We start from the raw sequence: 57,671 nt of genomic DNA, 5'->3' as shown, positions 1-57,671 counted from the left end.
TTCGCCGTCCACGCGGCGATCGCTACCGGTGCCGGTCACGCGCAGGGCGATCTGGCAGGCGACCAATGGTGCCGGTTTCGTGCGGGGCAGTCCGGCAGCCAACCATCACCGCGTGGAAGGCGGAGCCTTCCACCCTACGGCAACTCGTCGAGGGCGGGTTGCCGCAGATGCTCGACTTCGCCCCAGCTCGTCAAATGCAGCTTGCCCTGCTCAAGCACGAAGCGGTTGATGCTGGCGTTGTGCACCTTGAAGTCGCGCGGGGTGTCCAGCGACAGGCCCAGTGCGGCGCGGTAGGCGCACTCGAGCACGCCGCCGTGGGCCACCAGCGCCAGCGTCTGACCCAGATGGCGGGCGGCGTGGGCCGTGATCGCCGTCATGACGCGGTCAAAAAAGGCGCGGAACGATTCACCCTGGTTTTTGCCCGGTGGGAGCGTTGCATCGACATTACGCGCTTGCCAGGCGGCAAAGTCCGCCGGATAGCGGGCCGCGATCTCACTATAGAGCAAGCCTTCGAAGCCGCCGTAGCAGCGCTCGCGCAATTGGGGATCGACCTGCACAGCCGTTGTTGCGCCGCGCGCGCGCAGGATCGCCTCGGCCGTTTGGCGGGCACGGCCCAGGTCGCTGGACAGCACGTGGTCGATGGCTTCACCGGCCAGTGCCGCGCCAAGCAGCGCCGCCTGGCGCTCGCCTTCGGCATTGAGCGGGATATCAAGATGGCCCTGCAGCCGGCGTTCGGCATTCCAGGCGGTCTCGCCGTGGCGGATGAGCAGGATCGTGGTCGCGCCCCGGGGCGCTGTGGTCATGGTCATGAGGTTCTGGTGCCCGAACCTCGGGGCAATCGGATGGAAGCGCTATTTTGGCAGATCGGCGACGGCGTGGGGATTGAGCGCATAGGTGCCGAAGATGCACGCCTCGTCGAGGATGTGGCCATGGATCGCCATGCGGACCTGGGGCCCCGTAAAGCGGCCCGTGAGCGGCAGGCGTGGCATATCGAGTGCATACAGGGTAAAAACATAGTGGTGCACGCGCTCGTCGTTCCAGGGCGGGCACGGGCCGTCATAGCCATAGAACTCGCCCGCCATGCCGGGCGCGCCGGCAAACCAGTCGGTATAGTCATTGAGGCCATGGCGCAATTGGTGCTCGGTGCCGTTCTTGATGGTGAATGGCACCAGCGGCCCCGGTTTGCCGTGCGGCGTGACGCGATTGGAGAACCTGCCCTCGGCCAGCGCCGTGAGGCACACGGGGATATCGGCCAGCGTCCAGTGGAAAAAATCGATGCGCGGCGCCGTCAGCGGCACCGTGCAGCCGTCGATATTGACGCGGCGGCCATCGCGCGGGACGTCGGGATCGTGGCAGACCAGCACCAGCGATTCGGTGCCGTTCGGTACGTCGGCCCAGGCGATATGCGGGTTGCGGTTGCTCGACAGTCTGACGTGGGTGGCAGCGTCGCGCACGGCGAACGCGCAGGCGGCGGGCATGGCGGCCCCGTTGGTAAACGAATTGCTCCAGATTCGCATGGTTCCTCCCGGCTACTGGGTTTGACCCTGGCAGCCAGGCGGGGTTTCAGCGCGTTGCTACGACCGGATCAACGCGCAGCCAGAATGTCACCGGCCCGTCGTTGATGAGCGACACCTTCATGTCGGCGCCGAACACGCCGGTTTCCACCTGGGCGTGGCGCGTGCGCGCCTGGCGCACGGCGTAATCGAACAGGCGCCGGCCGTCTTCCGGTGCTGCCGCTGGCGTGAACGATGGCCGCGTGCCCGATTTGGTGTCGGCCGCGAGCGTAAATTGCGGCACCAGGAGCAGGCCGCCATTCACGTCAGCCAGACTACGGTTCATCTTGCCCGCCTCGTCCGAAAAGACGCGGTAACCGAGCATTTTGGTCAGCAACAGGTCAGCTTCGCGCTCGGTGTCGCCCTTTTCGGCGCACAGTAAAACCAAGAGGCCGGGACCGATGGCGCCGACGGTCGCACCGTCGACGCGCACTGCCGCTTCGCTCACGCGTTGCAGCAGGCCGATCATGCCAGCGTCACGCGCGCGAACTTGCGCTTGCCCACTTGCACGACGAGCGTGCCGGCAGCCACCTGCAACCCTTTATCGGCGACGACGGCGCCGTCGATGCGCACGCCGCCCTGGTCGACCATGCGCATGGCTTCGGACGTCGATGCGCACAGGCCAGATTGCTTGAGCAATTGCGCCACGCCCATCGGGGCGCCCGACAGCGCCACTTCCGGCACGTCGTCAGGAATGCCACCCTTGGAACGGTTGACGAAGTCGGCCAGCGCATCGTCGGCCGCCTGGGCCGAGTGGAAGCGCGTCACGATTTCCTTGCCCAGCGCCACCTTGGCGTCGCGCGGGTTGGCGCCGCCGTCGATCGTCGCCTTCAATTGCGCAATGTCGTCCAGCGAGCGGAACGACAGCAAATTGAAGTACTTCCACATCATGTCGTCCGAAATGCTCATCAGCTTGCCGAACATGGTGTTCGGTGCTTCGGTGATGCCGATGTAGTTGTTTTTCGACTTGGACATCTTCTCGACGCCATCCAGGCCTTCGAGCAGCGGCATGGTCAGGATGCACTGCGGCTCCTGGCCGTAGTCCTTCTGCAGTTCGCGGCCAACCAGCAAGTTGAATTTCTGGTCCGTTCCACCCAGCTCAAGGTCGGACTTCAATGCGACCGAATCGTAGCCCTGCATCAGCGGATACAGGAACTCATGCACGGCGATCGGTGTCCCACTCTTGTAACGCTTGGTGAAATCGTCGCGTTCCATCATGCGCGCCACGGTATAGCGCGAGGCCAGCTGAATCATACCGCGCGCGCCGAGCGGGTCGCACCACTCCGAGTTGTAGCGCATCTCGGTGCGGCCGGCGTCCAGCACCAGCGATGCCTGACGGAAGTACGTCATCGCGTTTTCTTCGACCTGCTCGCGCGTCAGCGGCGGCCGGGTGGCGTTGCGCCCCGACGGGTCGCCAATCATCGATGTGAAGTCACCGATTAAAAAGATCACCTGGTGACCCAGATCTTGTAATTGACGCAACTTGTTCAGCACCACAGTGTGACCCAGATGCAGGTCTGGCGCCGTCGGGTCCAGACCCAGTTTGATGCGCAGCGGGGTGCCGGTTTGCTCCGACCGCGCCAGTTTTTGCGCAAAATCGGCCTCGACCAGCAACTCGTCGACACCTCTTTTTGCGATGGCGAGGGACTCGAGAACGCGGTCAGTCAGAGGAAGGCGCACAGGCGCATTTACCATGGAATTGCCGCCAGGAACTGCTGTTGAGGTCATAAATTCGTGTAGGAAATTGGCTAAAACGGTTGTAGGACCACATCTTTTGGTATAATTCACGATCCTGTTTTCGTTTCCCAAAGAAAACTTTGTTAAACGTCATGAACATGGCCCTTGAAAGTTCAGCCGCAAATTTTAACTGATTGCATGAACCCTATACAGAAAATTACCCGTCAGACACTGCTGCAGCTGGTGCCGAAGACCCGCAAAGCCCGCGTATTGAGCGCCGGCGCCGTCTTCCTCAGTATGTGCGCCTTTGGCGCAGTAGGTGTCGCCCCGATCGCAAGCGATCCTTCCGACCTGCCCGTGACCTCGGTCGCGACGAACCTGGAATTGCCAAATCTGGCAGCCCAGATCGCCGCACTGCAGCAAGACGAGCAGCAATTCATCCACGAAGAACGCATCCGCCGCGGCGATTCGCTCGGCTCGCTCTTCACCCGCCTTGGCATCGAAGATGCACAGGCACAGAAATTCGTTCGTTCCGACAAGCTGGCACGTCGCCTGCTGTCGCTTCAGACCGGCAAGCGTATCCAGGCCGAGACCGATGAAAACGGCCTGCTGCTGTCGATGCGCGCCACCGTCATCGATGGCAAGAACGGCAACGCACGCACGATCAGCGTCGAGCGCAAGGGCGAATCCTTCGTCGCCCTCGAAGCGCCGGCCAAGCTCGAGCGTCGCGTCGAAATGCGCTCGCGCGACATCGCGTCGTCGCTGTATGCAGCCACCGACTCCAACGTCGATGGCGGCAGCCTGCCCGACTCGATCGTCGGCCAGATCATCGAGATGTTCTCGACCGATATCGACTTCCGCACCGACGTCAAGCGCGGCGACCGCTTCAATGTGGTCTACGAGACCTTCTGGCTCGACGGCGAACAGGTCAAGACCGGCCGCATCCTGGCTGGCGAGTTCGTCAATCGCGGCGTGGCGTATCAGTCCGTCTGGTACGAAGACCCGATCACCAAACAGGGCGGTTACTACACCCTGGACGGCAAGGCACTCAAGAAAGCCTTCCTGAAGTCGCCACTCGAGTACTCGCGCATTTCGTCGGGCTTCTCGATGCGCGTGCACCCGCTGTCGGGCAAATGGAAAGCGCACAAGGGCGTCGATTACGCAGCATCGACCGGCACCCCGATCCGCGCCGTGGCGGATGCCACCGTCGACTTCGCCGGCAACGGCAATGGCTACGGCAATATGGTCGTGCTCAAGCACTGGTCGGCGTACAGCACCGCCTACGCGCACATGAGCCGCATCGCGCCAGGTCTGCGCAAGGGCGCCAAGATCAGCCAGGGCCAGGTCATCGGCTACGTCGGCTCGACCGGCTGGTCGACCGGCGCGCACCTGCACTACGAATTCCGTGTGGCAGGCGTGGCCAAGGATCCAAACCAGTACAAGTCGCTGGCACAGCAACCGCTGAGCCAGGCTGAACTGGGTCGTTTCCGCATGGCTGCAGCCGAGATGAATCACCGCTTCTCGCTGCTGGGTCCAAGCGGTTCGGCCATGGCCGCCCGCTAAGACAGCTTCACCCCTGTCACGACGCCCTCCGCTGCATTTCGATGCCGGAGGGCGTTTTGCTTTGTGGCTTCTGTCGATCACTTGCGCGATGGATCCTCAGTCAACTATCGGTCTAGCGATTACTTGTGCGATGGATCCTCAGTCAACTATCACCGCGTGGACGGCGTAGCCGTCCACCCTACGTATATGACAAATAATCTGTTCATTGGCCTGATGTCTGGCACCAGCCTCGACGGCGTCGATGGCGTGCTGGCCGACTTTTCGCAAGGCGCGATCCGCACGGTTGCAGCCGCTTTCACGCCCTTCCCTGCCGACCTCCGAACTGAACTGATGGCGCTGCAGGCGGCCAGCCACAACGAACTCGAGCGCGAGGCGCTGGCCGCCAATGCGCTGGCGCTGGCCTATGCCGACTGTGTGCGTGCGCTGTTGCCGTCCAGCCCCGGCAAGGTCGCTGCCGTGGCCGTGCATGGCCAGACGATCCGTCATCGCCCCGAGCTGGGCTTTACGCGCCAGACCAACAATCCGGCGCTGCTGGCCGAACTCACCGGCCTGGACGTGATCGCCGACTTTCGCAGCCGCGACGTCGCTGCCGGCGGCCAGGGTGCGCCGCTGGTGCCGGCCTTTCACGCGGCCGCATTTGGTGCGCCGGGCACGGCGCGCGTCGTCGTGAATATCGGTGGCATCGGCAATATCAGCGTGCTGCATGGCGATGGCCGCGTGACGGGCTTCGATACGGGTCCCGGCAATGTATTGATGGATCTGTGGATTGCGCGTCACCAGGGCCGCGCCTATGACGAGGACGGCGCCTGGGCTGCCAGCGGGATCGTGCACCCGCCATTGCTGGTAGCGTTGCTCGATGAGCCGTACTTCGCGCTGCCGGCGCCCAAGAGCACGGGGCGCGACCTGTTCCATGCGGACTGGCTCGATGCCAGGCTGGCCACTTTCAAGGATGTCGCCCCAGCCGACGTCCAGGCCACGCTGACGCGCCTGACGGCTGTGACGATCGCACGCGCCATCGTTGATGAAGGCATCGCCCCGGACGCTGTGTACGTGTGCGGTGGCGGCGCCTATAACGGCGCGCTGCTGCGTGGCATCAGCGCCGAGCTCGATGGCGTGACGGTGGCGTCAACGGCCCAACTGGGCGTTGCCCCGAACCGGGTTGAAGCGTTGGCGTTCGCCTGGCTGGGTTGGCGCTTCACGCAGCGTGAGCCGGGGAATCTGCCGGCGGTTACGGGCGCACGCGGCCTGCGCGTTCTGGGCGCGCTGTACCCGACATGAACGCAAAAAGGCCCGCTCGAAACGGGCCTTAATGTGAAAAGACCCGCATCGAGCGGGCCTTTTTGATGCACCGGCCATTGCCGGGCAGCGCTGCGCTGCTTACGCCGAGAACGACGAACCGCAACCGCAGGTCGAGGTGGCATTCGGATTCTTGATCACGAACTGCGCGCCTTCAAGGTCATCCTTGTAATCGATCTCGGCGCCGACCAGATACTGGTAGCTCATCGAGTCGATCAACAGCTGGACACCTGCTTTTTCCATCGTCGTATCATCGTCGTTGATGATCTCGTCGAAGGTGAAGCCATACTGGAAGCCCGAGCAGCCGCCGCCCTGCACGAAAACGCGCAGCTTGAGGTCGGGGTTGCCTTCTTCTTCGATCAGCTGGGCCACTTTCTGTGCCGCGCTGTCGGTGAAGTTGATTGGTACGGGAATCGTGTCGAAATCTACTACTTCGGCGACTGCGGTCATGGAATGCTCCTGGATAATCAAACTCCGCCCATTATAGACGGTTGGGGGAACTCATGCTGCCGACCCTCAGGGAAAGTCGGCCAGATGAGACACCAGTTGTCACTCAGACAGGGTACCGTCCCTTGATGATAGCAAGAGGACATGATCCTTCTGCAAGCGCTGGTGCAGTAGCCTCGAATATGCGGCCAAGTGGCCGCAATTCAAGTCCGACAGGCACCAGCGCCGCCTGTTACGGCAACAGCGCGATCTGCTTCAGCCCGGTCGCTTCATCCAGCCCGAACATCAGGTTCATGCACTGCACGGCCTGGCCCGATGCGCCCTTGACCAGATTGTCCTGCACCACCAGGATCACGACCGTGTCGCCGCCATCCGGGCGATGCAGCGCCAGGCGCAGCACGTTCGAGCCACGGGTCGAGCGCGTCTCAGGGTGCGAGCCGAACGGCATCACGTCGACGAACTCGCTGTCCTTGTAGGCATCTTCGAACAGCGCCTGCAGCGCGGCGTCGTCGATCTCTTTCGTCAGGCGCGCATACAGCGTCGCGTGCATGCCGCGGATCATCGGCACCAGGTGCGGCGTGAAGATCAGGCCGACCTTCTGATCGGTGAAGCGCGCCAGCTGGGCCGTCGTTTCCGGCGTGTGGCGGTGACCGCTCACACCATAGGCCTTGAAGTTGTCGCTCGACTCGGAGAACAGCGTGGCAATCTCGGCCTTGCGACCGGCGCCCGACACGCCCGACTTGCAGTCGGCGATCAGGTTGCCCGCGTCGATGATGCCGGCCTTGAGCAGCGGGTAGTAACCAAGCTGCATCGTGGTCGGGTAGCAGCCCGGATTGGCGATCAGGCGCGCGCCCTTGATCGCGTCGCGGTTCAGCTCCGCCAGGCCGTACACGGCTTCTTCGAGCAGCTCGGGCGCCGTGTGGTCGATCTTGTACCATTTTTCGAACGTGGCCTGATCCTTCAGGCGGAAGTCGGCCGCCAGGTCGATCACTTTCACGCCCGCTGCCAGCAGCTCGGGCGCCTGCGCCATCGCCACGCCGTGCGGGGTGGCGAAGAACACGACGTCGCAGCTTTTCAGGTCGGCTTTATCGGGGCTGGAAAACGCCAGGTCGACGCGGCCGCGGAGCGACGGGAACATGTCGGCCACCGGCAGGCCGTCTTCCTTGCGCGACGTAATTGCCGTCAGTTGCACATCCGGATGCACGGCCAACAGCCGCAGCAATTCCACGCCCGTGTATCCGGTGCCGCCAACGATGCCAACTTTGATCATGTTCTGTTCCTCGAGAATGGTAGAAAGGCCCTGCTTTCAGGACGAAGGGTGCATTTTAACAGCCTGGGAAATGCGGGGCGTACCGGTCTGTAAAGCAAAAAAGCCGCCCAACCTTGCGGTGGACGGCTTTTTCGGCACAGCGCCCGAAGGCGCAGGCAACAGCGAATTAACGCTTCGAGAATTGCTTTGCGCGACGTGCTTTGCGCAGACCAACTTTTTTACGCTCGACTTCACGCGCATCGCGGGTGACGAAGCCAGCACGGGCCAGATCTGGCTTCAGTGCTGCGTCGTAGTCGATCAGAGCGCGGGTGATGCCGTGACGGACGGCGCCAGCCTGGCCCGACTCGCCGCCGCCGTGCACGTTGACCTTGATGTCAAAACGCTCGACGTTGCCGGTCAGTTCCAGCGGCTGGCGAATGACCATCAGGCCGGTTTCGCGCGAGAAGTATTCCGAAGCAGGCTTGCCGTTCACGATGATCAGGCCGGTGCCAGTTTTGATGAACACGCGAGCGACTGCACTCTTGCGACGGCCGGTGCCGTAGTTGTAGTTACCGATCATGTCAGTTCCTTAGAGGGTCAGTGCTTGTGGTTGCTGAGCAGCGTGTGGGTGCGAACCTTCCGCGTACACTTTCAGCTTCTTGATCATTGCGTAGCCGAGTGGGCCTTTAGGCAGCATGCCCTTGACCGCTTTCTCGAGTGCGCGACCTGGGAAACGCTGTTGCATTTTCAGGAAGTTCGTTTCGTAGATACCGCCCGGGTAGCCCGAGTGACGGTAGTACGTTTTTTCGGTGGCCTTGGTACCGGTCACACGCAGTTTGCCTGCATTGATCACAACGATGAAGTCACCGGTGTCGACGTGCGGGGTGAATTCCGGCTTGTGCTTGCCGCGCAGTCGGAGTGCCACTTCGCTGGCAACACGTCCGAGGACCAGGTCCGTCGCGTCAATGACAAACCAGTCGCGCTGGACTTCATGGCCCTTAGCGGAAAAAGTTTTCATGTTTATTCCAAAATAAAAAATTGCTCAAATGGTGGTTCCGCCCTGTACTTCAGCGGACTCGGCCTTGTTATCTTTTCCTGAGCAAACGGAAAGCCGACGATCATAACCTGCACCGGCATTGCCGTCAATCGCCATCTGGTGATTTCAGGGACCATTGCGGCCACAGTCCTGACCCGGTCCGCATGCCTTGATGCATAGTTGAAACAATCGGTTGACCATAGAAACAGCGCGAACTTATCATCGTTGCAACCTGAGGAGATGTCGTGACGATATTCAAGATTTTGCCCGCCCTGCTGGCGCTGCCGCTGCTGCTCGCTGCCGGTAGCGCCAGCGCCGCCGCACCGGCCATGACGGACCGCAGCTGCCACCTGCCCGGCGTGGTCGAGGCGCTGCGCTGCGTGAGCGTGACCGTGCCGCTCGACCATGCGAAGCCGGAGGGCCCGACGCTGGCGCTGCACGTGACCGTGGCGCCGGCCTTCCGCCAGGGCAGCCGCACCGATCCGCTGTTCGTGCTGGCCGGCGGTCCGGGCCAGGCGGGCAGCGATGTGCTGGTGCTGCTCAAGGCCGCGTTCGACCGCGTGCGCGCCACGCGCGACATCGTCTTCATCGACCAGCGCGGCACCGGCCGCTCGGGCAAGCTCGGCTGCGCCAGCAAGCCCGAACACGAAACCATGGGCGACGCCGAGCTGATGGCCGAACTGCGCGCCTGCATCGCGGCCAACACGTCACCGCTGAGCGCCTACACGACGCTGGCCGCGGCGCGCGACCTCGAACGCGTGCGCCTTGCGCTGGGCTACGGCCAGGTCAATCTGTGGGGCGGCTCGTACGGCACGCGCCTGGCGCAAACCTATGCCCGCGCCTATCCGTCCAGCGTGCGCGCGCTCGTGCTCGACGGCGTGGCCGCGCCCGACCAGGTGATCCCGGCCGGCGGCCGCGACTCGCAGACCGCGCTCGACGGCGTGTTTGCCGCCTGCGCCAAAGACGCCGCCTGCCACAAGGCGTACCCGAACCTGCGCGCCGAATTCGATGGCCTGGTCACCCGGCTCGAAGCGGGCGACCTGCGCCTGTCGCTGCCCAATCCGCGTACAGCCGAGCAGACCAGTTTCACGATGTCGTCCGACCGCTTCCTGGGCACAGTACACAACATCCTGTATGCGCCGGCCGATGCGCGGCGCCTGCCGTTCTTGATCCATAACGCGAGCCAAGGGCGCTGGCAGCCGTTCATCGCGCGCCAGAACCTGGCCGGTGACTTCGGCAACGACGCCAGCATGTCGATGCTGCTGCACTTCGCGGTGGTGTGCGCCGAAGACGTGCCCCGTTTCACGCCCGAGTTGATGAAAGCTGACGCCGCCGTGCTGGCACGGCCGCTGGCCGAGATGATGCCAAAGCTCTGCAGGGACGACATCAAGGTGCCGGTCGTGCCGTATGCGGAACCGACCCGGATCGACGCGCCGGCCCTGCTGCTCTCGGGCGCGCTCGATCCGGTCACGCCGCCGCACCGCGCCGCGAGCGCCGCCCGGTCGATGGCGCACGCCCAGCAGATCGTGGTGGCCAATGCCGGCCACGGCGTCTCGCAACTGGGCTGCGCACCGCGCCTGCTGCGCACTTTTCTCGACCATCCGCAGGCCAGGCTCGACGCGGCCTGCATGACCGAGATCCCGGCGCCCACCTTCCAGCTCGGCAGCGCCGGGCCGCAACCATAAGATTCGGACACGCCATGATCGAAGTTCACGATGTACGCAAGGCCTTTGGCGCCGTCCAGGCGCTGGGCGGCGTTTCCTTCACCGCGCGCGATGGTCAGATCACCGCGCTGCTCGGTCCCAACGGCGCCGGCAAGACCACCCTGCTGCGCACGCTCGTCGGCCTGCTCAAACGCGACCACGGCAGCATCCTGATCGGCAGCGTCGACCCCGAACAGGACCCGATGGCGGTGCGCCGCAATATCGGCTTTCTCACCGACCAGTTCGGGCTGTACGAGCGCCTGACCACCCGCGAATACCTGCATTATTTCGGCGAACTCAATGACATGCAGGCCCCTGCGCTGCGCACGCGCATTGGCGAAGTGGCCGATCTGCTGGGCATGGAAGACATCCTGGATCGCCGGGCCAAGGGCTTCTCGCAGGGCCAGCGCATCAAGGTCGCGCTGGCGCGCACGCTGCTGCACCGCCCGCGCCATCTGCTGCTCGATGAACCGAGCCGCGGCCTGGACGTGATGAGCACGCGCGCGCTGCGCACGGCGCTGAACGCGCTGCGCGAGGACGGCTGCTGCGTGATCATGGCCACCCACGTGATGCAGGAAGTGACGCACCTGTGCGACGACGTCATCGTCATCGCCAAGGGCCATACCGTGGCCCAGGGCTCGCCCGACGAATTGTGCCGGCGCACCGGCATCACCAACCTGGAAGACGCCTTCGTCAGCCTGGTCGGCACCGAAGAAGGTATCGCATGAAGTCCAAGATCCGGATCGTGTTTTTGAAAGAGCTGCGCGAGATGCTGCGCGAGCGCCGCACGCTGGCGTTCCTGCTGGCCGCCTCGCTGATGTACCCGGCCATCATCGGCCTGCTGCTGAACCAGATGATCGAGCGGAACACGCGCACCGAGCGTGAAGGCATCGAGATGGTCGTCATCGGCGGCGCCAAAGCGCCGACCCTGATGGCCCAGCTGCGCGAGCGCAGCGTGACCGTCACCGAGGCCGCGCCGATGAACGAGGACGCCATTGGCGAGCTGCTGCGCGCCAAAAAGACCGTCGCCGTGCTGCGCGTGACGGACGACTACGTCGCCAACTACCAGGCGATGCGCCCGGCGCGCCTGGAGCTGTGGTTCGATTCGTCCACCGAGAGCGGCCAGCAGCGGCGCGACGTCGAAGACATCCTGCAGGCCTACAGCAGCAATATCGCCAGCGCGCGCCTGCTCGCGCACGGCGTCTCGCCCGCCACCCTCTCGCCCATCGAACTGCAGCGCCATGACACGGGCACCAACGCCTCGCGCTCGGCGATGGTCATCGGCGGCATCATCGGCATCCTGTTTTTGCCGGCATTTTTCCTGAACCTGTCGGCGGCCGTCGACAGCACGGCGGGCGAACGCGAACGGCGCTCGCTCGAAGTGCTGATGGCGCAGCCGGCCCGCAGCTGGGAACTGGTGGTGGGCAAATGGCTGGCCGCGAGCGTGCCGTCGCTGCTGGGCGTGACGCTGATCCTGTGCGTCGCGCACGCGATCCTGCGCTGGTTGCCACTCGAAGAAATCGGCATGTCGTGGAACCTGGGCTGGGGTGAGCTGATGCTCGTGTGCCTGGTTACGGTGCCGCTGTCGCTGCTCTCGAGCGCCCTGTACATCGGCCTGGCAATGAACGCCAAGACCTTCAAGGAAGCCCAGACCACGGTCAGCTTCGTGACCATCCTGCCCGTGATTCCGGGTTTCGTGGTCTCGTTCATGGAACTCAAGACGGCGACCTGGATGTACCTGGTGCCGATGCTGTCGAACCAGACGCTGGTCAAGGAACTCGCCAAGACGGGCGACATCGGCCCGCTGCCCTTCGTGCTGACCTTCCTGTGCGCGCTGATTCCGGCGCTGCTGGTGGTGGCGTTTGCAAGCTGGCGCATGAAGAGCGAGAAATACGTGCTGGGTGTGTAATCCCGCCGTACAATCGAAGCCCCTTTTCAAGAACACAGCACAGCGGAGCAGAACATGGATGTAAAAGTCAGCTGGAACGGCCCGTCGGGCATGAGCTTCCGGGCCCAGACGGGCAGTGGCCACATGGTGGCGATGGATGGCGCGCCGGAAGGCGGCGGCCACAATCTGGCGCCGCGCCCGATGGAGATGGTATTGATCGGCACCGGCGGCTGCGCCGCGTATGACGTGGTGCTGATCCTCAAGCGCGGCCGCGAAGACGTGCGCGGATGCGACGTGACGCTGCAGGCCGAGCGTGCCGAGGTGGATCCGAAGGTCTTCACCAAGATCAACTTCCACTTCGTGGTCACGGGCCGCAACCTGAAACCGGCGGCGGTCGAACGCGCGGTGCAGCTATCGCATGACAAGTACTGCTCGGCGTCGGCCATGCTGGCCAGGACCGCCGAGATCACGCACTCGATCGAGATCGTCGAAGGTTAAATCAGGGCCTCAGATGCGGTAGGCGGCGGTGGTCATGACCTTGGCCATCGCCCGCATCGCCATCTTGACCGGCATCGGCAACGGGGCTGCGCCCATCGCCTGGGCTGCGTCGGCGTGCGCGATTTCATCGATGCGCATCTGGTCGACGATCGCGCGCGATTTGGCGTCCTGCTGCGGCAGCAGTTCGAGGTGGCTGTTCAGGTGCGCCTCGACCTGGCGTTCGGTCTCCACCACAAAGCCCAGGCTGACCGGATCGCCGATCCGGGCCGCCACGGCGCCCATCACATAGGCGCCGGCATACCACAGGGGATTCAGGACGCTCGGTTGCGAACCCAGTTCATCCAGGCGCTGCGCGCACCAGGCCAGGTGGTCTTCTTCTTCCTGGCCGGCTTCTTCGAACTGCGCGCGCAGTTGCGGCGTGTGGGCGAAACTGGCCTGCGCATCGTACAGGGCCTGGGCGCACACTTCGCCGACATGGTTCACGCGCATCAGGCCCGCGCTGTGACGGCGGTCGGTATCGGACAGCTCGCTGTCCATGGCGTGCGTGGCCGGGTTCGGGCGCGACATGGCGGTCACGCCGCCGACGACGCGCAGGGCCTTGTCGACGCCGACGATCAGGTGGTCCAGGGGGCTGATGAAACGATTCGCGGTCATGGCTGGCTCGGTAATCTAGTCGCTGAGGCCTTCATTATAAGCTTTAGTTCTCGCGATCCACTCGACCAGCGGCCCTTCGGGCTCGATGCCCGAGATGTTCTTGGCCACGCCCAGGTTCAGTTCGAGCAGGTATGGCACCGACACGATCGGCACGCCGGGACAGTGGCGGGAAAACGCATCCAGAAAACGGCTTGATTCCACGGTGGGCATGACCTTCTCGCCGCTCATGAACTGCAGCACGCTGGTGATCGTGTGGCCCTTGCCCAGCGTGTGATAGATGAAGCGGTTGAATTCGCGGTCGACCGCCTTGAAGTCGATTTCTTCCTTCGTCATCAGGCCGGCCAGATACACCAGGCCCAGGCCGACACGGAACCAGTCGGTCGATTCGGCCCGGCTGCGCCCTTCGCGCATCAGGACCAGCAGTTTGTCTTGGGTGGCGGCATCCATGTTGCCATTATCCATAATTTGGGCTGGCGCGGGCCGCGCACCTGTTGCGCGGTACAACAAATTTATAGAAAGAAACCCGGCATGCACCCTGTCACCGGATAATGCAGTCTGGGGCCACCTTTCGCCCGTGCATCGCACCGTGCCTGTCCTGGCCGTGACGATTGAATACAATGCCAATGTGAAAAAAGAGTAGCTGCGATGTAAATACATCACTGCAGCCAGGAGTTGTCATGCAATTGAAGATCCGCAATTTGTCCAAGACCTACGCCAATGGCGTGGTCGCGCTCGACCGTGTCACGCTGAATATCCCGGCCGGGATGTTCGGGCTGCTCGGGCCGAACGGCGCGGGCAAATCGACACTGATGCGGATTCTCGCCACGCTGCAGGAATGTGACGCCGGCTCGGTGTTCCTCGACGATATCGACGTGCTGGACGAAAAAGACGCCGTGCGCCGCATGCTCGGCTACCTGCCGCAGGATTTCGGCGTCTACCCGAAGGTCACGGCCTACGACCTGCTCGACCATTTCGCGCAGCTCAAGGGACTGTCGCACCGGACGCGCCGGCGCGAAGTCGTCGACGGCCTGCTGCAGCAGACCAATCTGTGGGACGTACGCGCGCAGCGCCTGGGCACCTTTTCGGGCGGCATGCGCCAGCGCTTCGGCATCGCCCAGGCCCTGCTGGGCGACCCGCGCCTGATCATCGTCGACGAACCCACGGCCGGCCTGGATCCGCAGGAGCGCGTGCGCTTTCACAACCTGCTGTCGGACATCGGCGAAGAGCGCACCGTACTGCTCTCGACCCACATCGTGTCCGACGTGGCCGACCTGTGCGCGAATATGGCGATCATCAACAAGGGCCAGGTGCTGCTGTGCGGGGAGCCGCAAGAACTCATCTACGGCATCGAAGACTTCATCTGGGCGCGCTTCGTCACCAAGGCCGAACTGCCGGCATTCCAGGCGCGCCACAGCGTGATCTCGAGCCGCCTGCTCAGTGGCCGCACGCTGATCCACGTGTATGCCGAGGACGATCCGGGCGACGGCTTCGAGCCGGCCCGCGCGAGCCTGGACGACGTGTACTTCGCCACCATCGCCGGCCGCCATAATCCCGCCGCCGGGGATTGCTGACCGTGCGCGCACTGCTCGTCATTGCCCGTTTCGAGGCCAGGCAGCGCCTGCGGCTGCTGTCGACCTGGGTGTATTTTGGCGGCTTCCTGGCGCTCGGGATGCTGTGGATGGTGGCGTCGGGCGGCGCGTTTCGCGAGCTGTCGATCACGTTCGGCACCCGCATCGCGATTGATGGGCCACGCCAGATCGCGCTGGCCACCGCCATGCTCGGCAGCCTCGGGGTCATTGTTGCCGCAGCCGTCATGGGCCGCGCGGTGCAGCAGGATTTCGAGCACGAGATGCACCACTTCTTTTTCAGCGCGCCGCTGCGCAAGGCCGACTACGTGTTCGGCCGCTTCCTGGGCGCGTATGCCACGCTGGCCGTGATCTTCGCCGGCATCGTGCTGGGCCTGTGGTTCGGCACCATGCTGCCCGGGATCGCGCCCGATCGCCTCGGCGGCGCCCCGCTGGCCGCCTGGCTCACGCCGTATCTGTTCACGCTCCTGCCCAACCTGTTCATTTTTGGCGCGATCTTCTTCGTGCTGGCCGCCCTCACCCGGCGCATGCTGCCGGTGTACGTGGCCAGCGTGATCATGACGCTCGGGTACACCATCGCCCCGTCGCTGGCGCGCGACCTCGATTTCAAGACGCTGGCCGCGCTGATCGACCCGTTCGGCACCACGGCCCTGATCCGCCTGACCGAATACTGGCCGCTGGCCGAGCGCAACGCGCGCCTGATCGCATTGACCGACGTGTACCTGGTCAACCGCGTGATCTGGGCCGGCTTCTCGCTGCTGGTGCTGCTGCTTGGCTACTGGCGCTTCCAGGCCGTCGGCGAGACCGAAGGCCAGACGCGCGCGCGCCGCAAGCTGGCGCCCGAACTGCCGTCCGGACTGCCCTCCGGGTTCACCCCGCCATTATCGCGCGCGGCACTCGACACCAGCACGCCCCCGGATTTCGCGGCCCGCAGCCTGGCCGTGCTGCTCGTCAAATCGGGCTGGGGCGAGCTGCGCGAATCGATCCGCAACGCGTACTTCGTGGCGCTGGCCACGGCCGGCGTGCTGGCACTGATCGCCAGCGCGCTCGACCTGGGCGCGGTGTATGGCACGCCGACCTATCCCGTCACCTACATGATGCTGGAACTGATCCGCGATGTGACCGGCCTGTTCGTGATCATCACGACCATCTTCTATGCCGGTGAACTGGTCTGGCGCGAGCGCGAGATGCGTACCAGCCAGATCCTCGATGCGCTGCCGGTACCCAGCTGGCTGCCGCTGGCCAGCAAGACGCTGGCGCTGGTCGGGCTGCAAGCCTGCCTGCTGCTTGTTGCCATGGTCACGGCCATGCTGATCCAGCTGTTCAAGGGGTACTTCCAGCTCGAACCGGGCCTGTACCTGCAGGCGCTGTTCTCGATCATGCTGCCCCACTTCGCGCTGCTCGCGGTGCTGGCGATCGCCGTGCAAGTCATCGTCAACCACAAATACCTGGCCAACTTCGTCATGATCGGCTGGGTGCTGGCGGCGCTCGCCTTCAATGGCGCGGGCCTGGATCATCCGCTGGTGCTGTACGCGGTCTGGCCCGACCTGACGTATTCGGCGATGAACGGCTTTGGCCACTACCTGCTGCGCGAGCGCTTCTACCTGCTGTACTGGGGCGGCGCGGCGCTGATGCTGCTGGGCGCGGCGCGCGCGCTGTGGCCGCGCGGCGTCGACAGCGGCTGGCGCGAGCGCCTGCATCTGGCGCGCCGCAGCTTGACCCTCCCGGTGCTGGCCACGATCGGCGCCGGCGCCGTCGTGTTTGCGGGCAGCGGCGTCTTCATCGCGTGGGAAATGGCGCAGGGCGGCTACCTGAGCGCGCGCCAGTCCGAACAGCTGCGCGCCGACTACGAACAACGCTACCACCGCACCGCCTTCCTGCCGCAGCCGCGCATCACGGCCGTCAGGCTCGACACGGCCATCCATCCGGCCGCGCGCGCGCTGCAGGTGAAGGGCCGTTATCAGCTTGAAAACCGCAGTGGCAAGCCGGTGTCGGACGTGGTCCTGTACCAGCAGCGCGGCGCGCGCCTGAACGTGACCTTTACGCAGCCGGCAACACTGGCAGCCAGTGATCCCGAGCGCGGTTTCTATCGCTACCGCCTGGCCGCGCCGATGGCGCCGGGCGCGCGCATGGCGCTGGACTTTACCGTCGACTACGCGCCGCGCGGCCTGCTGGGCCTGGGCAGCGAAACGCCTGTGGTGGACAACGGCACATTCTTCACGGATGACGTCATGCCGCGCATCGGCTACCAGCCGGCGGTGGAACTGCGCGACGAGCGCGATCGCCGCCGCTATGGCCTGGCCCCGCGCGCGCGCATGGCCGCGCGCGACGACCCGGCGGCGCGCGCCAACCACCTGCTGGGCGTGGACGCCGACTGGATCGACTTCGAGACCACCGTCAGCACCAATGCCGACCAGATCGCGGTGGCGCCGGGCACGCTGGTGCGCGAATGGAGCCAGGACGGGCGGCGCTACTTCCGCTACAAGATGGACCGCCCGATGCTGAACCACTACGCCTTCCAGTCGGCGCGCTACGAAGTGCGCCACGAACGCTGGCAGGACGTGACGATCGACGTGTATTACCACCAGGGCCACGAAGCGAACGTGGAGCGCATGGTGCGCGGCGCCCAGGCGGGCCTCGACTACGGCGCGCGCAACTTCGGGCGCTATCCGCTGCGCGAATTGCGCATCGTCGAGTTCCCCCGCTACAGCAGAATGGCCGTTGCCTACCCGGGCGTGATCCCGTTCCCGGAAAGCGCAGGCTTCATTGCGCGCATCGATCCCGGCTCGCCGAAAGACCTCGACTACCCGTTCTACATCAGCGCGCACGAGACGGCGCACCAGTGGTGGGGGCACCAGCTCATCGGCGCCAACACACGGGGCAGTACGGTGCTGAGCGAAGGAGTGTCCGAGTACATGGCGCTGATGGTCATGCAACGCGCCTACGGCGCGGGCAAGATGCGGCGCTTCCTGCGCTATGACCTCGACGGCTACCTGAGGGGCCGCGCAAACGAGCAGCGCAAGGAAGCGCCGCTGGCGCTCAACGAGCAGCAGCCGTACATCCAGTACCAGAAAGGCGCGCTCGCGCTGTACCTGATGCAGGACATGCTGGGCGAGGACGTCGTCAACGGCGTCTTGCGCGGGCTGTTGGCGCAGCACGGCTACCAGGGCCCGCCCTACCCGACCGCGTCAAGCCTGATCGACGGCCTGCGCGCCGTCACGCCGCCCGCGAAGGCCTATCTGATCGACGACCTGTTCGAATCGATCGTGCTGTACGAGAACCGGGCCGACAGCGCCACGGCGCGCCGGCGCGCCGATGGCAGGTACGAGGTGACGATCCGCGCCAGCGCCGGCAAGATGCGCGCCACCGACCAGGGTGAAGAGCAGCCGATGCCGCTACACGACTTCATCGAATTCGGCGTGGACGACAGCGACGGCAATCCCTTGGTACGCGAACGGCGCCTCGTCAGCAAGGATGAACAGCAGATTACGCTGGTGGTCGATGGCATCCCGGCGCGCGCCGGCATCGATCCCGATAACAAGCTGATCGATCGAAAACCGCGTGACAATATGCGTGCAGTCGACAAGCCGTAGTTCTCGCGCTATGATCAAATCAAAATATGGGGGAGGAAGCGTCATGTCAAACCTGGTCACGGAGATTACCGAAAAAATCCAGATGCTGAACGCAACAGAAAAACAGCAACTGCTACACATGCTGCTGCAGGACATCGACGGGCCCGATCAGGACGCCGATGAAGCGTGGCGCAACGAAGTCGTGCGGCGCGTGCAAGCCATTCACAACGGCGAAGCAGCCATTCGCGCATTGAAGGAATGGCAGGACTGACAGCGTTCAGTCCGTCTCACAAAGAAAAAACCGCGGCATGCCGCGGTTTTTTTACGCCGGTGGGCGCTGGTTTATTTCGCCGCCACCTTCCTGGCAGGCGCTTTCTTGGCTGCAGGCTTTTTGGCCACTGCCTTCTTGGCAGCAGGTGCTTTCTTTGCCGCTGGCTTGGCGGCCGCCTTGCGCGCGGCCTTCACCGGTGCTGCTGCGCCATCGACCGTTGCCTCGGCATCTGCGGCGCCATCGGCAGCGCCCGCCTTGACCTTGGCGCCCGGCTTGGCCTTGCGCTCTTCGAACTCGAAGCTGATCTTGTTGTCCTTGCCACGCACCAGGAACGCCTTGAACGCGCGACGTGTGCGCTGCGAGACAAAGCCCGGCAGCAGATCGGTCTTGCCTTCATTGAGCAGCTTGCTCATCTGTTCAGGCAGGATTTCTTGTTGCAGGATGATGCGGCCGCTGCGGAAGTCGCACGTCTTTGGCTTGGCCACGCTGTGTTCGCACACATAGGCCAATGGCATTTCAAACACGCCGCCGGTGCACTTCGGGCACGGGCCCACTGGCGTCTGGCCAGTAAAGTCCACGCCTTCGCCGTCGGCGCCTTCATCGTCCTGGCCAAAGTCGAACTCGAGCTTGAAGTTCTTGATCTCTTCGTCGCGCACGATGCGCAGGATGGCGGCAAACGGGCGGCCCATTTTCGAGCGGAAACCTTGCAGCGGGCCGATCGTGCGTTTTTCAAGCAGCTCTTCGACTTCGCTGATCTCGAACTGGCGGCTGCCCGGCGTCTTGCTCATCGAGAAATCGCATTTGGTGCAGGCGAAGCGGCGGTAGTTTTCCTTGACCACGCTCGCGCAATTCGGGCACGGGGTGGTCAGCGTCGCATAGTCGCCCGGGATCGTGTCGTTGCTGTATTCCTTGGCGCGCTTGACGATGATCTGGGTCATCTGGGCGATTTCGCGCATGAATTCTTCACGCGAGATCTTGCCCTTTTCCATTTGCGACAGCTTGAATTCCCATTCGCCGGTCAGCTCGGGTGCTGTCAGTTCATTCACACCCAGGCCGCGCAGCAAGGTCATCAGCTGCGAAGCTTTTGCGGTCGGCATCAGCTCGCGGCCTTCGCGCAGCAGGTATTTCTCGGTCAGCAAGCCCTCGATGATGGCAGCGCGCGTTGCCGGCGTGCCCAGGCCCTTGCCGGCCATCGCGTCGCGCAGCTCGTCCGAGTCGATCAGCTTGCCGGCGCCTTCCATGGCCGACAGCAGCGTCGCTTCGTTGTAGCGCGCCGGCGGTTTGGTGACCAGGCCGTTGGCCGTAATTTTCTCGGTCAGGACTTTCTCGCCCTTGGCCACCGGCACCAGGTTGGCGCCATCCTTGTCGTCGCCCAAGTCCTTGCCGTAGACGGCCAGCCAGCCGGGATTGGTCATGACCTTGCCTTCGGTCTTGAACTGGTGACCGGAGACTTCGGTAAAGCGCGTCGTGACCAAAAATTCAGCGGCCGGGAAGAACACCGCCAGGAAGCGGCGCGTGACCAGGTCGTACAGCTTCTGTTCCGGCTCGGACAGGTTCTTCGGCACGATGCCGGTCGGAATGATCGCGAAGTGATCCGAAATCTTGGTGTTGTCGAAAATGCGCTTGTTCGGCTTGACCCAGCCGCCCTTGGTCACTTGCTTGGCGAACTGATTGTAGTTATTGGTTTCGGCCAGCGCGACGAGCGTTTCCTTGACCGTGGCGATGTAGTCTTCAGGCAAGTGACGCGAATCGGTACGCGGGTAGGTCAGCACCTTGTGCTTTTCATACAGCGCCTGGGCCAGGCCCAGCGTGTTCTTGGCCGAGAAACCAAAGCGGCCGTTGGCTTCGCGCTGCAGGCTGGTCAGATCGAACAGCGCTGGCGCCATCGACGTGGTCGGCTTGGATTCTTCGGTAACGGCGCCCTGCTTGCCGCGGCAGGCGGCGGCGATCGAGTCGGCCGCGGTCTTGCTCCACAGGCGCTCGGCGCGTTTTTCAGGGTCGTTCTCGTCCTTCTTGAACTTCTGGTCGAGCCAGCGGCCTTCGTAGATACCGGCGGCGCACACGAACTCGGCGCGCACTTCCCAGTAGTCGCGCGGGACGAATTTCTTGATCTTTTCTTCACGCTCGACGACGATCGACAGCGTCGGCGTCTGCACGCGGCCGACGGTGGTCAGGTAGAAGCCACCCTCTTTCGAGTTGAACGCTGTCATGGCGCGCGTGCCATTGATACCGATCAACCAATCGGCTTCGGAGCGGCAACGAGCGGCATCGGCCAGCGGCAGCATTTCTTCATCGCTGCGCAGATTGGCGAAGCCGTCGCGGATGGCGCCGGCCGTCATCGACTGCAGCCACAGGCGTTTGACCGGTTGCTTGGCCTTTGCGTTCTGCGCGATCAGGCGGAAGATCAGTTCACCCTCACGCCCGGCATCGCATGCGTTGATCAGTGTCGTCACATCCTTGCGCTTGATCAAACGATTCAACACCTTCAGGCGCGATTCGGTCTTGGCGATCGGATTGAGCGCGAAGTACGGCGGGATCATCGGCAGGTGCGTGAAGCTCCACTTGCCGCGCTTGACGTCGTGCTCTTCTGGCACGGCGATTTCGAGCAGGTGGCCAACAGCCGACGAGAGCACGAATTCGTCCGATTCGAAGTACTCATCGTGCTTGGTGAAGCCGCCCAGCGTCTTGGCGATGTCGTTCGCGACCGACGGCTTCTCGGCGATGATGAGGGATTTGGTCATAGTGTTTCTCGTCGTACTGTCTATATAGTGTGGGGCTTGCGCATCATACATGCTCGGGCCAGCACCGGTGAAATTCTGGCCATCATGCCAGTTTGGTAACGTCCTGAAGGAAGCGGCCAATGATAAGCGGGTTCCCGCGCTTCCGGCAAGGGGCCGCCCCACGCTGGTGCATTCAGACAGACAGGCCGGAAATACAAAACGGGGCGCGCAGCCCCGTTCGTGTATTACCATTATTGCACCGAATTTAGTGCAATAAACGCGGCTCCTGCTCGTCGTCGTCGCTGAACAGATCGTCGAACATCAGCGCATCGGGTTCCTTGCCCTGACTCCACAGCACCATCAACACGATGATCTTGAGTTTGCTCAATGCAATGGGCGATTCGTCGCAGGCCAGCGCACGCTCGATGACGATTTCGCGCTGGATCGGGCCCAGGACCTTGGCGCTTTCGAGAAAGGCAATGAAGCCGATCGCTGCGCTGCCCAGCTCGATATATTCTTCGTCGACGTAGTAACGGGTGCCCGTGGAAGCATCGATGGTTTCGGGCAGCGGCGCGTCGGTCAACCCGCCCAGCCAGTCGAGCGCCTCCGTGATTTCGATGTCATCGAAACCAACGGCGGAGAGCTTGCGCGCCAGGGCTGCCGGCTCGGGGCAGGCGTCGGGACGGTAGTACGTCTCGTAGAGATAGACCAGGATGTCGAACATAGTGACGCTACTGTAGCAGCTAAACTTCGTGAGGCACAAGTGGAGCACGCCAGCCGCGCCGCACCACGGAAAAACCGTTGTATCCAAGCCTTGTTCAATAAACCAGCTTATTAATAATGATTAAAAACAAGCACATACCATTCGCATAATACGGACCGGGAAGCATCACCCTGCTGTCATTGTCGGTCATAAATACGCCCTGCCAGGGCACTGTCAGCGCCAGATGCGCTGCACGCGGCCGCCCGGCAACTGTGTCACGAGGCCGGCCAGTTCCAGCGCGAGCAGGCGCGCGCCAAGCATCCCCGGATCGAGCGCCAGGCGGGCCAGCAGCGCGTCGAGCGCGACCGGTTCGTGGCCCAGAGCGTCAAGCAGGATGGCATCGTCCTCCGGCGCAGGCGCGGTGGCATCGACCTGCGGCAGCCCTGCCAGCGGCGACATCCGCATTGCCGTCAACACATCGTCGACCGTCTCGACCAGTTGCGCGCCTTCGCGGATCAGGCGATGGCAGCCCTTGGTCAGCGCCGAATGGATGGAACCGGGCAGCGCGAACACCTCGCGGCCCTGCTCGGCCGCCAGTTGCGCCGTGATCAGCGAGCCGGACTGCGCTGCCGCCTCGATCACCAGCACGCCGGCTCCCAGGCCGCTGATGATGCGGTTGCGGCGCGGGAAGTTGGCGGCCAGCGGTGGCATGCCCAGCGGATATTCGCTGACGATGCAGCCTTGCGCGGCGATCCGGTGCGCCAGCGCGCGGTTGCGCGCCGGATAGACGCGGTCCAGGCCCGTGCCGACGACGGCGATCGTCGAGCCGGCGCCGCGCAGCGCGCCTTCGTGCGCCGCCGTGTCGATCCCCAGCGCCAGCCCTGACACCACGCACAGTCCGGCGCTGGACAACGCGGCGGCGAACGATTCGGCATCTACCCTGCCCTGCACGCTAGCATTGCGGCTGCCCACGACCGCGACCAGCGGCTGCGCCAGCAATTCCACGCGGCCACTGACATATAACAGCAGCGGTGGATCGGGAATCTCGGCCAGCGCCGGCGGATAGCGCGGATCGTGGCACGTGACGAAATGGTGATCAGGCGCGGCCAGCCAGGCCAGCGTGGCGTCGATGAGGGCCGCCAGCGCGGGCGTGACGGGGGCGCAGATGGCGCGCGCCTGGGCCGGGGTGACATAGGCGCTCAGCGCTTGCGGGCCGGCGCGCAGGATGGCGCCGGGGGCGCCGAACACGGCCAGCAGCGCGTACACACTGCGGCGCCCTACCCCATCGGCCTGTTCCAGGCGCAGCCAGTCGGCGATCGGGGTAGCGTGCTGGTCCGGCGTTGGGCGGGGGTCCGTGGCCTGCACGGCGGGGTTACTCCGGTGATTTGACCACGTCGCCGACTTGCACGGGCGCTGTCACCGTCATGATCAAGCCGTACGAGACGTTCTTGAACACGCGGAAGATGAACAGGCTGCCGTTTTGCTCGTCAGGCATTTTCAACTGGGCACGCCCCATGCCGAGAAAACCCCGGCTCGCCGGGTCGGCCACAGTCTTCCCGACATGATAGAGCTGCAGCACGGCGCCGACATCGAGTCCGTCAACCGCGCCCCGGTTGACAGTCACGACCTGGCTCTGGCCGGCGTAGGTCACGCCGGCGTAAATCGACATCACGCGCGCATCGACCGGTTGCAGCGGCGCATGCGGTACGTAATTGCGCACCGGCGTAGGGGGTTGCGGCACCAGCAGGTCGCCCACGCCCATCTCGCGCACGGTGTCGACGACCTGGAAGGTGTGCGCATCGACGCCCGGGCCGGCCGGGGTGACGAGCTTGACGCTGCCCAGGAAGGCCGCTTCGTGCGCCATCACCTTGCCGGTCTGCGGATCGCGCAGCACGGTGCCTGGCCGGAACACCTGGTATACGGTGTCGCTCGTGAGCGCGCCATGCACGTACACGCGGTCGCCCATGCCGAGATAGAAGCGGCCTTCCTGCGAAGCGACGATGCGCGGTGCGCCGGCCAGCTCGTCGGCCTCGACCACCAGCGGCTGGGTCAGGTACGGTTCGATGGCACCGGCGGGAATCGACGGCACCGCGCCCTGGCCCGTGCCTTCGCTGCGCACCTGCGGCGACAGGCGCGTCAGCGGCGGCTGGCCACGGCCATCGCCGTCCTCGCCGGGCCGGTTGAACGACAGGCGGCCGCGCGCGCGGTCGAACCAGATCACCTGGCCGGGATAAATCCAGTGCGGGTTGCGAATTTCATCACGGTTCATGCCCCAGACCTGCGGCCAGCACCATGGGTTGCGCAGGAACTTGCCGGAAATGTCCCAGAGGGTGTCGCGCTTGACGACGACGTGCTTGTCGGGGGCGTCGGGGCGGAACGCGCAGGCCGCCGACGGGGCGGCAGCATTCGTCTGGGCCACGGCGGGGCCGCTCGCGGCGCAGGCCAGCAAGGCCACCGCTGCAGCATGGGCCATGACTGTGCTAAAATTTTTCATTGAAGACGTCCGTTAAGTCCGGCGTTAAGACAGCGTAAATCCGAATACGATTGCAGGCCGCGCGTCTATCGCGCCCGGCCGCGGCGCCAGAAGCATCACGACGTACCGCTCCCCGCCCACGGAAGGGTTGCTGTATAGAATCAAATTCTGCACACAATTGCCTGAACTAGCAAGACAAACCGGCGTTTGTCCTGCGGGGCGTGTGGCGCATTTGCTGTCTGAAATTGCCTGCGCTCCAGCACCCCGTCAACCGCACCCACCTCTCGAAATCCGAACTGATCATGGCCCTACTCGACATCCTTCGCTATCCCGACCCACGCCTGCACAAGATTGCCACGCCCGTGACCGAATTCGGCACCGAGCGCCTGCGCACGCTGGTTGCCGACATGGCCGACACCATGTATGACGCGCCAGGCGTTGGCCTGGCCGCGAGCCAGGTGGACGTGCACGAGCAGGTCGTCACGATCGACGTGACCGAAGCGCAGGACGACCTGATGGTGTTCATCAATCCCGAAATCACCTGGTCGAGCGACGAGCGTGCGGTGTACGACGAAGGCTGCCTGTCGGTGCCGGGCGTGTACGACGGCGTCGAGCGGCCGTCGCGCGTCAAGGTGCGCGCCTTCGATCTCGAGGGCAAGGAGTTCACGGTCGATGCCGACGGCCTGCTGGCCGTGTGCATCCAGCACGAGATGGATCACCTCAAGGGCAAGGTGTTTGTCGAATACCTGTCGCCTTTGAAACGCAACCGCATCAAGGCCAAGCTGCAGAAAGAAGAGCGCGGCCTGGCGCGCGAAGCGGCCCAGCGCGGCGCGCGTCGTTGATGAAGGTCGTCTTTGCCGGCACGCCGGAGTTTGCCGCCGTCGCCCTGCGTGCGATCCACGAAGCCGGCTTCACCGTGCCCCTGGTGCTGACCCAGCCCGACCGCCCGGCCGGGCGCGGGATGCAGCTGCAGGCTTCCAGCGTCAAGCAATACGCGCTGGCGCATGGCATGCCGGTGGCGCAGCCGCTGTCGCTGCGCACCGACAGCAAGGATCCCGAGCGCGCCGAACAGGCACGCGCGGCCCATGCGCAGCTGCTGGCGCTGGACTACGACGTGATGGTGGTGGCGGCCTACGGCCTGATCCTGCCGCGCAGCACGCTCGACATCCGTCCCTGCATCAATATTCACGGCTCGCTGCTGCCGCGCTGGCGGGGCGCCGCGCCGATCCACCGCGCGATCGAGGCGGGTGACCCTGACGCCGGCGTGACCATCATGGAAATGGAAGAAGGCCTCGATACCGGCCCAATGCTGCTGATGGAAGGCTTGCCGATCGAGCCCACCGACACCACCGGCACGCTGCACGACAAGGTGGCGGCGCTGGGCGCACGCATGATCGTCGAGGCGCTGCACAAGATGGCCGCCGGCCAGCTGGTGGCCACGCCACAGCCAGAGACCGGCGTGACCTACGCAGCCAAGATCACGAAAGAAGAAGCCAAGCTCGATTTCACGCTGCCGGCGGACGTCCTGGCGCGCAAGATCCGTGCGTTCAATCCGTTCCCCGGTGCGAACGGCGTGGTCGATGGCGTGGCGGTCAAGATCTGGCATGCCGACGCCGTTGATGGCAGCGGCGTGCCTGGCCAGGTGCTGCAGGCAGATGCGGGTGGGATCGTGGTGGCGTGCGGCTCGGGCGCACTGCGTCTGACCGAGCTGCAGAAACCGGGCGGCAAGCGCCTGGCGGCGGCGGAGTTCCTGAAAGGGTTTGCGCTGGCGGGCTTGACGTTCAGCTGAGCCGCCTCGGGCTCCGGATACGACAAGGCAGCCCGCGGGCTGCCGTTTTTGTCTTCAGGCCATGAAAAAGGCGCCTCGCCGGCGCCTTGCAACTGCTTACTCTGCCTGCGAATTACGCTGGGCATCCATGTGTTCACGCAGAACCTGGTTGATGCGGGTCTGATAGCCAGGACCTGCGGTCTTGAACCATTCGAGCATATCCACATCCAGGCGGATCGTGACGATCTGTTTCACGCCATTGCTGGCAACTTGCGGCTTCGACGACACTGCTGAGTCCGGGTTGCTGTCCATTGGCTGATCCCAATCCGGTCGGTATTCTTTGTTCATGCGTAATCCCATCTATTCACGCCACTCGCGGTGGCTTGACTTCATTGTCGTCTCAACATGTAACGTAAAGATTGCTGCTAAGTCGCGAATTGTAACGCCATGTAACACATGCCATGTTACATACAAAAGGATACATACATGGGTCCGACTTTCAGCGATATCAACGGCTTGACGTATAATCGTAGACCGCCCAACAGGCTCCATCTGCCAAGCCGCCCTCCTCGAAAGACCTCACCATGAACGCCCGCTCCAACACCATCTCGCCGATCGAAACCCAGCTGCGTGACATCCTCGCGCGCCGTATCATGATCCTGGATGGCGCGATGGGCACGATCATCCAGCAGTACAAGCTCGATGAAGCGGCGTACCGGGGCGAGCGGTTTGCGACCTTTGCCGCGCCCGAAGGCAGCGGCGCGCGCGAATTGTTCGTCAAGGGCAATAACGAGCTGCTGACGCTGACGCAGCCGCAGATCATCCAGGAAATCCACGAGCGCTACCTGGCCGCCGGCGCCGACCTGCTCGAGACAAACACGTTCGGGGCCACCGGCGTGGCGCAGGACGACTATCACATGGCCCACCTGGCCTACGAGATGAACGTGCAGGCCGCCAAACTGGCGCGCGCTGCCTGCGACAAGTACTCGACACCGGACAAGCCGCGCTTTGTCGCCGGCGCGCTCGGCCCGACGCCCAAGACCGCCTCGATTTCGCCCGATGTGAACGATCCGGCAGCGCGCAACGTGACGTTCGACCAGCTGGTCGCGTCCTACCATGAGCAGGTGCGCGGCCTGGTGGATGGCGGCGCTGACGTGCTGCTGGTCGAGACGATCTTCGACACGCTCAATTGCAAGGCGGCGCTGTTTGCCATCGACCTGTACTTCGACGAACACCCGGATGTGCCGCGCCTGCCCCTGATGATCTCGGGCACCGTGACCGATGCCTCGGGCCGCATCCTGTCGGGCCAGACCGTGCCGGCCTTCTGGAATTCGGTGCGCCACGCAAAACCGCTGACGATTGGCCTCAATTGCGCGCTGGGCGCCGCCCTGATGCGCCCGTACGCGCAAGAATTGTCGAACATCGCCGACACCTTCGTCTGCATCTACCCGAACGCCGGCCTGCCCAATCCGATGAGCGACACGGGCTTTGACGAACTGCCCGCAGACACGTCCGCGCTGCTGCGCGAATTCGCCGACGCGGGCTTCATCAATATCGCCGGCGGCTGCTGCGGCACGACGCCGGAGCACATCAACGCGATCGCGACCATCCTCGAACAGCACGCGCCGCGTAAGATCCCCGAGATCCCGGTCGCGATGCGCTTGTCGGGCCTCGAGCCGTTCACGATCGACGAGTCGTCGCTGTTCGTCAACGTCGGCGAGCGCACCAACGTGACGGGTTCGAAAGCGTTCGCGCGCATGATCCTCAACGAGCAGTTCGACGAGGCGCTGTCGGTCGCGCGCCAGCAGGTCGAGAACGGCGCGCAGGTCATCGACATCAATATGGACGAAGCGATGCTCGACTCGCAGGCGGCCATGACGCGCTTTTTGAACCTGATCGCGTCGGAACCCGATATCTCGCGCGTGCCGGTGATGATCGACTCGTCGAAGTGGTCGGTGATCGAGGCGGGCCTGAAGTGCGTGCAGGGCAAGGCGATCGTCAACTCGATCTCGATGAAGGAAGGCGAAGAAGAATTCATTCGCCAGGCAGTCCTGTGCCGCCGCTACGGCGCGGCCGTGATCGTGATGGCATTCGATGAGCAGGGCCAGGCTGACACGTTCGCGCGCAAGACCGAGATCTGCGCGCGTGCCTACAAGGTGCTGACCGAGCAGGTGGGCTTCCCGCCCGAAGACATCATCTTCGACCCGAACATTTTCGCGATCGCGACCGGCATCGAAGAACACGACAACTACGCCAACGACTTCATTCAGGCGTGCCAGTGGATCCGCGACAACCTGCCGTACGCGAAGATCTCGGGCGGCGTGTCGAACGTGTCATTCAGCTTCCGCGGCAACGATCCGGCGCGTGAAGCGATCCACACCGTGTTCCTGTACCACGCGATCAAGGCGGGGCTGACGATGGGCATCGTCAACGCCGGCATGGTCGGCGTCTACGACAACCTGGCGCCCGAACTGCGCGAGCGCGTCGAGGACGTCGTGCTCAATCGCCGCAAGGACGCCACTGAACGCATGATCGAGATCGCCGGCACGCTCAAAGCCGGCGGCAACAAGCAGGAACAGAACCTCGAGTGGCGTGAAGCGACGGTCGAGAAGCGCCTGGCGCACGCGCTGGTGCACGGCATCACGCAGTGGATCGTCGAGGACACCGAAGAAATGCGCCAGCAGGTGCTGGCGGCGAACGGCCGCCCGATCCACGTGATCGAAGGCCCGCTGATGGATGGCATGAACATCGTCGGCGACCTGTTCGGTCAGGGCAAGATGTTCCTGCCGCAGGTGGTGAAATCGGCGCGCGTGATGAAGCAGGCCGTGGCCCACCTGGTGCCGTTCATCGAAGAAGAAAAGGCGCTCGAAGAAGCGCGCACCGGCATCGTCTCCAAGCCGAAGGGCAAGATGGTGATCGCCACCGTCAAGGGCGACGTGCACGACATCGGCAAGAACATCGTCTCGGTCGTCATGCAGTGCAATAACTTCGAGATCGTCAATATGGGCGTGATGGTGCCGTGCGCCGACATCCTCGCGCGTGCCAAGGAAGAAAACGCCGACATGGTGGGCCTGTCGGGCCTGATCACGCCATCGTTAGAGGAAATGGCGCACGTGGCGCGCGAGATGCAGCGCGATCCGTACTTCCGCGACCGCAAGATGCCGCTCCTGATCGGCGGCGCAACCACTAGCCGCGCGCACACGGCCGTGAAGATCGCGCCGTTCTACGACGGCCCGGTGGTGTACGTGCCGGATGCATCGCGTTCGGTGTCGGTCGGCCAGTCGCTGGTCACGGATGACACGCGCGACGCCTACATCATCGAACTGGCACAGGACTACGAACGCATCCGCATCCAGCACGCCAGCAAGAAGGCGCTGCCGATGCTCATGCTCGAGCAGGCCCGCGCCAACAAGGCGCGCCTTGACTTCGCGCCGGTGAAGCCGAAGTTCATTGGCCGCCGCATCTTCAAGAACGTCGACCTGGGCATGATCGCGCGCTACATCGACTGGGGTCCGTTCTTCCAGACTTGGGACCTGGCCGGCCCGTTCCCCGGCATCCTCACCGATGCGGTGGTGGGCGACGCTGCGAGCAAGGTGTTTGCCGAAGGCCAGGCGATGCTCAAGCGGATCATCGAAGGCCGCTGGCTGTCGGCCAACGGCGTCATCGCGCTGCTGCCGGCGAACACGGTGCATGACGACGACATCGAAATCTACACCGACGAATCGCGCTCGCAAGTGGCGCTGACCTGGTACGGCCTGCGCCAGCAGGGCGTGAAACCCATGGTGAACGGCGAACAGCGCCCGAACCAGTGCATCGCCGACTTCATCGCGCCGAAAGACAGCGGCATTGCCGACTACATCGGCATGTTCGCCGTGACGGCCGGCCTGGGCATCGAAAAGCACGAGCAGCGTTTCGAAGCGGCGCACGACGACTACTCGTCGATCATGCTCAAGTCGCTGGCCGACCGCCTGGCCGAGGCGTTCGCCGAATACCTGCACGAACGCGTGCGCACCGACCTGTGGGGTTACGCCACCGGCGAAGACCTGAGCAACGAAGCGCTGATCGCCGAAAAATACCTGGGCATCCGCCCCGCCCCCGGCTACCCGGCCTGCCCCGAGCACACAGTCAAAGCCGACATGTTCGCCACGCTGCAAGCCGAAGAAATCGGCATGCAACTGACCGAGTCCTACGCCATGTACCCCGGCGCCGCCGTCTCCGGCTTTTACCTGGCCCACCCCGACTCAAAATACTTCGTCGTGGGCAAGATTGGCAACGACCAGGTCGACGACATGGCCACCCGCCGCCACATGGACAAACAAGAAGTCGAACGCCACCTGGCCCCCAACCTCTCCTGAACCCCAATGAGGGTCAGAGTAGAATTAATAAGTAATTTTTCCTGAGATCACTAATTTTAATTAGGGTCAGAGTCGAATTATTGAGCAATTGCTCTCATTGACAACGGGCTCGGCCATTCGAGGCCATGCGGATTGGAAAAGTTGTCAAACAATTCGACTCTGACCCTCATTGTTGGGTAATTGTTTTTTCGCTGGGAATGCAAACGGGCCGGCAGTTTCCTGGCGGCCCGGTCGGGGTGATGCTGCTGGTGGCGTCAGATCGCGTAGCGTACGACCTTGTCGCTCCATTCGAATGCGGCTACTTCGAGCTCGGCCAGGTCGTCGCCGTCGAAGGCCAGGGACTTGAGGCCGGCGAGCATATCGTCCTGCTCATCGTCCATGCGCTCGATCGATTCGGCCAGCTTGAGCAGCTCGCCGAAGAAGCCTGTGCGATTCAGGAGCGCGGTGCGCACTTCGTCGATCACGGGGATCTGTTCGACAATGTCGCGCATCGGAATGCAGAACAGCGTGTCCATCAGCGACATCATGCCAACCGTGAACGCGATGTCGGCGACGTTGCGCTGCGCCGGGCGCATGCGCTGGGCCAGCAGCTCCATCAGGCGCGCGCGGGTCGTGGCCAGCATCAGGAGCGGGCTCTGGCTGTGGCCGCGCACGTCGGGTTCGGCAAACAACAGGATCTGCAGCCAGCGCTGCAACTGGCGCCGGCCCAGCAGGGTCAGGGCCTGGCTGATCGATTCGATGCGCCGCCCTGCCCCCACTGCCGGTGTGTTCACCAGACGCAGCAGGTTCAGGCCAATCGTCACTTCGCGTTTGACCACCTGCTCGATCTCGGCATTGTCGGCATCCGACGTGATCAGGTTCATCAGGTCGAGCACCGTTGTCTGCGACGGCGACAACTTGCGGCCCGCAATCACCGATGGCTTGGCAAAGTAATAGCCCTGGAAATAGTCGAAGCCGACGTCCAGGCAGGTCCGGTATTCAGTGAGGTTCTCGACCTTCGCTGCCACCAGCCGCTTGCCGGTATTGCGCAGGCGCGGTGCGAGCGACAGCATCGTCACGAGCGGCAGCGCGCGCAGGTCCATCTTGACGAAATCAATCACCTGCAAGAAACGCGACAGCGCCGGACCGTGCGCCGAAGCTTCGGCAGCAAAGCGAAAGCCGTGCGACGCCAGATGCGTCATACGCTCGATGACGTCGACATCGGGCTCGACCGAGCTAACGATGTCCAGCACCGTGCGCTCGCGCGGCATGAACGCGAACATGTCGCTCATCAATGCGTCCTTGTCGACATTGATGAACGCCGTCGCATCGCCAATCGCGCGTGGCAGGCCGAGCTGGGACGCATGGTGGATGACGCTGGCGCTGGCCGACAGACCGGACTCGAACTCCGCCGGTCCCTGGGCACTGCCGCGGAACAGCAATTCGTAGCCATACAATGCCTGGTTACGGTCCAGCACCGGCTGGCGCGCCAGGAAAAAATTGCGCATGCGCAGTGGCTGGGATGCCTCGTCGAGGCGGGCTGTATCGGTCATATCATTCTCAATATCGCGGCAACCGATCTACTTTACCGCATCCCAATGACAGTTGGGTTTCCTAGCATAAATTTTTTGTGAGAATGTTGGGGAACGATCAACCCATTGACAAGGTCGCCACATCCTGCGGCAAGCCATCGACAAACACCTTCAGTTCACCCGGCGCGAAATGGGTCCACGCCTCGTTCGTCGTCAGCGGTTCAGTCACGATGATCGCGACCCGGTCGTCAGGTGTCGTCACCTGCGAAAAGTCGACTGACAGGTCTTCGTCCGACAGACAGGCCGTCACGAACGGGTGCTTGCGCACGACGTAGCACAGCTTGGTCGAGCAATGCGTGTACAGCGCCGTGCCATCCGACAGCATCATGTTGAAGGTGCCATGGGCGGCAATGCCGGGAATGATGCGTTCGAGCGCCCCGGCCAGCGCCGCGCGCGTGGGCGCCGTATCGCCGAACTCGCGGCGCAGGCTTTGCAGCAGGAAGCAGAAGGCCAGCTCGCTGTCGGTCGTGCCGACTGGCCGGAACGCGCCATCGAGCACGGGCGCGAATGCCTTGAGGTCGCCATTGTGGGCGAACACCCAATAGCGGCCCCACAATTCCCGCACGAACGGATGACAGTTTTCCAGCGCTACCTGGCCGACGGTGGCCTTGCGGATATGGGCAATGACGTTGGTGGACTTGATCGGATAACGCTTGATCAGCTCGGCGATCGGCGAGGCAATCGCTGCCTGGTGATCGACGAAGTGGCGTACGCCGGTACCTTCGAAGAACGCGATGCCCCAGCCATCATGGTGGGTATCGGTGCGGCCGCCGCGATGGGCGAAGCCGGTAAAAGAGAAGACAATGTCAGTAGGGACATTGCAGTTCATTCCGAGTAACTGGCACATGGGCGCAGTCTACCATCTTACAGAAACGACAGCGTGCTACAGAAACGGGAGCGCCATCACCTTGACTGGCGATGGCGCGGCAGGTACTTCACCAGCGGCTTAATGCAGCACCACCGGTTGGCTCATCAGGGTGTCGTACTCGCCCAGGAACTCGTCGATTTCTTCCATCGTCGGTTCGCTGGCGATCAGGTTGTTGACATCGCGCCGGAACGATTGCGCGAGTCGGCCGCCGATGAACGCTTCGCGCCGGCCGGCCTTGTCGACGATCTCGAAGCCACCAAAGCGCAGTGCTTCGAGTTCACGGTCGACGCCGAATTCGACGACGCTGTACTGTTCACTGTTATAGATCATGTTCATGTTGACTCCTTCGATCAGAAAGTTGGTGCCAACCTGCCGGATGGCGGCGAATGGCAGGCTGTTCACTTCGATAAAGAGGTGGGGCTGGCCAGCTGGATTTCAAGTGAACGCACCCGTAAAACTCAGGCGTGCACGGTCGGTTCCAGGGCCAACAGCTGATCGTATGGCGGTGCTGCAAGCCACGATCGCAACTGATCAAGGTGTTCGCTGCTCGCCAGACCGATGAACAGGCGCCGAGGGCGTTGGCGCAGCAGACGATTCAATGTTACACGCAAAACCAGATTGCCGTCGCAGCACAGGCAGCCCGGGGCAATGCGCATGACCTGCAGGCCGGGACCGGTTTCGAGCGGTGTGGCCGCCACGCCCAGGCCTTCGAGGATGACAGCGTCGAACGGGATGGCGGGCGCCGGCAGGCGGCTTGCGGGAGAGGCCGCTCCGTCAGCAGCGAGGCTGCTGACGGACGCAGAAGATGCAGACGCTGCATCGAATGGCGTGGCAACCAGCGCCGCAATGGCCGCTTCGCGCGCCGCCGCCGTCGAACCGGTAACGAGACTGGTGGCCGCGCGGGCCATCAGCCCCCTTTCTTGGCCAGCTTGCCCGGCTCGACGCCCAGCTGCTTGAGCTTGCGGTACAAGTGGGTGCGCTCCAGGCCCGTCTTTTCGGCCACGCGCGTCATGCTGCCGCCTTCGCGGCCCAGGTGGTGCTCGAAGTACATGCGCTCGAATGCGTCGCGTGCCTCGCGCAGCGGCAGGTCGAACGACAGCGTGTAACCGGTGCCCTCGCCCTGCGACATCGCATGCACCATGCGCGCGCCATTGCCAAGAGCCGCGCCGGCGCCCGGCTGCGTATTGGCCGATGCGAACATCGGCGCCGATGGCGATGCCGATGCGGATGCCGCGCCGCCGCCGTCGAGCGCCATGCTTGGCACGCTCGGTGCAATCGGGCGCGGTGGCGCCATCGGCGCACGCGCGACTTCCTGCGCGCGGCTCAGTCCTTGCTGCACGGCCTTGAGCAGCTTTTGCAGTGCGATCGGTTTCTCGAGAAAGTTCAGCGCACCGATGCGCGTCGCTTCGACTGCGGTGTCGATGGTCGCGTGACCGGACATCATGATGACCGGCATGGTCAACAGGCCGTCGCGCTGCCATTCCTTGAGCAGCGTGACGCCATCGGTGTCAGGCATCCAGATATCGAGCAGCACGAGATCCGGGGCGCCGGCCGCGCGCGCCTCACGCGCTTGCTGCGCGTTCTCGGCCAGGGTGATGGCATGACCTTCGTCACCGAGGATCTCGGACAGCAGCTCCCGGATCCCCATTTCATCGTCAACTACCAGTATGTTCGCCATCTCTTCTACCTTCCTGATCTTCTACCCGACGTGTGTGCAATTTTATAAGTTTTTTGCACTGAAGGGGAGTTCGAAAAACCATTACGAGCGGAGCCACGATCGGCCGGAAAAACGCACTGTACTGACCAACACGGCGCAGTGTACTGCCGCGCGGTGCGATTGGCAGGGCAACACGCAGCCGCTTGTTCAGTTGTCCTTAAGCCAAGCTTGCTTCGGGAGCTAACTTTAACAGCAAAATCGACACTGCTGCGCCAGTTCCATCGCTGCGGTTTCCGACATCGATCCGGCCACCGTGTTCATCGATGATTTTCTTGACCATCGGAAGGCCAAGGCCCGTGCCGCGCGCCTTGGTCGTCACGTACGGCTCGAACGCGCGCGCCAGGATGCGGGGCGCGAAACCGGGCCCATTGTCCACGATCGCCAGCCGCACCGCAGTACCGGCCAGGCCGCCGGCGCCCGTGTACTGGATGGCCTCGGTCGTGATGTCCACGCGCGGCGCCGGTGCGTCCGGCCCGCGCTCGACCAGCGCATCCTGCGCGTTCTGGACCAGGTTGTGAATCACCTGGCGCAGCTGGGTCGCGTCGCCCATCACGCGCGGCAGGTCCGGCGCGAGGTTCGCATGAATGATGTCGCTGCTGTCGTCGGCCAGGTACAGGCTGAGGATCTCGGCGATCAGGCCATTCAGGTCGAGCTGGTCGAGCATCGCCGGCGGCGTGCGCGCATAGTCGCGGAAGTCGTCGACCATGCGCTTCATCGCATCGACCTGGTTGACGATCGTGGTCGTGCCGCGCTGGAGCAGGTCGGCCTGCGCTTGCGGCAGGTGCTCGGCCAGCTTCATCTGCATCCGCTCGGCCGCCAGCTGGATCGGGGTGAGCGGGTTCTTGATTTCGTGCGCCAGGCGGCGCGCCACCTCGCCCCAGGCCACCGAGCGCTGGGCCGTGATCACGTCCGAGATATCGTCGAACACGACGATGAAGCCGCTGTCGGCGCCCACCGGCAGGCGCGAGCCGCGCGCCAGCAGCACGATGTCGTGCTCCTGTTCGTCGGCCGCGCCGGTCTTGCGCTGGGCGTCGCGCGGGATCTCGATCTGCTGCTGCCAGTGCGCGCGCTTGCGGCGCTCGGCCGCCACGTGCGCGCTTTGCGCCGAGAACGAGCGCGTGACCGTGTTCGAAAAATGTTCAAGGCCGGCGATGCGGTTCAGCGGTCCGGCCATCGCGCCCGGCTCCACCTGCAGGATGCGGTACGCTGCGTCGTTCGAGTTGACCACCACCCCTTCGGCATCGAGCACGATCACGCCGGCCGACATATTGGCCAGCACCGATTCCAGGTGGGCCTTGGCGCTTTGCAGCGCGGCGCGGTTGCGCTCCACGGCGCTCCTGGCTTCGAACAGCTGGCCCGTCATCGCATTGAACGATCGGGTCAAGGTGCCCAGTTCATCGTTGGTCTCGACGATCGGGCGCGGCGACAGGTCGCCCTCGGCCACTGCCTGCGTGCCTTCGGCCAGCACCAGCAGCGGCTGTGCGAGGTTGCCGGCGATGAGGAAGGCGCTGCCGATCGCCCCGAAGATCGCCAGCAGCAGCGTCAGGGTCAAGGTCACGATGTACATCTTGCGCAGGCCCGTGCGCGCTTCGAGGCGCAGCCGGTATTCGGTGGAGGCCGAGCGCAGGACCTCGGCGTTCGACGCCAGGCCGACCGGAACTGCCTGCAGCAATTGCAGGTAGCGCTGCTGCACGCCAGGCGGTTCGGGCACGGCCATCACGACGCGCAGGCGCAGGCCGGTCACGGCATCGAGCGCATTCGATGCCCCGTCTGCGGCCTCGTCGCCCGCATCGGCAGGACCAACACCGCCCTCGGCCTGGGCATACCCGCCCGGCATCCCGGCGCTGCGCAGCATGCGTTCATTGGGTGCGTCGGCCGCCAGGTTGGCGCCGCGGTCTTCGGTGGCGGCTGACAGCACGGCGCCGTTGGCGTCGACCAGCATCACGCTTTGCAGGCCACTGGTATCAGCCAGCAGGCGCGCGAGTACCGGTTGCGCAGTCATGTCGCTCTGCCCTGCCAGCGTGGCAGCGGCAGTCTGCGCGGTGGCACCCAGTTCGGACAGCGATTCGTCGAGCGCGGCGCGGCCCAGATTCAGGCCCGATTCGATCGCCGATTCGATCTTGACGTCGAACCACGAGTCAATCGAGTGCGACACGAACTGCACCGACACGATGAAGATGACGAGGCCAGGGAGGATGCCGATACCGGCAAACAGCAGCACCAGCCGCGCCATGAGCCGGGAGCCGAACTTGCCGGCCTTGTAGCGGGAATACAGGCGCCCCAGCGCCACGACCACGACGATCAGGAGCAGGAACGCCATCGCGGCAGTCAGGCCCAGGAGCCAGCTGTAGTAACGGCCGAAGAAGCCCGAGTTGTCGGATGCGCCGGCCAGCAGGAACAGCAGGATCGAGACGATGGCGCCGCCAACGATCAGCGCGTAGCGCACCCCACCGCTGATCACTTCACTCCGCACGGTAGGTGAACGTCTTGCGGCTGGAGGTCAGGCGCCAGTCCGAGTCGTTGAAGGCATTGACCTGCAACGGCTTTTGCAGGTACTCGCGGTCCATGAACATACGCAGCGAGACTTCATAGACTTCGCCGGCCTTGAGCGCGCCCTTGGGCGCGATCAGCCAGCGCGTCGGGCGCCGGATCATGAACATCGCGTCCTCGAAGGTCTGGAAGCGCTCCTGGAACGAGCCCACCACGACCACGTAATACTGGCGCGTGAGCACGTCGTATGAAATGCGGATGGTGCGTTTCAGCGAGACGGCCTTTTCGTCGCGCCAGTACCAGCGCGGACGCGTGAGTTCGATCTCGGTGGTGAAGTGCAGCTGGACCCCGTGCTGGATCGCGTCCTTCAGGCCGTGGTTCAGCTCGAAGTTGTAGGCCGTGTTCAGGCGGTAGCCATCGTCGCTCGCTTCGATGGTTGCGCGGGTGATTTCGATGTCGTCGGCCGCCTGCGCCGGCGTGCCCATGGCAACGCACGCGATCGCCAGCAGCAACTGACAGGCGAGAAGGCGGAAAAATCGTAACGTCACGGGGGAGCCGGGGCCTTAAATAATGCGCGTAGTGAAAAGAACTTCACGCCGCTTTCTTCTGGAACAGGGCGTAGAACAAACCGTCATGATCCTGTCCGGCGCCACCGACGGGCAGCAGTTGGCCCGGCGCATCGAGGCGGACCGCGTCGTGGCGGGCCGCGAAGGCAGCCGCTTGCGCCTCCGATTCCTGGGGCCAGAGCGAACATGTCACGAATAGCAATTTACCATTCGGCAGCAGCATCTGCCAAAGGTTGTCGAGTATTTTGGCTGAAAGTGTTGCAAGTTGGGATGTATCCGACTTGCGACGCAACCAGCGGATATCCGGGTGACGGCGCACGATGCCCGACGCCGTGCACGGCACGTCGGCCAGGATGCGGTCGTATTGACGGCCATCCCACCAGTCGGTCGCGCCGGCATCGGCCGTGACGAGCTGCGCGGCCAGGCCCAGGCGGCCCAGATTGTCGCCCACCCGGCCGAGGCGCAGCGCATCGGTGTCGACGGCCGTGAGTTCGACGTTCGCCGTCTCGAGGATATGGCCACTCTTGCCGCCAGGGGCTGCGCACGCGTCGAGCACGCGCATGCCGTCCTGCAGGTCGAGCAGCGGCGCGGCCAGCTGGGCGCCGGCATCCTGCACCGACACCACGCCCTCGGCAAAGCCGGGAATCTGGCTCACATTGATGGCCTGCGCCAGGCGCACCGCGTGCGGCCCTACCTGCTCGGCGTCCAGGCCGGCATCCTGCAGCGACTGCAGATACGCGGCGACATCCTGCCGGCGGCGGTTCACGCGCAGTGTCAGTGGCGGATGCGCGTTGCCCGCGGCAAGCACGGCTTCCCAGTCGCGCGGGTAGGCGGCGCGCGCCGTGTCGATCCACCACTGCGGATAATTCCAGCGCGCCAGCGGCGTGCGCAACGCTTCTTCGACGAGCGACTCGCGCTCGCGCAGGAAGCGCCGCAGCACTGCATTGACCATCGCCTTGGCATGCGCAAAATCGGGATGCGCCGCCGCGCCGGTGACGGCCTGGTCGACCACGGTGAACGCTTCGTACGGCGCCGGCGTGCCCTCGGGCGGGTCGAGCAGTGACAGCGCCGCGCACAGCAGCGCGCCCAGCATCGGCGGCTCGGGCGCCTTGCTCGTCATCAGGCCCAGCAGCGTTTCGCTGCGGCCCAGCTGGCGCATGGTGCGGTAGGCGATATCCTGGATCGCGCCGCGCGTCTGCGGCGTGACGTCATAGGCGCCGAACACGATCGACAGCGCCTGCGGCAGCGCCATGCCGCCCTGCACGCGGGCGACAGCGCTGGCCGCGCCCAGCAGCGCCAGCGCCAGCGAGTCGGATTTGAGGTCGGGCTTGTAGTCGCGCTGCGGCGCGACCTTGACTTCATGACTGGCGCGCAGGCGCGGCTCTTCGCGCGGCGGGCGCGCAACGTGGTGCTTCAACTGATAGCCGGACGCCGATGCTGGCTGGGCCGGTGCGCGTTCGCCCTGCGCCTGACTGCCCTGCCCTTGTCCCTGTGCGCGTGGTTGCCCGCGCTCGGCGGCCTGGGCCGGCTTGCGGCCCGCTGCGCCAGCGCCGCGCCGGTCGGACGCCGGCTTGGCCTTGGGTTTCAGGGAGAGCGTTGGACGCTTGTCAGTCATGGCGAATAAAATGTTGCGAAAATGGGCTCCCATTGTAACGGTTATGCCTTTGACGACGCTTAATATAGTGGCCGCTGTGGTTATCCTGATGGCGGGTGCTACGCTGGCCGCTGGCGCCGCAGCCCGCCAAAGCGGCCCATCAAGCTAGTATAATGTGCACTGTTTGCCTGACCTCCAGGCGCCGCCTCATTACATTTTCGACCATTCCCATGCTCGCCCAACAAAAACAACAAATCGTTACCCTGTTCCAGGCCGCCCTCGCGCCGATCGTTGCCGGTACCGATCTCACCCCGAACGTGGTGCTCGAACGGCCGCGCGATCCGTCGCACGGCGACATCGCCTGCAATATCGCGATGCAGCTGGCCAAGCCACTCAAGACCAACCCGCGCGAACTGGCCACGCGCCTGGTCGCCGCACTGCTGGCTGAACCTGGCGCAGAAGGCCTGATCGACGCAGCCGACATCGCCGGCCCCGGTTTCATCAACCTGCGCGTGGCGGCCAGCGCCAAGCAATCGGTCGCGCGCAGCGTGCTCGAACAGGGCGCGGCATTCGGTAGCAGCACCAGCGGCGCCGGCCACCATGTGATCATCGAATTCGTCTCGGCCAACCCGACCGGCCCGCTGCACGTCGGTCACGGCCGCCAGGCCGCGCTGGGCGATGCGATGGCGTCGCTGTTCCTGTCGCAGGGCCATGACGTCACGCGCGAGTTCTATTACAACGACGCGGGCGTGCAGATTGCCACGCTGGCGAACTCGGTGCAGGCGCGCGCGCGCGGCTTCAAGCCCGGCGACGCCGAGTGGCCCGAATCCGCCTACAACGGCGACTACATCGCCGACATCGCCGCCGACTTCCTGGCCAAAAAAACCGTCTCCGCCAGCGATGGCGAGCCGGCCACCGCCAGCGGCGACGTCGACGATATCGAATCGATCCGCCGCTTCGCCGTGACCTACCTGCGCAACGAGCAGGACCAGGATCTGCAGGCCTTCGGCGTCAAGTTCGACAACTACTACCTCGAGTCGTCGCTGTACGCCGACGGCAAGGTCGACACCGCCGTCAAGACGCTGGTCGACTCGGGCAAGACCTATGAAGACGGCGGCGCGCTGTGGCTCAAGACCACCGACTACGGCGACGACAAGGACCGCGTGATGCGCAAGTCTGACGGCACCTATACGTACTTCGTGCCAGACGTGGCGTACCACATCCAGAAATTCCGCCGCGGCTTCGACCAGGCGATCAACATCCAGGGCAGTGACCACCACGGCACGATCGCGCGCGTGCGCGCCGGCCTGCAGGCCGTGGACATCGGCATCCCGCAAGGCTATCCCGACTACGTGCTGCACAAGATGGTCACCGTGATGAAGGACGGCGAAGAGGTCAAGATTTCCAAGCGCGCCGGCTCGTACGTCACCGTGCGCGACCTGATCGACTGGTCGGGCGCGGGCGACGTCACGCGTGGCCGCGACGCGGTGCGCTTCTTCCTCATCTCGCGCAAGGCCGACACCGAGTTCGTGTTCGACGTGAACGTCGCGCTCGAAACGAGCGACGAGAACCCGGTGTACTACGTCCAGTACGCCCACGCGCGCATCTGCTCGGCGCTGGCCAACTGGGGCGGCGATGTCGCTTCGCTCGCAGGCGTCGACCTGTCGCCGCTCACCTCGCCGAAGGAATTCGAACTGCTGGCCAAGCTGGCGTCGTACCCTGAAGTGCTCGAGCGCGCCTTGGGCGAACTGGGCCCGCACCAGGTGGCGTTCTACCTGCGCGAACTGGCCGGCGACCTGCACAGCTACTACTTCGCGCACAAGTGGCTGCTGGACGACGACGAGCCGCTCAAGCTGGCCCGCCTCGCGCTGGCCGCAGCCACGCGCCAGGTGCTGCGCAACGGCCTCGCGCTGATCGGCGTGTCGGCGCCGGACAAAATGTAATCACTGCATCCCACTGCCCAACCAGAAAGCGTCATGACCGCCATTCGATCCTTCTCGCCCCTCCGCCAGCGCGGCAGCACCCTGACGGGCATCATCATCGGCCTGATCATCGGGTTGGGCATCGCAGTGGCGGTCGCCCTCGTGATCACCAAAGGCGCCTCGCCCTTCACCGATCGCTCCAACAAGATGGGGCGCCCGGCCGACCTCGAGCCGAGCCAGGCCAACGATCCGAACAAGCCGCTGTACGGCAGCCGCACACCGGTGCGCGAGACGCCCAAGCCGGCGCCAAGTGCACCACCAGCAGCGCCGGCCGCCCCGGCTGCAGCGCCCGCAGACGCCGATCCACTGGGCGCCGCGATCGCCGGCATGCAGGCGCCGCGCCGCGCCCCGGCCACGGCCCCATCGCCGGCGCCCGTCAACACGGTCGCTGCGGCGCCGGCGGCTGCCGCCGTCACCGACGGCTACATCTATTACCTCCAAGCGGGCGCGTTCCGCGAAATGTCGGACGCCGAAAACACCCGCGCCAAGCTGGCCCTGCTGGGCTTCGAGGCCGCCATCACCGACCGCACGACCGACAGCGGCGTGCTGCACCGCGTGCGCGTCGGCCCGTTCACGCAGGTCGAAGGCGTCAACCGCGCACGCGCCAAGCTGCTCGACAGCGGCATCGACGTCGCCATCGTGCGCAACCAGCGCTGATCCGGCATGTCACTGCCGGCGAAGCGCGTCTTCATCACCGGCGCCTCGAGCGGCATCGGCGCCGCGCTGGCGCGCGAATATGCCGCGCGCGGCGCGACGCTGGGCCTCCTGGGCCGGCGGCGCGACGCGCTCGACCAACTTCGTCAATCGCTCCCCCATTCCTCGCGCCACCAGGTGTATGCCGTCGATGTCCTCGATCGCGCGGCCCTCGCCGCCGCCGCGCAGGATTTCATTGCCGTGAACGGCGGCGCCGATATCGTCATCGCCTGTGCCGGCATTTCGCAGGGCACGCTGACCGAGCAGGTCGATGACCTGGCGGTGTTCGACGCCGTCTTCGCCACCAATGTGAATGCCACGGTGGCGACGTTCGCACCGTTCATCGCTCCCATGAAAACCCAGTCGACGCCGTGCCGCCTGGTCGGCATCGGGAGCGTGGCCGGCATTCGCGGCATGCGCGGGGCCGGCGCCTACTGCGCCAGCAAGGCCGCGCTGCACAGCTATTGCGAGGCGCTGCGCGTGGAACTGCGGCCGTCGAACATTCGCGTGGTAACCATCGCGCCCGGCTACATCGATACCCCCATGACCCGTGCCAACCGCTTTCCCATGCCCTTTTTGATGCCCCCCGAACGCTTTGCCACGCGGGCTGTTGCTGCGATCGCGCGCGGCGATAGTTACCGCGTGCTGCCGTGGCAGATGGGCGTTGTCGCCAAGCTGCTACGGCTGATGCCCAATGCCCTGTTCGACCGACTCTTTGCACGCGCACCGACCAAGCCGCGCCGGGAGCAGCCATGAACGCCGCCGCCATCGCCGCCCTGTCGCGCGCAGGCGTCGCCGTTGAAGTCGTCGCGCAGACCGGGTCGACCAACGCCGACCTGCTCGCGCGCGCTGGCACACTTGCCGCCCCGCTGCTGCTGGTGGCCGAACACCAAAGCGCCGGCCGCGGGCGCGCCGGGCGCAGCTGGCTGTCGTCGCCCGAAGGCTCGCTAACGTTTTCGCTCGCCTGGCGCTTCGACGGCGGGCCACAGGCGCTGCTTGGCCTGCCGCTGGCGGTGGGCGTGGCGCTGGCCGACACGCTTGGCACGCTGGGCCAGCAGGTACAGCTGAAGTGGCCGAACGATGTCCTCAAGGATGGCGACAAACTGGCCGGCATCCTGATCGAAACCCAGTCCGCCCCTGGCGGCGGCACCTGGACCGTGATCGGGATCGGCCTGAACCTGTTGATGCCGGACGAGATGGAAGCGCAGCTGGGCCGCAGCGCGGCCAGCATGCCATGGCTGGCGCGCATGGACCGCGACGCGTTGATGGCGGCGCTCCTCGACGGCCTGGCCGACTGCCTGCGCGAATTTGCGATGCGCGGGTTTGCCGCCTTCAGCGCGCGCTGGAACCTGCGCCATGCGTGGCAGGGCGAGACCGTCGTCCTGCTCGACGGGGGCGTCGTGCGGCACGAAGGCCGCGCCGCCGGTGTCGACGATAGCGGGCGCTTGCTGCTCGATACAGATGAAGGCCGTATCACCGTGATGGCCGGCGACGTCTCGCTGCGGGTAAAAGCATGATGCTGCTGATCGATGCCGGCAATACCCGCGTGAAGTGGGCGCTGGCAAACGACGGCGCGGCGCCTGGCGCCTGGTTGGGCACTGGTGCAGTAGCGCATGCCGGGCTGGATGCATTGGCGTCCGACTGGGCCGGCGCCACGCGTGTGCTGGTCTCGAATGTGGCGGGGCCCGCGCTGGCCGAACGCATCGCGGCCCTGCTGCCGGCGCATGCGCAGGTCGAGTGGTTCGCGTCCGCGCCGCAGCGCGCAGGCGTCACCAATGGCTACCGCGAGCCGGCGCGGCTCGGGTGCGACCGCTTTGCCGCGGCCATTGGCGCGCGCGCGCTGGTGCCCGGCCAGGACCTGATCGTGGCCACCTGCGGCACCGCGACCACGGTCGACGCGGTACGCGCCGACGGCCACTTCATCGGCGGCATGATCCTGCCCGGCCTGGCCCTGATGGCCGCAAGCCTGGCGCGCAATACGGCGCAACTGCCGCAGGTCGACGCCGGCGCGCTGCCGCCGCTGTTTGGCGACAACACGCATGATGCGATCCTGTCCGGCCTGCTCTCGGCGCAGGCGGGCGCGATCGAGCGTGCGGTGGCTGGCCTGGGCGGCGCCTTCTGCATCGTCTCGGGCGGCGCCGCGCCCCATATCGCGCCGGCCCTCAAGGTTGGGTACCAGGTGGTCGATAACATCGTACTGGTCGGCCTGCATGCAGCAGCCGCCGGCTCGACGGGAGATATGCAGTGCTGAAATTCGTGTTCTGGGCGCTGCTGGGCGCCAATGGGGTGTTGCTGGCGTATGGCCAGGGCCTGCTCGGCCAGTCACCAGATGCGGCGCGCGAGCCCGCGCGCCTGAAGAATCAGCTCGCGCCCGAACGCATGCAGCAGCTCACGCCAACGCAGGCCAGGCAGGCGGCGACGGCGAGCGTTGCACCAGCGCCGCAAGCCGAGGTGGCTGCGCCACTGCCCGAGCCTGCGCCAGCGCCGGTTGCCCGGGATCTGGTCGCCTGCGTCCAGGCGGGCCCGTTCAGTACGGCCGATGCCCGCCGCTTCGAGTCCCGTGTCGCACGGCTTGGCCTGGCGCCGCGCCAGTCGCGCATCGAGATCCCGTACCAGGAAGTGACGAGCCGCCTCGTCTACCTGCCGCCGAACGGTGGCCGCGAAGGCGCCCAGCGCCGCGTCGCCGAGCTGAAGGAACGCGGTGTGACCAACTTCTTCATCATGCAAAACGACACGTCGCCATTGCGGTATGCGATTTCGCTGGGCGTGTTCAAGTCGGACGGCGCGGCGCAAAAGCTCGTGGCCGACCTGCAGCGCCAGGGCGTGCGCGGCGTGCGCATCCTGCCACGCGGACCGCAAGTGACGCGCGCCGGCTACCAGTATCGCCAGATCGATGCTGCCGAGCGCGACCGCTTGACTGGCATTGCCGACAACTACAGTGGCGTCGCCCTTACTCGCTGCAGCTGAACCACCTAGCAGTCCATCGATAGCGCACCTGCGGGTGCGCTTTTTTTCGTCCATGCGTATTGCGCAGGCGCGAAAAAGTGTCGAATTTCTTTACACTAAATTTTTTTAAGAAAATAAGATTGTTTATAATCAATGAGTTGCTCAGTTGGCATAACAATTGCTATATACAAATAATTGTTTCTTAAATTAAACCTTAACCTTGCCATGAAAAAACTGATCACCACTGCTTTGCTGACCACCCTGTGCACCATCTCCGCTGCAGCACTGGCCACCCCCATCGCCATGACCGGCGCGTTCGCGTCGAGCGACCTGGCCAATAACAACTACAGCGCCGTGTTCAGTGGCAAGTCGTTCCTGCCGGCCGACTACACGGTCAACAGCCTGACGTATTCGTTCTCGTTCCGTGACGATGGAACGGATACGTATACGACGTCGGCACCGGTCTCCACCGGCAGCAACATGACGGGCTGGCGTCCCCACACCTCGATCAGCTACGCACGGTACCTGACCAATTACGCAACGGTAGAGCGCACGCGCCAGCAGGAAAGCGCCGCGCTGTCGATCGGCGGCGTCGTTCTCGGGACGGGCAGCACGTCATTGCTTGAGTCGAGCACGACCGCATCGAGCCCGCTTCAGGTCAAATACGAAGGCAGAGGCTGCAACTTCTACGCTTGCTATGATCTGTACACGAAGAGCTGGACCGATACGACGACCATTACCCGCGACTACACCGGCGCCTTCACGATCAGCGGTATCATCTCGAACGGTTCGATCATCGACGAACTGCTGCGCAGCGACCAGCTGACGCTGAATCTGAAAATCGCGGGCGACCTGATTCTGACCAATTCACAGCTGCTGCTGGATTACACGGAAGTCGAGGCGTCCGCCGAAGTGCCGGAGCCATCGAGCATCCTGCTGGCGCTCGCCGGTCTGGCCGGTCTGGGCGCCGTGCGTCGCCGCCGCAAGCGCGCAGCCGTATAAAACGGTTCGGAACGATCCGGCGAGGCGTCAGCGCCGCACGACAATCGGCTTCAATCCCAATGAAGCCGGCAGCGCGTCCATCGCCTCGACCGCCTCGGCGCGGGTCGGATACGGCCCGCCGTACAGCCGATTGAATGCCCCCACCTTCACCACCTCGAGCGTGCCCACGTCCACGCCGGCGCGCGCGATCTGGTCGCTGATCGCTTCGGCGGTGCCGGTGCGGCCATAGGCGCCAAGCTGGATGTAATAGTCGCCCGTCGTGGCGCGCGCGGCCGATGCCGCTTGTGCCGCAGGTGTTGCCGGCTCCACCAGGCGCACGACGGCGCCGCTGTCGGACTGCACCCGGTCTTCGAGCATCAGCGCGGCGATCTCGGGCGGCGCCGATTGCGCCTGCGATGTCGCTTCACGCCGCGCGGCGGCAATCTGCGCCGGATTGACGATCGGATCGCCCGGGAACAGGCGCTCGATCTCGACCTCGTGGCTACCGTTACCGAGCAGGCCCAGTTTCAGCGCGGCCGTGTACGACACGTCGATGATGCGCGTGGAATGGAACGGGCCGCGATCGTTGATGCGCACGACCACCGACTGCCCGCTTTCCAGGCTGGTCACGCGCACGTACGACGGAATCGGCAATGTCGGGTGTGCGCCCGTCATCTTGTACATGTCGTAGAGCTCACCGGAGGCCGTGCGCTGGCCATGGAATTTCTTGCCATACCAGGTGCTGATGCCGCGCTGGGTCAACCGTTCATCGTTGCCCAGCGGCGTGTAGGTCTTGCCCAGCACCGTGTAGGGACGGCTGGTGAACTTGTTGAACGGTTCGGCCACGACGACCGCGTCGGGCGTCTCGAGCAGGCCGTCGGGCGGATTCTCGCCCGGGCCGTCGTCCTTGTAGTAGCCGCCCCGCCCTGAATTGGCGGGCGGCAGCTTGGGCGCGGGGCCATGCTTGGCGGTGGGCTTGTGCGGCCACGGGAATGGCGACAAGCGCTTGTGTTCACCGGTACTGCTGCACGCCGTGACAAGAAAGGCAACCACTACGACCGCCGGGATGTTTTTGCGAACGCCCATTGGCAGTCCTCCTGCTAGTTAAGTCTTCACCAGTTTACGGTGTCTTTGAATACTCATCAATATGCCGGCGCCAAGGCCGAGTGTGATAAAGGCAGTGCCACCATAGCTCATGAAGGGCAGCGGCACCCCGACCACGGGCAGGATGCCCGCCACCATGCCCATGTTGACGAAGGCATAGGTAAAGAAAATCATCGAGATCGACCCGGCCAGCAGGCGCCCGAAAGTATTGGCTGCATTGGCCGCGATCATCAGGCCGCGCCCGATCAGGAGCAGGTACACGAACAGCAGGAACAGGTTGCCGATCAGGCCGAATTCTTCCGAATACACCGAGAACACGAAGTCGGTGGTCCTTTCGGGCACGAATTCCAGGTAACCCTGCGTGCCCTTCATATAGCCCTTGCCGCTCACGCCACCGGAGCCGATCGCAATGATCGACTGGATGATGTGAAAGCCCTTGCCCAGCGGGTCCGAGGTAGGATCGATCAGCGTCAGCACCCGCTCGCGCTGGTAATCGTGCATCATCGACCAGCCCACCGGCAGGCTGGCCAGCCCCAGTACCGACACGGCGGCGATGGCCTTCCACGACAGGCCGGCCAGGAAGATCACGTACAGCCCCGACGATGCCACCAGCAGCGACGTGCCCAGGTCGGGCTGCTTCATGATGAACGCCACCGGGATCATCAGGAGCGCCCCGGCGGCCAGGTAATTCTTCCAGCCCGCGACCTGGGCCCGGGTCTGGAAATACCAGGCCAGCATCAGGGGCACGCCGATCTTCATGATCTCGGACGGCTGGATGTCGATCACGCCGATGTGCAGCCAGCGCCGCGCGCCCTTCTTGATCAGGCCAAACATGGCCACTGCGACCAGCAGCGCCACGCCGATGGTATAGATCGGTACCGCCAGGCGCATCAGCGTTTGCGGCGCGATGTTCGCGGCGATCCACATCACGGCAAACGACAGCAGGAAGTTACGGATCTGGTGCTCAACGCGGTCCGGGAAGTCGGCGCCGGCCGACGACATGGTGACCATGCTGATCGTGACCAGGACCGCCAGGATCAGCGTGAGCGGCAGGTCGAACACCGTGAAATAGGGGCGCAGGCGCCGCCGCAGCGAACGCCGTTCTGGGATATGGGCCATGGTTTACTCGGTTCGGGTGACGGCGGGTGCGCTGGCCGTCTGGAGCGGTGCGGTCACGGGCGCTGGCGCTGGTGCTGGTGCTGGCGCGGTCTTCTTGACGGTGACGGGGCGCTCGGCCTTTTTTGGTTCGGCCGGCGGCGCCGGGCGCTTGCCCAGGATGGCGTAATCGAGCACCTTGCGCGCGATCGGCGCGGCCACGGCCCCGCCAAAGCCGGCGTTTTCAACGACCATCGCCAGCGCGATACGCGGCTGCTCGGCCGGCGCAAACACGGTAAACAGTGCATTGTCGCGATGGCGTTCATCGATCGCGTTGGCATTGTATTTCTTGCCGCGCAGGCCAATCACCTGGGCGGTGCCGGTCTTGCCGCCGGCGGTGTACAGGGCGCCGGCAAAGGCTTTCTGGCCGGTGCCTTCGCGGATCACGCCCGCCATCGCATCCTTGATGAAGGCGATGTGCTCGGGCTTCATGGCCAGGCGCCGGGTTTCCTTCGGCACGGTCAGTGTGCGCTCGCGGGTGGCGCCGTCCTCGATCATCTTGACCAGGTGCGGCTTCATCACCACGCCGTTGTTGGCCAGGATCGCGGTCGCATGCGCCAGTTGCAGCATGGTGTAGTTGTTGAAGCCCTGGCCAATCGACACCGAGATGGTATCGCCGCCGACCCACTTCTGGGCCGCAGGATTGCGCTTGAAGCGCTCGGCCTTCCACTCCTTCGAGGGCAGCACGCCGGTCTTTTCGTAATCGAGGTCGATCCCGGTCGGCTGGCCAAAGCCGAATTCGCGCATGAACTTCGAGATGTTATCGATCCCCATCTCGTTGGACAGCTGATAGTAATAGGTGTCGCATGAGTGGGCGATCGAATGGTACATATTGACGATGCCGTGGCCGCCCGGCTTGTCGTCGTTGAAGCGGTGCCCGCCCAGCATGAAGAAACCGGGATCGCGGATCGCATCCTGCGGCCGGCGGAACCCCAGCTCGAGCGCCGCCAGCGACATGAACGGCTTGAAGGTCGAGCCAGGCGGATAGGTGCCCGACAGCGGCCGGTTCATCAGCGGCTTGTCGAGCGAGGTATTGAGTTCGTTCCAGCTCTGGGTATCGATGCCGTCGACGAACAGGTTCGGATCGAAGCCGGGACGCGACACGTACGCGAGCACGTCACCGGTGGCCGGCTCGATCGCCACCAGCGCGCCGCGCTGGTCGCCGAACGCTTCTTCGGCGATCTTTTGCAGTTCGATGTCGATCGACAGGATCAGGTTACTGCCCGGCGTGGGCGCCGTGCGGCGCAGCGTGCGGATGGCGCGCCCGCCAGCGGAGCGCTCGACCTGCTCATAGCCGGTCTGGCCGTGCAGCTGGCGCTCGTAGCGCTTCTCGACGCCTTCCTTGCCCATGTGGTCGGTGCCGTTGTAATTGGCCGCGTCGTCGCTCTCTTCGAGCGCGTCCGATTCCTTCTGGTTGATGCGGCCGATATAGCCGATCACGTGCGAGGCCACCTCGCCCATTGGATACTGGCGAAACAGGCGCGCCTGCACTTCGACACCAGGAAAGCGAAAGCGCTGCGCGGTGAAGCGCGCCACTTCGTCATCGGTCAGGCGCGTGCGCAGCGGAACGCTGGCAAAGCTGCGCGACTCTTCCAGCAAGCGCTTGAAGCGGCGCCGGTCGCGCGGCTCGATCTGCACCAGCTTGGCCAGTTCGTCGATCACCGATTCCATGTTCGCCTGCAGCTTCGATGGTGTCAGTTCGAGCGTGTAGGCCGAATAATTACGCGCCAGGACCACGCCATTGCGGTCGACGATCAGGCCGCGGTTGGGCACGATCGGCACCAGCGCGATGCGGTTGTCCTCGGCCTGGGCCGCGTACTGGTCGTGGTGCAGCACCTGCAGCCACACGACGCGCGCGACCAAGAGGCCAAAGCAAATGAAGACCAGGGCGATCAGCACCGTCAGGCGCATCCGGAACTGGTGGATCTCGCGATCGCTGTCTTTGAATTCGGTCATGCGCGTATGGGTCGATTCAGGTCGATTCGGATCGTCAGATCGGACGGGTGTGGTCGCGGTCGACCGCGCGGCGCTGGGGCGCCAGCAGCAGCCAGGTGATCACGGGCCACAGGATCACCGCCACCACGCTTTCGATGAATTGCAACAGGCCCGGGAAGCGGCCGGAGACGATGAAATGCACGATCAGCTGGATCGCCTGCGCCATCAGGAGCAGCGGGAACACGTGCATGGCCTGGGTAAGCGTCGGGAACCACAGCACCCGGCGGTGGATCATGATGGCAAAGTACGACAGCAGCGTATAGGCCAGCGCGTTCTCGCCCAGGAGGCTCGCATCGTGCACGTCCATCAGGAGGCCCATGCAGAAGGCGACACCGATGCCGACCTTGCGCGGCTGGTGGATGCCCCAGAAGACCAGCACCAGTGCGACGAAGTCGGGCGCGCCGAGCCAGCGGCCCCACGGCATCAGGTTGAGCATGAAGGCGCACACCAGGCTGAACGTGATGAACAGCGGGCTGACGGGCAGCAGGATGTAATGCGGGCGGTTACCTGGCATGGTCGCTTATCGGGTTGGTGACGGTGCTGCCGGCGCAGGTGCGACTGGCGTCGGTGCAGGTTGCGCCCGGACCGCCGGTGCAGTGGCGGCGCGTGTCGTTGCAGCCGGCACAGGTGTGGTCAGCGTCGTCGTTGGCGCGGCGCCCGGGGTGACCGGCGTCGCCGGCGCAACCGGCGACTGCACGGCCGCTGGTGCGCCAGCGGCCGGCAATGGCGAGGCGGGCAACGGCGGCGTCGGCACCGGCGCCATTGCCGGCAGCTTGCGGCGGTTGCCGGTTGGCGGCGTTTCCTGCGGCGGGCGCGCCGGCAAGGCGTGGTTCGACATGATCACGAGCACCTGGCGGTTGCGGTCGATGCCGGCCAGCGGCAGGCCGACGACGCGGCCGAACGAGCCGGTCGCTTTTTCGACCTGCGTCACGCGCGCCACGGCCAGGCCGGCCGGGTACATGCCGTCCAGGCCCGACGTGACCAGCACGTCACCGACCTGGATGTCGGCATCCTGGGCCACGAAGCGCAGATCGAGCTGGCCGGAGTGACCGCGACCGTAGACGATGCTGCGCAAACCGCTGCGCAGCACCTGGACGGGAATGGCCTGGTCCTTGTCGGTCAGGAGCGTGACTTCGGACGTGAACGGAAACACACGCGTGACCTGCCCCACCACGCCAGCATGGTCGATCACCGGCAGGCCAGGCGTGACATCGTCGCGCGAGCCGCGGTTGATGACGATGCGGCGCGTCGACGGATCGCGCGCGTCGTACAGGATTTCAGCCATCTGCGATTGCACGGGCAGTTGCTGCTTGGCGTCCATCAGGCGCCGCAGGTGGATGTTCTCGGCCATCTGGAACTGCGCCTGCTGCAGCAGGCGGGCCTGGGCCAGCTCCTGGTTCTTCAGCGCCTGGACCTGCTTTTGCAGCGTGGAGACGGACGAGAAATAGACGCCCATATTGCCCACCGCATCGCGCGGCAGCATGGCGGCCATCTGCATCGGGTACAGCACGGTCGCAGCGACCGTACGCACACCGGCAAGAAGCCCCATGCGGGCATCGACCACCAGCAGAACGATCGCGATCAGCGCGAACACCGTCACCTTGACACGCGCGGGCGCGCCTTGTTTGAACAGCGGCGGAGGACTATATTCCATGAGCTCTGGTGGTGGTAACGCGGGAGTTCATATCAAGACGGGCAGATGCGCGCAGCTTGTGACCGCACGCCCTGCCCGTCCTGGAAGACCACGTGCGGCTTATTCGTACGAGAAGATGGAACCGAGTTTGTCCATCCGTTCCAGCGCCATGCCCGAGCCGCGCACCACGCAGGTCAGCGGGTCTTCGGCCACCAGCACCGGCAGGCCGGTTTCTTCCATCAGCAGGCGATCCAGGTCGCGCAGCAGTGCGCCGCCGCCGGTGAGCATCATGCCCTTTTCGGCGATGTCGGCGCCCAGTTCGGGCGGAGCCTGTTCCAGCGCGTTCTTCACGGCCGAGACGATCTGGTTCAGCGGGTCGGTCAGCGCTTCGAGGATCTCGTTGCTCGAGATCGTAAATGAGCGCGGGATGCCTTCGGACAGGTTGCGGCCCTTGACTTCCATCTCCTTGACTTCCGAACCCGGGAACGCCGAGCCGATCGCCTTCTTGATTGCTTCGGCGGTCTGTTCGCCGATCAGCATGCCGTAGTTACGGCGGATGTAGTTGACGATGGCTTCGTCGAACTTGTCGCCGCCCACGCGCACCGATCCCTTGTAGACCATGCCGCCCAACGAGATGATGCCCACTTCGGTGGTGCCGCCGCCGATGTCGACGACCATCGAGCCGGTTGCTTCCGAGACTGGCAGGCCGGCGCCGATGGCCGCGGCCATTGGCTCTTCGATCAGGTACACCTGCGAGGCGCCGGCGCCAAGGGCCGATTCACGGATGGCGCGGCGCTCAACCTGGGTCGAACCGCATGGCACGCAGATGATGATGCGTGGCGACGGGCGGAAGAATTTGGACTCGTGCACCATGCGGATGAACTGCTTGAGCATCTGTTCGGTGACGGTGAAGTCGGCGATCACGCCATCCTTCATCGGGCGGATCGCCTCGATATTGCCCGGCACCTTGCCCAGCATCTGCTTGGCTTCCTTGCCGACCGCCTGGATCGTCTTCTTGCCATTTGGCCCGCCCTGCTGGCGGATCGCGACGACCGACGGCTCGTCCAGGACGATACCCAGGCCGCGCACATAAATCAGCGTGTTGGCGGTACCGAGGTCAATGGCGAGGTCGTTCGAGAAATAGCTGCGTAAAAAACCAAACATGGGTGTCCTGATGCGCATCAATGTGCGCCTAAACATTGATCGGGGATTCTGTGCCGCACCTGCCAACCGAGGGCACCGCGGACTTTCATTGCGCGGGAGCCATAGCTTTCGGCACGACAACGCATTAGCCCGCCATTCTACCTTATAATTTGTCGTTTACATGCCCAATACAGGTGGATTTCCCCACCGAATTGCAAGCGGTTTGCGCGATATTTGAAGGGTTTTATCAACTTTAAAATGCTGTTCGCTGACAACTTGCTAACATTCTTTATTCGCCTAATCACATTCTGCGCAGCCTTGGGCCGCGCCACCTTGCCATGTCCCTGACCCTATCTGACGTAAAACGCATTGCCAACCTGGCCCAGCTCGAAATGAATGAGGCCGATGCCGAGATCGCGCTGACCGAGCTGAACGGCATTTTCGCGCTGGCCGAGCAGATGCAGGCGGTCGACACCACCGGCGTGGCGCCATTGGCGCAGCCGCTGTCGGCGATCCTCGCCTTGCCGCTGCGCCTGCGCGACGACGTGGTGACCGAACAGAACCACCGCGACGATTACCAGGCACCGGCCCCGAAAGCCCAGGACGGCCTGTATCTGGTGCCGAAGGTCATCGAGTAATCCCGGCTTTTGAATCGCTCACGAATCCGCTTTTAGAATCGACACGCACATGCATAACAAGACCCTCAAGGAGCTGTCCGCGCTCCTGCACTCGAAGCAGATCTCGAGCACCGAACTGACGCGCCACTACCTCGGCCGCATCGACGCCAGCGAGCATAACGCCTTCCTGCACGTGGACCACGCGCGCTCGCTGGCCCAGGCCGCCGAGGCCGACGTGCGCTTCGCCGCCGGCACGGCCGGCCCGCTGACCGGCGTGCCGATCGCGCACAAGGATATTTTCGTCACGCGCGACTGGCGCACGACGGCCGGCTCGAAGATGCTCGAGGGCTACGTCAGCCCGTTCGATGCCACCGTGGTCGAGCGCTTCCGCAATGCCGGCATGGTCACGCTGGGCAAGGTCAACCTCGACGAATTCGCGATGGGCTCGGCCAATGAAAACTCGGCCTACGGCGCAGTGAAGAATCCATGGGACACGACGGCAGTGCCAGGCGGCTCGTCGGGCGGCTCGGCGGCAGCGATCGCTGCGCGCCTGGCGCCGGCGGCCACCGCCACCGATACTGGCGGCTCGATCCGCCAGCCGGCCGCGTTCTGCGGCGTCACCGGCATCAAGCCAACGTACGGGCGCGTATCGCGCTTCGGCATGATCGCGTTTGCCTCGTCGCTCGACCAGGGCGGCCCGATCGCCCAGAGCGCCGAGGATTGCGCGCTGCTGCTGAATGAAATGATCGGCTTCGACGAGCGCGATTCGACCAGCCTGACGGTCGACCAGGGCAACGTCGCGGAAGACTACACGCGCGCGCTGGATCACCCGCTGACCGGGCTGCGCATCGGCGTGCCAGCCGAGTATTTCGGCGAAGGCCTGGCGAGCGACGTCGAAGCCGCCGTGCGCGCGGCGCTCGAACAGTTCGTGAAACTGGGCGCGACGCTGGTGGACATCTCGCTGCCGAAGACCGCGCTGTCGATCCCGACCTATTACATCATCGCGCCGGCGGAAGCCTCGTCGAACCTGTCGCGTTTTGACGGTGTGCGCTACGGCCACCGCGCCAGCGAGTACAAGGATTTGCAGGACATGTACCGCAAAACCCGCGCCGAAGGTTTCGGCACGGAGGTCAAGCGCCGCATCCTGGTGGGCACCTATGTGCTGTGCCACGGCTACTACGATGCGTATTACGTGCAGGCGCAGAAGATCCGGCGCCTGATCGCCGACGACTTCCAGGCTGCGTTTGCCGACAAGTGCGACGTGATCATGGGCCCGGTCGCACCGACCGTGGCGTGGGACCTGGGCGCGAAGTCGAACGATCCGGTGGCGAACTACCTGGCCGACATCTACACGCTCTCGACCAGCCTGGCGGGCCTGCCCGGCATGTCGATCCCATGCGGCTTCGGCGCCGGCGAGAAGAATGGCAAGCGGCCGGTCGGCCTGCAAATCATCGGCAACTACTTCGCCGAAGCCAGGCTGCTCAACATCGCGCACCAGTACCAGCTCGCGACCGATTGGCATACGCGCACGCCGGACGGCGTTTGATTCGCGCCGACACAGAACAAAGAGAGAACACTATGCAATGGGAAGTCGTCATCGGTCTTGAGAACCACGTGCAGCTCACGACCCAATCGAAAATCTTCAGCGGCAGCGCGATCCGTTTCGGCGCCGAGCCAAACACGCAAGCCAGCCCGGTCGACCTGGCGCTGCCAGGCGTGCTGCCGGTGCTGAACCGCGGCGCGGTCGAACGCGCGATCCGTTTCGGCCTGGCGGTCGGCGGCACCATCGCGCCGGAGTCGGTCTTCGCGCGCAAGAACTACTTTTATCCCGACCTGCCGAAGGGTTACCAGATCAGCCAGTTCGCCGATCCGGTGGTCCAGGGCGGCACGCTGTCCTTCGCCTACGAAAAAGACGGCAAGCTCGAGATGAAGACGGTCAACCTGACCCGCGCCCACCTCGAGGAAGACGCGGGCAAGTCGCTGCATGAAGACTATGCGGGCATGAGCGGGATCGACCTGAATCGCGCCGGTACGCCGCTGCTCGAGATCGTGTCCGAACCTGAAATGCGCAGCGCCGCCGAAGCGGTGGCGTACGCCAAGGCGATGCACTCGCTGGTGATGTGGCTGGGTGTTTGCGACGGCAATATGCAAGAGGGTTCGTTCCGCTGCGACGTCAACGTCTCGGTGCGTCCGGTCGGCCAGCAGGAATTCGGCACGCGCTGCGAAATCAAGAACCTGAACTCGTTCCGCTTCATGGAAGAAGCGATCCATTACGAAGTGCGGCGCCAGATCGAGCTGATCGAAGACGGCGGCAAGGTCATCCAGGCCACGCGCCTGTGGGACCCGGACCGCAAAGAAACGCGCTCGATGCGCACGAAAGAAGACGCGCAGGATTACCGCTACTTTCCCGACCCTGACCTGCCGCCGCTGGCGATCGGCCAGGACTGGATCGAGCGCGTGAAAGCGGAAATGCCGGAACTGCCAGGCGCCATGCGCGCACGCTTCACGGGCGAATACGGCCTGCCGGAATACGACAGCCTGGTCCTGACCTCGTCGCAGACGATGGCGACGTACTACGAAGCAGTGGTGGCGAAAGCCGGCAAGGAAAACGCGAAGTCGGCCGCCAACTGGATGATGGGCGACGTGTCGTCGACACTGAATCGCGAAGGCGTCGAGCTGCAAGCTTCGCCCGTAAGCGCCGCGCAACTGGCGCTGCTGCTCAAGCGCATCGCCGACGGCACGATCTCGAACAAGGCCGCAAAGGAAGTCTTCGCTGCAATGTGGGACGCCAAATCGGACGACGAAGCGCTGGCCGACACCGTCATCGACCAGAAAGGCCTGAAACAGATCTCGGACACGGGCGCACTGGAAGCCATCGTCGACGAAGTCCTGGCCGCCAACGCCAAATCCGTCGAACAATACCGCGCCGGCAAAGAAGCAGCGATCAACGCACTGATCGGCCAGGCCATGAAAGCCTCCAAAGGCAAAGCCAACCCAGCGCAAGTGACCGAACTGCTGAAGAAAAAGCTGACCAGCTAACCCTTTCTCCTCAATTAGGGTCAGAGTCGAATTATTGAGCAATTGCCCACAATTGCCAGCAATCCGACGCTGACCCTGATTCATTTTTACCCGCACTAATTGCCCAGCCTTGCCACTATGTCCCCACTTATCGGGCGAGCGCGAGCAATTGCCCGACAATTCGACTCTGACCCTATTTGTCTGGATGGCCCAAACTGTCCGCAAAGTAGGAAAGCTGGTCCGATTCCTGGTCAATTCATCAAACTGGCAAGCGATATTCCAAGCGGAAAATAAATCGATTCCTGCAAGCACATAAACAATGAGGGTCAGAGTCGAATTGTTTGACAACATTCGGTAATTGCCCAATAAGTCGACTCTGACCCTCATTAATTTGCAAGAGTTTCCGCCAATCAAAATTAGGGTCAGAGTCGAATTGTTTGGCAACTTTGGGTAATTGCCCAACAATTCTACTCTGAGGTATCCCGGGTTTCGTGGACATCCGTAATAGGAGACAATAGTCACCATGGATAAAACGACAAAACCCTCGCCCAAGCGGACTATTCACACCAGCGAATTCAAGAGCAAT

At 64.3% G+C, this 57,671-nt stretch carries 51 protein-coding genes; 22 read left to right on the top strand and 29 right to left on the bottom strand.

The window, feature by feature from the left end; genetic code table 11:
• Positions 1-134: 134 nt before the first annotated feature.
• Genes AC56LV_RS18465 through tyrS form a run of 4 tightly spaced genes read right to left on the bottom strand, consistent with a single transcriptional unit; the run spans position 135 to position 3,248 of the window.
• Positions 135-809 carry a histidine phosphatase family protein gene (locus tag AC56LV_RS18465; protein ID WP_499559778.1) on the bottom strand — a complete coding sequence of 225 codons (675 nt, stop codon included), beginning with the start codon at positions 807-809 and terminating at the stop codon, positions 135-137.
• A gap of 42 nt (positions 810-851) precedes the next feature.
• Positions 852-1,517: a YbhB/YbcL family Raf kinase inhibitor-like protein gene (locus AC56LV_RS18460; RefSeq protein WP_499559776.1), complete on the bottom strand. Its 666-nt coding sequence runs from the start codon at positions 1,515-1,517 to the stop codon at positions 852-854.
• A 46-nt stretch (positions 1,518-1,563) separates the two neighbouring features.
• The gene (gene dtd / locus AC56LV_RS18455) at positions 1,564-2,022 is read right to left on the bottom strand and encodes a D-aminoacyl-tRNA deacylase (RefSeq protein ID WP_499559774.1); all 459 of its coding nucleotides are present in this window, start codon (positions 2,020-2,022) and stop codon (positions 1,564-1,566) included.
• Positions 2,019-3,248, bottom strand: a complete 1,230-nt coding sequence (gene tyrS / locus AC56LV_RS18450; RefSeq protein ID WP_499559772.1) for a tyrosine--tRNA ligase — start codon at positions 3,246-3,248, stop codon at positions 2,019-2,021. The genes dtd and tyrS overlap by 4 nt, the downstream gene beginning before the upstream one ends.
• A 180-nt stretch (positions 3,249-3,428) precedes the next feature.
• Here tyrS and AC56LV_RS18445 point away from each other — a divergent pair, with 180 nt between their 5' ends.
• Positions 3,429-4,793: a peptidoglycan DD-metalloendopeptidase family protein gene (locus tag AC56LV_RS18445; RefSeq protein WP_499559770.1), complete on the top strand. Its 1,365-nt coding sequence runs from the start codon at positions 3,429-3,431 to the stop codon at positions 4,791-4,793.
• A 186-nt stretch (positions 4,794-4,979) separates the two neighbouring features.
• Positions 4,980-6,071, top strand: a complete 1,092-nt coding sequence (locus tag AC56LV_RS18440) for an anhydro-N-acetylmuramic acid kinase (RefSeq protein WP_499559768.1) — start codon at positions 4,980-4,982, stop codon at positions 6,069-6,071.
• Between the two features lie 99 nt (positions 6,072-6,170).
• On the opposite strand, the gene erpA is transcribed toward AC56LV_RS18440, so the two are convergent.
• The 4 genes from erpA to rplM all read right to left on the bottom strand — a co-directional run bounded on the left by erpA (position 6,171) and on the right by rplM (position 8,803).
• Complete coding sequence (gene erpA / locus AC56LV_RS18435; RefSeq protein ID WP_183556750.1) at positions 6,171-6,539, bottom strand: iron-sulfur cluster insertion protein ErpA; 369 nt, start codon at positions 6,537-6,539, stop codon at positions 6,171-6,173.
• A 229-nt stretch (positions 6,540-6,768) separates the two neighbouring features.
• Positions 6,769-7,806, bottom strand: coding sequence for an N-acetyl-gamma-glutamyl-phosphate reductase (gene argC / locus AC56LV_RS18430; protein ID WP_499559766.1), 1,038 nt, complete (start codon positions 7,804-7,806; stop codon positions 6,769-6,771).
• A 166-nt stretch (positions 7,807-7,972) separates the two neighbouring features.
• The gene (gene rpsI / locus AC56LV_RS18425) at positions 7,973-8,365 is read right to left on the bottom strand and encodes a 30S ribosomal protein S9 (RefSeq protein WP_183556746.1); all 393 of its coding nucleotides are present in this window, start codon (positions 8,363-8,365) and stop codon (positions 7,973-7,975) included.
• Between the two features lie 9 nt (positions 8,366-8,374).
• On the bottom strand, positions 8,375-8,803 hold the full coding sequence (rplM, locus tag AC56LV_RS18420; RefSeq protein ID WP_183556744.1) for a 50S ribosomal protein L13: 429 nt from the start codon (positions 8,801-8,803) through the stop codon (positions 8,375-8,377).
• Between the two features lie 263 nt (positions 8,804-9,066).
• Between rplM and AC56LV_RS18415 the strand changes: the two genes are divergently transcribed.
• Genes AC56LV_RS18415 through AC56LV_RS18400 form a run of 4 tightly spaced genes read left to right on the top strand, consistent with a single transcriptional unit; the run spans position 9,067 to position 12,910 of the window.
• Positions 9,067-10,506: an alpha/beta fold hydrolase gene (locus AC56LV_RS18415; RefSeq protein ID WP_499559764.1), complete on the top strand. Its 1,440-nt coding sequence runs from the start codon at positions 9,067-9,069 to the stop codon at positions 10,504-10,506.
• Positions 10,507-10,520: 14 nt separating this feature from the next.
• Positions 10,521-11,252, top strand: a complete 732-nt coding sequence (locus tag AC56LV_RS18410) for an ABC transporter ATP-binding protein (protein WP_499559762.1) — start codon at positions 10,521-10,523, stop codon at positions 11,250-11,252.
• Entirely contained in the window at positions 11,249-12,433 is a 1,185-nt protein-coding gene (locus tag AC56LV_RS18405; protein WP_499559760.1) for an ABC transporter permease, read from the top strand. Before AC56LV_RS18410 ends, AC56LV_RS18405 begins: the two co-directional genes overlap by 4 nt.
• Before the next feature lie 54 nt (positions 12,434-12,487).
• Complete coding sequence (locus tag AC56LV_RS18400; RefSeq protein ID WP_499559758.1) at positions 12,488-12,910, top strand: OsmC family protein; 423 nt, start codon at positions 12,488-12,490, stop codon at positions 12,908-12,910.
• Between the two features lie 9 nt (positions 12,911-12,919).
• Here AC56LV_RS18400 and coq7 read toward each other — a convergent pair whose 3' ends face one another.
• Together coq7 and AC56LV_RS18390 are read right to left on the bottom strand one after the other, a co-directional pair.
• Positions 12,920-13,564: a 2-polyprenyl-3-methyl-6-methoxy-1,4-benzoquinone monooxygenase gene (gene coq7 / locus AC56LV_RS18395; RefSeq protein WP_499453189.1), complete on the bottom strand. Its 645-nt coding sequence runs from the start codon at positions 13,562-13,564 to the stop codon at positions 12,920-12,922.
• A gap of 15 nt (positions 13,565-13,579) precedes the next feature.
• On the bottom strand, positions 13,580-14,011 hold the full coding sequence (locus AC56LV_RS18390) for a hypothetical protein (protein WP_499559756.1): 432 nt from the start codon (positions 14,009-14,011) through the stop codon (positions 13,580-13,582).
• Positions 14,012-14,241: 230 nt separating this feature from the next.
• Between AC56LV_RS18390 and AC56LV_RS18385 the strand changes: the two genes are divergently transcribed.
• From AC56LV_RS18385 to AC56LV_RS18375, 3 genes are read left to right on the top strand one after another with little or no spacing between them, the layout of a single operon-like run.
• Positions 14,242-15,135, top strand: coding sequence for an ABC transporter ATP-binding protein (locus AC56LV_RS18385; RefSeq protein WP_258836680.1), 894 nt, complete (start codon positions 14,242-14,244; stop codon positions 15,133-15,135).
• Positions 15,136-15,137: 2 nt separating this feature from the next.
• Entirely contained in the window at positions 15,138-18,743 is a 3,606-nt protein-coding gene (locus AC56LV_RS18380; protein ID WP_499559754.1) for an ABC transporter permease/M1 family aminopeptidase, read from the top strand.
• Between the two features lie 43 nt (positions 18,744-18,786).
• Positions 18,787-18,993 carry an addiction module protein gene (locus AC56LV_RS18375; protein WP_183557532.1) on the top strand — a complete coding sequence of 69 codons (207 nt, stop codon included), beginning with the start codon at positions 18,787-18,789 and terminating at the stop codon, positions 18,991-18,993.
• 71 nt (positions 18,994-19,064) lie between these two features.
• Here AC56LV_RS18375 and AC56LV_RS18370 read toward each other — a convergent pair whose 3' ends face one another.
• The 4 genes from AC56LV_RS18370 to AC56LV_RS18355 form a co-directional block, all read right to left on the bottom strand.
• Positions 19,065-21,734 carry a DNA topoisomerase III gene (locus AC56LV_RS18370; RefSeq protein WP_499559752.1) on the bottom strand — a complete coding sequence of 890 codons (2,670 nt, stop codon included), beginning with the start codon at positions 21,732-21,734 and terminating at the stop codon, positions 19,065-19,067.
• A 244-nt stretch (positions 21,735-21,978) separates the two neighbouring features.
• On the bottom strand, positions 21,979-22,437 hold the full coding sequence (locus AC56LV_RS18365; protein ID WP_183556726.1) for a Smg family protein: 459 nt from the start codon (positions 22,435-22,437) through the stop codon (positions 21,979-21,981).
• Between the two features lie 213 nt (positions 22,438-22,650).
• Entirely contained in the window at positions 22,651-23,781 is a 1,131-nt protein-coding gene (dprA, locus tag AC56LV_RS18360; protein WP_499559750.1) for a DNA-processing protein DprA, read from the bottom strand.
• 7 nt (positions 23,782-23,788) lie between these two features.
• The gene (locus AC56LV_RS18355; protein ID WP_499559748.1) at positions 23,789-24,910 is read right to left on the bottom strand and encodes a LysM peptidoglycan-binding domain-containing protein; all 1,122 of its coding nucleotides are present in this window, start codon (positions 24,908-24,910) and stop codon (positions 23,789-23,791) included.
• A 281-nt stretch (positions 24,911-25,191) separates the two neighbouring features.
• Between AC56LV_RS18355 and def the strand changes: the two genes are divergently transcribed.
• Positions 25,192-25,731 carry a peptide deformylase gene (def, locus tag AC56LV_RS18350; RefSeq protein WP_183556720.1) on the top strand — a complete coding sequence of 180 codons (540 nt, stop codon included), beginning with the start codon at positions 25,192-25,194 and terminating at the stop codon, positions 25,729-25,731.
• Positions 25,731-26,678, top strand: a complete 948-nt coding sequence (gene fmt, locus AC56LV_RS18345) for a methionyl-tRNA formyltransferase (protein ID WP_499559746.1) — start codon at positions 25,731-25,733, stop codon at positions 26,676-26,678. Before def ends, fmt begins: the two co-directional genes overlap by 1 nt.
• A gap of 96 nt (positions 26,679-26,774) precedes the next feature.
• Here the strand turns inward: fmt and AC56LV_RS18340 are convergent, their stop codons facing one another.
• Entirely contained in the window at positions 26,775-27,005 is a 231-nt protein-coding gene (locus tag AC56LV_RS18340; protein WP_499559744.1) for a BrnA antitoxin family protein, read from the bottom strand.
• A 236-nt stretch (positions 27,006-27,241) separates the two neighbouring features.
• Between AC56LV_RS18340 and metH the strand changes: the two genes are divergently transcribed.
• Entirely contained in the window at positions 27,242-31,012 is a 3,771-nt protein-coding gene (metH, locus tag AC56LV_RS18335) for a methionine synthase (RefSeq protein ID WP_499559742.1), read from the top strand.
• A 254-nt stretch (positions 31,013-31,266) separates the two neighbouring features.
• Here metH and AC56LV_RS18330 read toward each other — a convergent pair whose 3' ends face one another.
• The 8 genes from AC56LV_RS18330 to rsmB form a co-directional block, all read right to left on the bottom strand.
• Entirely contained in the window at positions 31,267-32,544 is a 1,278-nt protein-coding gene (locus AC56LV_RS18330; RefSeq protein WP_499559740.1) for an EAL and HDOD domain-containing protein, read from the bottom strand.
• A 97-nt stretch (positions 32,545-32,641) separates the two neighbouring features.
• Positions 32,642-33,430, bottom strand: coding sequence for a class II glutamine amidotransferase (locus AC56LV_RS18325; protein ID WP_499559738.1), 789 nt, complete (start codon positions 33,428-33,430; stop codon positions 32,642-32,644).
• Positions 33,431-33,529: 99 nt separating this feature from the next.
• On the bottom strand, positions 33,530-33,787 hold the full coding sequence (locus AC56LV_RS18320; protein WP_183556710.1) for a BTH_I0359 family protein: 258 nt from the start codon (positions 33,785-33,787) through the stop codon (positions 33,530-33,532).
• A 122-nt stretch (positions 33,788-33,909) separates the two neighbouring features.
• Positions 33,910-34,359 (bottom strand): GTPase, encoded by a 450-nt coding sequence (locus AC56LV_RS18315; RefSeq protein WP_499559736.1) that lies wholly within the window; start codon positions 34,357-34,359, stop codon positions 33,910-33,912.
• A complete protein-coding gene (locus AC56LV_RS18310) occupies positions 34,359-35,129 on the bottom strand; it encodes a response regulator (RefSeq protein WP_183556706.1) in 771 nt (256 codons plus the stop codon). The genes AC56LV_RS18315 and AC56LV_RS18310 overlap by 1 nt, the downstream gene beginning before the upstream one ends.
• A gap of 196 nt (positions 35,130-35,325) precedes the next feature.
• Positions 35,326-37,626 (bottom strand): sensor histidine kinase, encoded by a 2,301-nt coding sequence (locus AC56LV_RS18305; protein ID WP_499560217.1) that lies wholly within the window; start codon positions 37,624-37,626, stop codon positions 35,326-35,328.
• Positions 37,627-37,630: 4 nt separating this feature from the next.
• A complete protein-coding gene (locus AC56LV_RS18300; RefSeq protein ID WP_499559734.1) occupies positions 37,631-38,206 on the bottom strand; it encodes a DUF4390 domain-containing protein in 576 nt (191 codons plus the stop codon).
• 43 nt (positions 38,207-38,249) lie between these two features.
• Complete coding sequence (rsmB, locus tag AC56LV_RS18295; protein ID WP_499559732.1) at positions 38,250-39,839, bottom strand: 16S rRNA (cytosine(967)-C(5))-methyltransferase RsmB; 1,590 nt, start codon at positions 39,837-39,839, stop codon at positions 38,250-38,252.
• 209 nt (positions 39,840-40,048) lie between these two features.
• On the opposite strand from rsmB, the gene argS reads away from it, so the two are divergent.
• The 7 genes from argS (at position 40,049) to AC56LV_RS18260 (ending at position 46,441) form a co-directional block, all read left to right on the top strand.
• Positions 40,049-41,761 carry an arginine--tRNA ligase gene (argS, locus tag AC56LV_RS18290; protein ID WP_499559730.1) on the top strand — a complete coding sequence of 571 codons (1,713 nt, stop codon included), beginning with the start codon at positions 40,049-40,051 and terminating at the stop codon, positions 41,759-41,761.
• A gap of 33 nt (positions 41,762-41,794) precedes the next feature.
• Positions 41,795-42,457 carry an SPOR domain-containing protein gene (locus tag AC56LV_RS18285; RefSeq protein ID WP_499559728.1) on the top strand — a complete coding sequence of 221 codons (663 nt, stop codon included), beginning with the start codon at positions 41,795-41,797 and terminating at the stop codon, positions 42,455-42,457.
• Positions 42,458-42,463: 6 nt separating this feature from the next.
• Complete coding sequence (locus AC56LV_RS18280) at positions 42,464-43,249, top strand: SDR family oxidoreductase (protein ID WP_499559726.1); 786 nt, start codon at positions 42,464-42,466, stop codon at positions 43,247-43,249.
• The gene (locus AC56LV_RS18275; protein WP_499559724.1) at positions 43,246-44,010 is read left to right on the top strand and encodes a biotin--[acetyl-CoA-carboxylase] ligase; all 765 of its coding nucleotides are present in this window, start codon (positions 43,246-43,248) and stop codon (positions 44,008-44,010) included. Before AC56LV_RS18280 ends, AC56LV_RS18275 begins: the two co-directional genes overlap by 4 nt.
• Positions 44,007-44,744 (top strand): type III pantothenate kinase, encoded by a 738-nt coding sequence (locus AC56LV_RS18270; RefSeq protein WP_499559722.1) that lies wholly within the window; start codon positions 44,007-44,009, stop codon positions 44,742-44,744. The genes AC56LV_RS18275 and AC56LV_RS18270 overlap by 4 nt, the downstream gene beginning before the upstream one ends.
• Positions 44,738-45,460, top strand: a complete 723-nt coding sequence (locus tag AC56LV_RS18265; RefSeq protein ID WP_499559720.1) for an SPOR domain-containing protein — start codon at positions 44,738-44,740, stop codon at positions 45,458-45,460. Before AC56LV_RS18270 ends, AC56LV_RS18265 begins: the two co-directional genes overlap by 7 nt.
• Before the next feature lie 204 nt (positions 45,461-45,664).
• Positions 45,665-46,441 (top strand): PEP-CTERM sorting domain-containing protein, encoded by a 777-nt coding sequence (locus tag AC56LV_RS18260; protein WP_499559718.1) that lies wholly within the window; start codon positions 45,665-45,667, stop codon positions 46,439-46,441.
• A gap of 27 nt (positions 46,442-46,468) precedes the next feature.
• On the opposite strand, the gene AC56LV_RS18255 is transcribed toward AC56LV_RS18260, so the two are convergent.
• From AC56LV_RS18255 to AC56LV_RS18230, 6 genes are all read right to left on the bottom strand, one after another.
• Positions 46,469-47,506, bottom strand: coding sequence for a septal ring lytic transglycosylase RlpA family protein (locus AC56LV_RS18255; protein WP_499559716.1), 1,038 nt, complete (start codon positions 47,504-47,506; stop codon positions 46,469-46,471).
• 18 nt (positions 47,507-47,524) lie between these two features.
• Positions 47,525-48,643 (bottom strand): rod shape-determining protein RodA, encoded by a 1,119-nt coding sequence (rodA, locus tag AC56LV_RS18250; RefSeq protein WP_499559714.1) that lies wholly within the window; start codon positions 48,641-48,643, stop codon positions 47,525-47,527.
• A gap of 3 nt (positions 48,644-48,646) precedes the next feature.
• On the bottom strand, positions 48,647-50,635 hold the full coding sequence (mrdA, locus tag AC56LV_RS18245; RefSeq protein WP_499559712.1) for a penicillin-binding protein 2: 1,989 nt from the start codon (positions 50,633-50,635) through the stop codon (positions 48,647-48,649).
• Positions 50,636-50,669: 34 nt separating this feature from the next.
• Complete coding sequence (gene mreD, locus AC56LV_RS18240; protein ID WP_183556682.1) at positions 50,670-51,188, bottom strand: rod shape-determining protein MreD; 519 nt, start codon at positions 51,186-51,188, stop codon at positions 50,670-50,672.
• 6 nt (positions 51,189-51,194) lie between these two features.
• Complete coding sequence (mreC, locus tag AC56LV_RS18235; protein ID WP_499559710.1) at positions 51,195-52,328, bottom strand: rod shape-determining protein MreC; 1,134 nt, start codon at positions 52,326-52,328, stop codon at positions 51,195-51,197.
• Between the two features lie 99 nt (positions 52,329-52,427).
• Positions 52,428-53,471 (bottom strand): rod shape-determining protein, encoded by a 1,044-nt coding sequence (locus tag AC56LV_RS18230; protein WP_183556678.1) that lies wholly within the window; start codon positions 53,469-53,471, stop codon positions 52,428-52,430.
• Between the two features lie 317 nt (positions 53,472-53,788).
• Between AC56LV_RS18230 and gatC the strand changes: the two genes are divergently transcribed.
• The 3 genes from gatC to gatB are packed head-to-tail and all read left to right on the top strand — an operon-like array spanning position 53,789 to position 57,106.
• On the top strand, positions 53,789-54,088 hold the full coding sequence (gatC, locus tag AC56LV_RS18225; protein WP_183556676.1) for an Asp-tRNA(Asn)/Glu-tRNA(Gln) amidotransferase subunit GatC: 300 nt from the start codon (positions 53,789-53,791) through the stop codon (positions 54,086-54,088).
• Positions 54,089-54,137: 49 nt separating this feature from the next.
• Positions 54,138-55,613: an Asp-tRNA(Asn)/Glu-tRNA(Gln) amidotransferase subunit GatA gene (gatA, locus tag AC56LV_RS18220; RefSeq protein WP_499559708.1), complete on the top strand. Its 1,476-nt coding sequence runs from the start codon at positions 54,138-54,140 to the stop codon at positions 55,611-55,613.
• Between the two features lie 32 nt (positions 55,614-55,645).
• Positions 55,646-57,106 carry an Asp-tRNA(Asn)/Glu-tRNA(Gln) amidotransferase subunit GatB gene (gene gatB / locus AC56LV_RS18215; RefSeq protein WP_499559706.1) on the top strand — a complete coding sequence of 487 codons (1,461 nt, stop codon included), beginning with the start codon at positions 55,646-55,648 and terminating at the stop codon, positions 57,104-57,106.
• Positions 57,107-57,671: the final 565 nt, after the last annotated feature.

This window comes from Telluria sp. RB2R28 (genome assembly GCF_059685835.1).
Note: the sequence above shows the minus strand (reverse complement) of the source record. Positions and strands in the feature narration are given on the sequence as shown.

Coding starts and splice junctions, on each gene's coding strand:
- AC56LV_RS18280 (WP_499559726.1), top strand. CDS start 42,464: ATGTCACTGCCGGCGAAGCGCGTCTTCATCACCGGCGCCTCGAGCGGC.
- AC56LV_RS18405 (WP_499559760.1), top strand. CDS start 11,249: ATGAAGTCCAAGATCCGGATCGTGTTTTTGAAAGAGCTGCGCGAGATG.
- AC56LV_RS18285 (WP_499559728.1), top strand. CDS start 41,795: ATGACCGCCATTCGATCCTTCTCGCCCCTCCGCCAGCGCGGCAGCACC.
- AC56LV_RS18370 (WP_499559752.1), bottom strand. CDS start 21,734: ATGACCAAATCCCTCATCATCGCCGAGAAGCCGTCGGTCGCGAACGAC.
- AC56LV_RS18320 (WP_183556710.1), bottom strand. CDS start 33,787: ATGAACATGATCTATAACAGTGAACAGTACAGCGTCGTCGAATTCGGC.
- mreD (WP_183556682.1), bottom strand. CDS start 51,188: ATGCCAGGTAACCGCCCGCATTACATCCTGCTGCCCGTCAGCCCGCTG.
- rpsI (WP_183556746.1), bottom strand. CDS start 8,365: ATGATCGGTAACTACAACTACGGCACCGGCCGTCGCAAGAGTGCAGTC.
- AC56LV_RS18315 (WP_499559736.1), bottom strand. CDS start 34,359: ATGGCCCGCGCGGCCACCAGTCTCGTTACCGGTTCGACGGCGGCGGCG.
- AC56LV_RS18340 (WP_499559744.1), bottom strand. CDS start 27,005: ATGAACAAAGAATACCGACCGGATTGGGATCAGCCAATGGACAGCAAC.
- AC56LV_RS18355 (WP_499559748.1), bottom strand. CDS start 24,910: ATGAAAAATTTTAGCACAGTCATGGCCCATGCTGCAGCGGTGGCCTTG.
- erpA (WP_183556750.1), bottom strand. CDS start 6,539: ATGACCGCAGTCGCCGAAGTAGTAGATTTCGACACGATTCCCGTACCA.
- AC56LV_RS18275 (WP_499559724.1), top strand. CDS start 43,246: ATGAACGCCGCCGCCATCGCCGCCCTGTCGCGCGCAGGCGTCGCCGTT.
- rsmB (WP_499559732.1), bottom strand. CDS start 39,839: ATGACTGACAAGCGTCCAACGCTCTCCCTGAAACCCAAGGCCAAGCCG.
- AC56LV_RS18270 (WP_499559722.1), top strand. CDS start 44,007: ATGATGCTGCTGATCGATGCCGGCAATACCCGCGTGAAGTGGGCGCTG.
- argS (WP_499559730.1), top strand. CDS start 40,049: ATGCTCGCCCAACAAAAACAACAAATCGTTACCCTGTTCCAGGCCGCC.
- AC56LV_RS18310 (WP_183556706.1), bottom strand. CDS start 35,129: ATGGCGAACATACTGGTAGTTGACGATGAAATGGGGATCCGGGAGCTG.
- gatC (WP_183556676.1), top strand. CDS start 53,789: ATGTCCCTGACCCTATCTGACGTAAAACGCATTGCCAACCTGGCCCAG.
- AC56LV_RS18440 (WP_499559768.1), top strand. CDS start 4,980: ATGACAAATAATCTGTTCATTGGCCTGATGTCTGGCACCAGCCTCGAC.
- AC56LV_RS18260 (WP_499559718.1), top strand. CDS start 45,665: ATGAAAAAACTGATCACCACTGCTTTGCTGACCACCCTGTGCACCATC.
- mreC (WP_499559710.1), bottom strand. CDS start 52,328: ATGGAATATAGTCCTCCGCCGCTGTTCAAACAAGGCGCGCCCGCGCGT.
- def (WP_183556720.1), top strand. CDS start 25,192: ATGGCCCTACTCGACATCCTTCGCTATCCCGACCCACGCCTGCACAAG.
- AC56LV_RS18400 (WP_499559758.1), top strand. CDS start 12,488: ATGGATGTAAAAGTCAGCTGGAACGGCCCGTCGGGCATGAGCTTCCGG.
- AC56LV_RS18445 (WP_499559770.1), top strand. CDS start 3,429: ATGAACCCTATACAGAAAATTACCCGTCAGACACTGCTGCAGCTGGTG.
- AC56LV_RS18390 (WP_499559756.1), bottom strand. CDS start 14,011: ATGGATGCCGCCACCCAAGACAAACTGCTGGTCCTGATGCGCGAAGGG.
- AC56LV_RS18325 (WP_499559738.1), bottom strand. CDS start 33,430: ATGTGCCAGTTACTCGGAATGAACTGCAATGTCCCTACTGACATTGTC.
- dtd (WP_499559774.1), bottom strand. CDS start 2,022: ATGATCGGCCTGCTGCAACGCGTGAGCGAAGCGGCAGTGCGCGTCGAC.
- metH (WP_499559742.1), top strand. CDS start 27,242: ATGAACGCCCGCTCCAACACCATCTCGCCGATCGAAACCCAGCTGCGT.
- gatB (WP_499559706.1), top strand. CDS start 55,646: ATGCAATGGGAAGTCGTCATCGGTCTTGAGAACCACGTGCAGCTCACG.
- mrdA (WP_499559712.1), bottom strand. CDS start 50,635: ATGACCGAATTCAAAGACAGCGATCGCGAGATCCACCAGTTCCGGATG.
- AC56LV_RS18375 (WP_183557532.1), top strand. CDS start 18,787: ATGTCAAACCTGGTCACGGAGATTACCGAAAAAATCCAGATGCTGAAC.
- AC56LV_RS18365 (WP_183556726.1), bottom strand. CDS start 22,437: ATGTTCGACATCCTGGTCTATCTCTACGAGACGTACTACCGTCCCGAC.
- fmt (WP_499559746.1), top strand. CDS start 25,731: ATGAAGGTCGTCTTTGCCGGCACGCCGGAGTTTGCCGCCGTCGCCCTG.
- rplM (WP_183556744.1), bottom strand. CDS start 8,803: ATGAAAACTTTTTCCGCTAAGGGCCATGAAGTCCAGCGCGACTGGTTT.
- tyrS (WP_499559772.1), bottom strand. CDS start 3,248: ATGGTAAATGCGCCTGTGCGCCTTCCTCTGACTGACCGCGTTCTCGAG.
- argC (WP_499559766.1), bottom strand. CDS start 7,806: ATGATCAAAGTTGGCATCGTTGGCGGCACCGGATACACGGGCGTGGAA.
- AC56LV_RS18230 (WP_183556678.1), bottom strand. CDS start 53,471: ATGTTTGGTTTTTTACGCAGCTATTTCTCGAACGACCTCGCCATTGAC.
- gatA (WP_499559708.1), top strand. CDS start 54,138: ATGCATAACAAGACCCTCAAGGAGCTGTCCGCGCTCCTGCACTCGAAG.
- AC56LV_RS18385 (WP_258836680.1), top strand. CDS start 14,242: ATGCAATTGAAGATCCGCAATTTGTCCAAGACCTACGCCAATGGCGTG.
- coq7 (WP_499453189.1), bottom strand. CDS start 13,564: ATGACCGCGAATCGTTTCATCAGCCCCCTGGACCACCTGATCGTCGGC.
- AC56LV_RS18255 (WP_499559716.1), bottom strand. CDS start 47,506: ATGGGCGTTCGCAAAAACATCCCGGCGGTCGTAGTGGTTGCCTTTCTT.
- AC56LV_RS18330 (WP_499559740.1), bottom strand. CDS start 32,544: ATGACCGATACAGCCCGCCTCGACGAGGCATCCCAGCCACTGCGCATG.
- rodA (WP_499559714.1), bottom strand. CDS start 48,643: ATGGCCCATATCCCAGAACGGCGTTCGCTGCGGCGGCGCCTGCGCCCC.
- AC56LV_RS18410 (WP_499559762.1), top strand. CDS start 10,521: ATGATCGAAGTTCACGATGTACGCAAGGCCTTTGGCGCCGTCCAGGCG.
- AC56LV_RS18460 (WP_499559776.1), bottom strand. CDS start 1,517: ATGCGAATCTGGAGCAATTCGTTTACCAACGGGGCCGCCATGCCCGCC.
- AC56LV_RS18465 (WP_499559778.1), bottom strand. CDS start 809: ATGACCATGACCACAGCGCCCCGGGGCGCGACCACGATCCTGCTCATC.